General features: G+C 58.7%; 41 protein-coding genes and 2 pseudogenes. 12 read left to right on the top strand and 31 right to left on the bottom strand.

What is annotated here, in order from left to right; translation table 11 throughout:
• Window positions 1-123: 123 nt before the first annotated feature.
• From ACZXDY_RS32490 to ACZXDY_RS32470, 5 genes are all read right to left on the bottom strand, one after another.
• Window positions 124-261 carry a hypothetical protein gene (locus tag ACZXDY_RS32490; RefSeq protein ID WP_464348336.1) on the bottom strand — a complete coding sequence of 46 codons (138 nt, stop codon included), beginning with the start codon at window positions 259-261 and terminating at the stop codon, window positions 124-126.
• Between the two features lie 157 nt (window positions 262-418).
• A complete protein-coding gene (locus ACZXDY_RS32485) occupies window positions 419-1,039 on the bottom strand; it encodes a general stress protein (RefSeq protein WP_464348335.1) in 621 nt (206 codons plus the stop codon).
• Between the two features lie 14 nt (window positions 1,040-1,053).
• Entirely contained in the window at window positions 1,054-1,374 is a 321-nt protein-coding gene (locus tag ACZXDY_RS32480) for a hypothetical protein (protein ID WP_464348334.1), read from the bottom strand.
• Window positions 1,375-1,824: 450 nt separating this feature from the next.
• Complete coding sequence (locus ACZXDY_RS32475) at window positions 1,825-2,313, bottom strand: hypothetical protein (protein ID WP_464348333.1); 489 nt, start codon at window positions 2,311-2,313, stop codon at window positions 1,825-1,827.
• Window positions 2,314-3,016: 703 nt separating this feature from the next.
• On the bottom strand, window positions 3,017-3,202 hold the full coding sequence (locus tag ACZXDY_RS32470) for a hypothetical protein (RefSeq protein ID WP_028168919.1): 186 nt from the start codon (window positions 3,200-3,202) through the stop codon (window positions 3,017-3,019).
• A 366-nt stretch (window positions 3,203-3,568) separates the two neighbouring features.
• On the opposite strand from ACZXDY_RS32470, the gene ACZXDY_RS32465 reads away from it, so the two are divergent.
• Together ACZXDY_RS32465 and ACZXDY_RS32460 are read left to right on the top strand one after the other, a co-directional pair.
• Window positions 3,569-3,718, top strand: coding sequence for a hypothetical protein (locus ACZXDY_RS32465; protein ID WP_464348332.1), 150 nt, complete (start codon window positions 3,569-3,571; stop codon window positions 3,716-3,718).
• Window positions 3,719-3,830: 112 nt separating this feature from the next.
• A complete protein-coding gene (locus ACZXDY_RS32460; protein WP_464348331.1) occupies window positions 3,831-4,847 on the top strand; it encodes an integrase core domain-containing protein in 1,017 nt (338 codons plus the stop codon).
• On the opposite strand, the gene ACZXDY_RS32455 is transcribed toward ACZXDY_RS32460, so the two are convergent.
• Window positions 4,844-4,978, bottom strand: coding sequence for a hypothetical protein (locus tag ACZXDY_RS32455; protein ID WP_464348330.1), 135 nt, complete (start codon window positions 4,976-4,978; stop codon window positions 4,844-4,846). The two genes, ACZXDY_RS32460 and ACZXDY_RS32455, sit on opposite strands and share 4 nt — an antisense overlap.
• Window positions 4,979-5,445: 467 nt before the next feature.
• On the opposite strand from ACZXDY_RS32455, the gene ACZXDY_RS32450 reads away from it, so the two are divergent.
• Window positions 5,446-6,462, top strand: a complete 1,017-nt coding sequence (locus tag ACZXDY_RS32450; RefSeq protein ID WP_464348329.1) for a zinc-dependent alcohol dehydrogenase family protein — start codon at window positions 5,446-5,448, stop codon at window positions 6,460-6,462.
• A gap of 430 nt (window positions 6,463-6,892) precedes the next feature.
• Here ACZXDY_RS32450 and ACZXDY_RS32445 read toward each other — a convergent pair whose 3' ends face one another.
• Window positions 6,893-7,273: a hypothetical protein gene (locus tag ACZXDY_RS32445; protein WP_464348328.1), complete on the bottom strand. Its 381-nt coding sequence runs from the start codon at window positions 7,271-7,273 to the stop codon at window positions 6,893-6,895.
• Window positions 7,274-7,303: 30 nt separating this feature from the next.
• On the bottom strand, window positions 7,304-8,890 hold the full coding sequence (locus tag ACZXDY_RS32440; protein ID WP_464348327.1) for a tetratricopeptide repeat protein: 1,587 nt from the start codon (window positions 8,888-8,890) through the stop codon (window positions 7,304-7,306).
• 767 nt (window positions 8,891-9,657) lie between these two features.
• Here ACZXDY_RS32440 and ACZXDY_RS32435 point away from each other — a divergent pair.
• Window positions 9,658-9,843, top strand: a complete 186-nt coding sequence (locus ACZXDY_RS32435) for a hypothetical protein (protein WP_464348340.1) — start codon at window positions 9,658-9,660, stop codon at window positions 9,841-9,843.
• An 840-nt stretch (window positions 9,844-10,683) separates the two neighbouring features.
• On the opposite strand, the gene ACZXDY_RS32430 is transcribed toward ACZXDY_RS32435, so the two are convergent.
• Window positions 10,684-11,607, bottom strand: a complete 924-nt coding sequence (locus ACZXDY_RS32430) for a LysR substrate-binding domain-containing protein (protein ID WP_464348339.1) — start codon at window positions 11,605-11,607, stop codon at window positions 10,684-10,686.
• A 348-nt stretch (window positions 11,608-11,955) separates the two neighbouring features.
• On the opposite strand from ACZXDY_RS32430, the gene ACZXDY_RS32425 reads away from it, so the two are divergent.
• The 3 genes from ACZXDY_RS32425 to ACZXDY_RS32415 all read left to right on the top strand — a co-directional run bounded on the left by ACZXDY_RS32425 (window position 11,956) and on the right by ACZXDY_RS32415 (window position 14,221).
• Window positions 11,956-12,774, top strand: a complete 819-nt coding sequence (locus ACZXDY_RS32425) for an alpha/beta fold hydrolase (protein WP_464348326.1) — start codon at window positions 11,956-11,958, stop codon at window positions 12,772-12,774.
• A 313-nt stretch (window positions 12,775-13,087) separates the two neighbouring features.
• Window positions 13,088-13,243, top strand: coding sequence for a hypothetical protein (locus ACZXDY_RS32420; RefSeq protein WP_464348325.1), 156 nt, complete (start codon window positions 13,088-13,090; stop codon window positions 13,241-13,243).
• Between the two features lie 126 nt (window positions 13,244-13,369).
• Entirely contained in the window at window positions 13,370-14,221 is an 852-nt protein-coding gene (locus ACZXDY_RS32415) for an alpha/beta fold hydrolase (RefSeq protein WP_464348324.1), read from the top strand.
• 288 nt (window positions 14,222-14,509) lie between these two features.
• Here ACZXDY_RS32415 and ACZXDY_RS32410 read toward each other — a convergent pair whose 3' ends face one another.
• From ACZXDY_RS32410 to ACZXDY_RS32395, 4 genes are all read right to left on the bottom strand, one after another.
• Window positions 14,510-15,301: an AfsR/SARP family transcriptional regulator gene (locus ACZXDY_RS32410; protein ID WP_464348323.1), complete on the bottom strand. Its 792-nt coding sequence runs from the start codon at window positions 15,299-15,301 to the stop codon at window positions 14,510-14,512.
• Window positions 15,302-15,551: 250 nt separating this feature from the next.
• A complete protein-coding gene (locus ACZXDY_RS32405) occupies window positions 15,552-16,571 on the bottom strand; it encodes an aldo/keto reductase (RefSeq protein ID WP_464348322.1) in 1,020 nt (339 codons plus the stop codon).
• 201 nt (window positions 16,572-16,772) lie between these two features.
• Entirely contained in the window at window positions 16,773-17,507 is a 735-nt protein-coding gene (locus ACZXDY_RS32400; protein ID WP_464348321.1) for an ATP-binding protein, read from the bottom strand.
• Between the two features lie 433 nt (window positions 17,508-17,940).
• A complete protein-coding gene (locus tag ACZXDY_RS32395; protein ID WP_464348320.1) occupies window positions 17,941-18,867 on the bottom strand; it encodes a helix-turn-helix domain-containing protein in 927 nt (308 codons plus the stop codon).
• A gap of 904 nt (window positions 18,868-19,771) precedes the next feature.
• Here ACZXDY_RS32395 and ACZXDY_RS32390 point away from each other — a divergent pair.
• From ACZXDY_RS32390 to ACZXDY_RS32380, 3 genes are read left to right on the top strand one after another with little or no spacing between them, the layout of a single operon-like run.
• Window positions 19,772-20,197: a hypothetical protein gene (locus ACZXDY_RS32390; protein WP_464348319.1), complete on the top strand. Its 426-nt coding sequence runs from the start codon at window positions 19,772-19,774 to the stop codon at window positions 20,195-20,197.
• A 42-nt stretch (window positions 20,198-20,239) separates the two neighbouring features.
• A complete protein-coding gene (locus ACZXDY_RS32385; RefSeq protein ID WP_464348318.1) occupies window positions 20,240-21,484 on the top strand; it encodes an efflux RND transporter periplasmic adaptor subunit in 1,245 nt (414 codons plus the stop codon).
• A gap of 9 nt (window positions 21,485-21,493) precedes the next feature.
• Window positions 21,494-24,682, top strand: coding sequence for an efflux RND transporter permease subunit (locus tag ACZXDY_RS32380; protein ID WP_464348317.1), 3,189 nt, complete (start codon window positions 21,494-21,496; stop codon window positions 24,680-24,682).
• Window positions 24,683-24,705: 23 nt separating this feature from the next.
• On the opposite strand, the gene ACZXDY_RS32375 is transcribed toward ACZXDY_RS32380, so the two are convergent.
• Window positions 24,706-25,668 carry an AraC family transcriptional regulator gene (locus ACZXDY_RS32375; protein WP_464348316.1) on the bottom strand — a complete coding sequence of 321 codons (963 nt, stop codon included), beginning with the start codon at window positions 25,666-25,668 and terminating at the stop codon, window positions 24,706-24,708.
• Window positions 25,669-25,896: 228 nt separating this feature from the next.
• On the opposite strand from ACZXDY_RS32375, the gene ACZXDY_RS32370 reads away from it, so the two are divergent.
• Entirely contained in the window at window positions 25,897-26,469 is a 573-nt protein-coding gene (locus tag ACZXDY_RS32370; RefSeq protein WP_464348315.1) for an OsmC family protein, read from the top strand.
• 26 nt (window positions 26,470-26,495) lie between these two features.
• Here ACZXDY_RS32370 and ACZXDY_RS32365 read toward each other — a convergent pair whose 3' ends face one another.
• Window positions 26,496-26,777 carry a hypothetical protein gene (locus ACZXDY_RS32365; protein WP_464348314.1) on the bottom strand — a complete coding sequence of 94 codons (282 nt, stop codon included), beginning with the start codon at window positions 26,775-26,777 and terminating at the stop codon, window positions 26,496-26,498.
• A gap of 1,133 nt (window positions 26,778-27,910) precedes the next feature.
• Here ACZXDY_RS32365 and ACZXDY_RS32360 point away from each other — a divergent pair.
• Complete coding sequence (locus tag ACZXDY_RS32360) at window positions 27,911-29,152, top strand: cytochrome P450 (RefSeq protein WP_464348313.1); 1,242 nt, start codon at window positions 27,911-27,913, stop codon at window positions 29,150-29,152.
• A 1,093-nt stretch (window positions 29,153-30,245) separates the two neighbouring features.
• Here ACZXDY_RS32360 and ACZXDY_RS32355 read toward each other — a convergent pair.
• The 16 genes and pseudogenes from ACZXDY_RS32355 to ACZXDY_RS32280 form a co-directional block, all read right to left on the bottom strand.
• A complete protein-coding gene (locus ACZXDY_RS32355) occupies window positions 30,246-30,497 on the bottom strand; it encodes a hypothetical protein (protein ID WP_464348312.1) in 252 nt (83 codons plus the stop codon).
• A pseudogene (locus ACZXDY_RS32350) lies at window positions 30,494-30,733 on the bottom strand (SOS response-associated peptidase family protein); the annotation flags it as partial. The pseudogene ACZXDY_RS32350 and the gene ACZXDY_RS32355, both read right to left, overlap by 4 nt.
• A gap of 4 nt (window positions 30,734-30,737) precedes the next feature.
• Window positions 30,738-30,980 carry a hypothetical protein gene (locus ACZXDY_RS32345; RefSeq protein WP_464348311.1) on the bottom strand — a complete coding sequence of 81 codons (243 nt, stop codon included), beginning with the start codon at window positions 30,978-30,980 and terminating at the stop codon, window positions 30,738-30,740.
• A 193-nt stretch (window positions 30,981-31,173) separates the two neighbouring features.
• The gene (gene hxsC, locus ACZXDY_RS32340) at window positions 31,174-32,046 is read right to left on the bottom strand and encodes a His-Xaa-Ser system radical SAM maturase HxsC (RefSeq protein ID WP_464348338.1); all 873 of its coding nucleotides are present in this window, start codon (window positions 32,044-32,046) and stop codon (window positions 31,174-31,176) included.
• Between the two features lie 304 nt (window positions 32,047-32,350).
• Complete coding sequence (hxsB, locus tag ACZXDY_RS32335; protein ID WP_464348310.1) at window positions 32,351-33,808, bottom strand: His-Xaa-Ser system radical SAM maturase HxsB; 1,458 nt, start codon at window positions 33,806-33,808, stop codon at window positions 32,351-32,353.
• Window positions 33,809-34,160: 352 nt separating this feature from the next.
• Window positions 34,161-34,448 (bottom strand): His-Xaa-Ser repeat protein HxsA2, encoded by a 288-nt coding sequence (gene hxsA2 / locus ACZXDY_RS32330; protein ID WP_464348309.1) that lies wholly within the window; start codon window positions 34,446-34,448, stop codon window positions 34,161-34,163.
• Between the two features lie 20 nt (window positions 34,449-34,468).
• Window positions 34,469-34,627, bottom strand: coding sequence for a hypothetical protein (locus tag ACZXDY_RS32325; protein WP_464348308.1), 159 nt, complete (start codon window positions 34,625-34,627; stop codon window positions 34,469-34,471).
• A gap of 17 nt (window positions 34,628-34,644) precedes the next feature.
• Window positions 34,645-34,842 carry a hypothetical protein gene (locus ACZXDY_RS32320; protein WP_464348307.1) on the bottom strand — a complete coding sequence of 66 codons (198 nt, stop codon included), beginning with the start codon at window positions 34,840-34,842 and terminating at the stop codon, window positions 34,645-34,647.
• A 1,308-nt stretch (window positions 34,843-36,150) separates the two neighbouring features.
• Window positions 36,151-36,510 (bottom strand): hypothetical protein, encoded by a 360-nt coding sequence (locus ACZXDY_RS32315; RefSeq protein WP_464348306.1) that lies wholly within the window; start codon window positions 36,508-36,510, stop codon window positions 36,151-36,153.
• Between the two features lie 53 nt (window positions 36,511-36,563).
• A complete protein-coding gene (locus ACZXDY_RS32310) occupies window positions 36,564-36,722 on the bottom strand; it encodes a DUF2958 domain-containing protein (protein WP_464348337.1) in 159 nt (52 codons plus the stop codon).
• Window positions 36,703-36,844 (bottom strand): annotated as a pseudogene (locus tag ACZXDY_RS32305) (alpha/beta fold hydrolase); the annotation flags it as partial. The pseudogene ACZXDY_RS32305 and the gene ACZXDY_RS32310, both read right to left, overlap by 20 nt.
• A 50-nt stretch (window positions 36,845-36,894) precedes the next feature.
• Window positions 36,895-37,344 carry a DUF3237 domain-containing protein gene (locus ACZXDY_RS32300; protein WP_464348305.1) on the bottom strand — a complete coding sequence of 150 codons (450 nt, stop codon included), beginning with the start codon at window positions 37,342-37,344 and terminating at the stop codon, window positions 36,895-36,897.
• 4 nt (window positions 37,345-37,348) lie between these two features.
• Entirely contained in the window at window positions 37,349-38,359 is a 1,011-nt protein-coding gene (locus tag ACZXDY_RS32295) for an NADP-dependent oxidoreductase (protein ID WP_464348304.1), read from the bottom strand.
• A 15-nt stretch (window positions 38,360-38,374) separates the two neighbouring features.
• Window positions 38,375-39,349, bottom strand: coding sequence for a zinc-dependent alcohol dehydrogenase family protein (locus tag ACZXDY_RS32290; protein ID WP_464348303.1), 975 nt, complete (start codon window positions 39,347-39,349; stop codon window positions 38,375-38,377).
• 29 nt (window positions 39,350-39,378) lie between these two features.
• Entirely contained in the window at window positions 39,379-40,497 is a 1,119-nt protein-coding gene (locus tag ACZXDY_RS32285; RefSeq protein ID WP_464348302.1) for an alkene reductase, read from the bottom strand.
• Between the two features lie 66 nt (window positions 40,498-40,563).
• On the bottom strand, window positions 40,564-41,145 hold the full coding sequence (locus tag ACZXDY_RS32280; protein ID WP_464348301.1) for a TetR/AcrR family transcriptional regulator: 582 nt from the start codon (window positions 41,143-41,145) through the stop codon (window positions 40,564-40,566).
• Window positions 41,146-41,670 lie beyond the last annotated feature (525 nt).

Raw genomic sequence — 41,670 nt, 5'->3', positions numbered from 1 at the left:
GACCCTGCAGCCTCCGCCGCAAGACCATCAACTGATGTCGAAGCGCCGCGTTCTCAGCTTCAAGCTGCAACCTCGACTTGAACGGCGAGGTCACGACGGCCAGCACGAAACAGAGAAGCCCGATCATCCCGCCACCTTAGCCGAATCCGTCACATCATCAACTCGGACAAGGTTTTCGGTACACGCAGCGACCATCAGGGCCGCCGCCAAACAGGCGAGCCCGATGATGTAAGGCATGTCGCGTTTCTCACGCGCCGTCATCATCGCATCCTGTCTCAGGAGAGGTGCGCTAACTTTCCTGGGGAGGAGCGCCGGGGCTGCGCTTCCTCTGCGGTCGATCATTGGGCTCAAGGCGGCTAATGAATCAACGCTCTTTCCGGGGAAGAAAGAACGACCCGCCGAGGCGGGTCGTCCGGCGCTATCGCCTTTGTGCAGTGTAAAGCTCACGCTCCCTGCGCACGTCTTCGGCTCCGTAGGGTTTGGCCGACGGATCGAAACTCTTCCAACCCGACTTTCGCCAAGCGGAGCTGCGGTCGCGGAGATTCACAGCGGACTGATCGAGGATTGACTCCAGCCGTCCTCGATCGGCGTCAGCAACCCGCGCTGATACCAGTGTACCACCGCGACGAACGCCCTCGGCGTATAGCGGAGCCTCTTCCTCCGAGACCCCTGCTTGGGTCAAGGCGCCAACAACACCGCCAGTGGCAGCACCAGCAGCCGCGCCCGCCGCCGTGGAGACGAGCCACCCGGCCGCCACCACAGGTCCTAGACCCGGAATGGCGAGCAACCCGAGCCCCGTTAACAATCCAGCCGCAGCTCCAACTCCGGCACCGATTCCGGCGCCTTTACCGGCACCTTCGGCGCGATCATCCACGCCGTCGGCATCACGATCCACCTTTCTATCGGCGCTGTACCAGTTGTCCGAATTATTGGCGACAATGCTGATGTCAGAGTGAGGCACGCCTGCCGCCTCCAGGCCGGTAACGGCCCGTTGCGCATCGGCGTAGTTGTCATAAAGGCGCGAAATTGTAACGGTCATGTCGAGGTGCCCTCTTACTTAGCCGAGTTTACGTTGCCTTGAAAATCCAAGCTGACATCGGTCGGCGAGCCGCCTTTGTTGGCCCTGGCGCGCCACACGCCGTCGTCGTCCTTTTTCAGAGACGTGACATTCGAGTAGCCCGCCTGCTCGATCCTCGACTTTGCCTGGCTCTCGGTGAAGCTGTTGCGGCCAGCCACGGGGGCGCTCGCATTGTTTTGTCCCGAACTGTTAACAGCACTGTTGTTCGGGCCAGATTGGGCGGGTGGATTTTGCCCTATCGCCGGGCTCGCTGAGAGCACCGCAGTCGCCAACACTGCCAGTAAGGTACGCTTCATTTGTTATGGTCCTCGTTGGAAGATGCAGAGGTCCAACAACTGAGCGCTGAATGGTGTGTTCCTATTTTTCCCAGTCGACGCTGTCGCATCCGCGCACCGAGTCATGTCTCATAAAAGAGAGCCCCCGTTCCGTCGGTGGCTTCTGCATTGTCGCAACTGAAGGCCAAAGGAGAGATATCCCCATCAGCCGGAGCCAACCTGCGATGCCGACCGGGAGTTCAATCACGTACATTAAGAGGGCGGAGTTTGACCGCCCCGGCGCCCGAGGAATCAGCAGGGTTTGCGCCGGGGCGTCGCTTGCTCTCGGCTGACCCTTTCGGAGCACCCTGGTGATCAGCGGGAGAGAGCGCTTGCCGAAACAAGGCACACTCGATGCCGCGCGTCTGTGCACTTTGTAACCAAAGCTAAGGAAAAAAATGACCGTGCGGAGTGGCGCGATCATTTAGCTGGTTAGGTCGGGCTGCGTTCACCTTGCTCTACGACGAGCTCTCGGCAAATCGGGCAGGTGATGACTTCCCCCTCGGCCTGGTAAGCCGTGTCGGCCGGGACATCCTTCCCGCAAAGCGTCCAGAGCACCCTGACGCCGGGATGTATGTCGGCGCCCTCACAGGCATGCACAACGCCGCGACCATCGCGCCAATAGATCGGCTTGCCGTCGATGGTGCGAAAGCTGGTCGCCGGCTCCGGCTCCGACCACTCGCCTGGTTCGATCGAGCTGTCGATCTCCTCGCCGGGAATCCGACGCATGTGGCTCCCGGTCGTCGAGATTGATTCGAAACCCTCGGGCAGGTCTGGCGGTGTCTTCTCATCGCTCGGATTGCAGGCCGGGCAAGGCATGCCGGCGCCGCCGCAGGTGCAGGCGTGCTCGCCCAGCCACGGCTTGGCTGGATGGTTCTCGCAGACCCAGCGGCAATTGTCGCAGCGCGCGCACCACTTCATTTCAGAGGTCCTCCCTCAGGCCTTTGAGGCGCCGCACCTTGCATTCGGCCGATGTCGCTCGCTGGTTGCGGGCACGCGGATTCTCAGCCTGCATGCCTCCGGCCAGCCGCGCGCAAACACCGCCGGAACAGATCCGCGGCTGCTCACTTACTCTCTGCTGCTGCCACTGTACATTGCCTGGTGACGCTATGAGAGAAGGCGATCGCATCATTCTGCTGCTTCGTATTACCAAGAATCTATCAGACCGTCTTACGCAGGGTGTCCGCTTGAGTCGTACTGCCGAGGATCTGTCAGCCCGCCTTCAGCAGGTGGCGCGCTTGAGAGCAAAACTGGAAGGACGCCTCGGGCGGCGACCACCTGATCGGATCGCCTGAGCTTAGGAACTCGAATTCCAGCTGACTACCTGAACGAGACGCGCGGCTGATCGTTGTCGATGTTCCAGCGGGCCGTCATCAGGTCCTCTGGCTAGCCAATCTCGACCTCCAGCAGCACCATTGCGACTGCGACGGGCCTTGGTCGCTGCAGAAAAACGATAGTCTTCTTCGTTTTTGCACCGCTGGCAGATAAGGAACAAAGGGTCCGCGCGCGAAGTTGGATGGGTGCGCACAGACGATCACCAACCGGGTGTGCGCTACCCCCTCGCAGCTCGGTCTTACCCCCGGCCGGGCTGCGTTTTATGCCCGCAATGGCCGGCGGTCGGGATTCAATCGCTCGGATCTACCGAGGAGGCCGCGATCGCTTGCTCTACATCCCTGACCAACGCTCGGTGGTGTTCGGCAAGCTTGGCAAAGAGTGCTTTCTTCGTCGCGTTGGTCGCGAGCTTGCTGATTAGATCGCACTCGTCGGCTTCATTCCGAAGCTTTTCCAAGTGCGCTTGCATGTCTTTCATTTCGCCTGACCAAACTTAGGGCTTCGTCCAGCTCAGCTGCCGTTCGGCTTGCCTCGCTTGCCGGAGCAGCTTATCCCGCTCGGCGCCCGGTGCAAGATTTCTGGCGCGCGTGCGAGCCTGCTGGGCTGAGCTGACGAGCCGCTCCCGCAGCGAGCCGATCGGCTTGGATCGATGTCGCTTTCGTTTGCATCCCATGCAGAATTTTTATCGCCGGTCTGCCCGGATACATTAAATTATGTAAATGCCCTGCGCACGAGGCCTTGATGAGGCGCAGCGGCATGCGTCCCGCGTCCAAGAGGAAAATTCATCAGGTCTCGACGCTGACCAGCTCGAACGGTTACGCAGGTCGATGCGCTTCAGCACCGCATGGACGTCTCGATTGTCCAGCAGTCCCAGCAGCCGATGAACGGTGACGGTGGCGTCGCGCGGCTGTCCCGGCTCTATGTTCTCACCGAGCACACGACGGGCAGCTTGAACGGCGTCGACAATGATCTCGTAATCGGTGCGCACGAATAAGCTCAATCGGTACCATCTTCCTTTGTGATCGTGTCAGCCTTAAAGCCCTCCTGTGTGTACCGAAAACCTCATCCGAGTGTGATGCCGCGTTGGAATCACCTAAGCTGGCGGGATGATCGGGCTGTTCTGCTTCGCCCTCGCCGTCCTGGCCTCGCCATTCAGGTCGAAGTTACGGCTTGAAGCCGAGAACGCGGTGCTGCGACATCAGTTGATTGTCTTGAGGCGCAGGCCGCGTGGTCGCGTTCGCCTCACGAACCATGATCGCTGGTTCTTTATCCAGCTGTATCGTTGGTTTCCAGCAATCCTGCAGGTTCTCACGATCATCCGGCCCGAAACGCTGGTGCGTTGGCACAGAGCCGGATTCCGCTGCTACTGGCGTTGGAAGTCGCGCCCACGGGGAGGGCGACCGCAGATCGAAACGGAGCTGCGCGTCTTGATCCGGCGGATGAGCGTCGAAAATCCGCTTTGGGGCGCACCTCGCATCCACGGCGAACTGCTCAAGCTCGGGTTTCAGGTCGCGGAGTCGAGCGTCGCCAGGTACATGGTCAAAGGGCGAGGGCGGCGCAGCCATGGATGGCGGATCTTCTTGCACAATCACGCGCCAGACATTGCTGCCATGGACTTATTCGTTGTCCCAACAATTGGCTTCAAACTGCTCTATGCCTTCGTCGTCGTTCGGCTGGACCGCAGAGATCTTGTCTGGATCAACGTCACAGCACATCCAACCGCCGAATGGGTCGCGCGTCAACTAACGGAGGCATTCCCCTGGAACGAGGCTCCGCGCTACATGATCCGGGACCGGGATTGCATCTACGGTGCCGTCGTCACACGCCGACTGCGTGCCATGGGTATCCGGGACAAGCCCATTGCACCTGCCTCACCCTGGCAGAATGGCTTTGTCGAACGGCTGATCGGATCGATCCGGCGTGAATGTGTGGACCACATCATTGTCCTGGGCGAGGCACATCTGCACCGGATTCTGAAATCCTACGCTCGCTACTATAATGCGACGCGCACACACTTGGCTTTGGGCAAGGATGCGCCCGTTTCTCGCCCAGTTCAGCGAACCGGTGAAGTCAGGGCACTTGCTATCCTGGGCGGACTTCATCACCACTACCGCAGGGGTTAGGTTTTCGGTACACAGAGGGGCATCCGTCGCGGCACGCCGGGTTTGAACAGTTTAACGACCTGACCGGTTGTCCAGGCGTAGGCTTCGGAGAAGGCGCCTTCACCGATCTTTTCCCCCAGCGATCCCTGCATGCCCGTTCTCCGCCGTGTAGAGAAAACACCGGCGGCGGGCAAAAAGGAACCCCTCCCGTCGCGGGGCCGCCAGACACTATGATCGCCTTTCAACCCGCAGAGACCTTCGTCCACGCCGCTAAATGGTGCAAGGTCTGGTTATGGCCGATTGTGTTGAAAAAGTCGAAATAGTACCAGCGCAAAAATCTCGATGAAATCAGCTCGGGGGGACTCCGGTAAGAAAAGCCTTCACGGCAAAGCTAGGAAGATCGCAGAGCGATCCAGCGTAGATTGACGTGGTCCCTCGTGTCTAACGGCGCCGACCGCATCGGTAGCCCTTAGAAAATAGGCATGCGCGCCACATCGGACTTTTTCAACAGAATCGGCCCGGAAGGGACATCGGATGCTAGCCAACGTGCTCTCTGGTAGGGTTTGGTTCATTTCGGAGTAGAACTTGCCCGATTTTCGGGTCACGCGAGGCCGAATCGATGAGTGAAACCCTTCAAGTCACGGGTAAAAATGGGCTGTTGGATTTACACATTCTGAGCCGGAAAACGCCGCGCGCGTTTCGAGATATGGTACTCGTGCGAACCACCGCCGCCGCGCTCAACTATCGTGACCTCGCACTCATCGTCGGCACCTCAACGGCAGGGCCGTCGATTCCGTATACACCGCTATCTGACGCGTGCGGAATGGTCGAAGAAGTGGGCGAGGATGTTATTGGACTCAGACCCGGTGACCGGGTTTGCTCTACCTTCTTTCCGACTTGGCAATCCGGCCGCCTTGCACCTGAAAAGCTCAGCATGCTTGGTGCCTCGGAACTCGGTGTTGGGCAGCAACATTTCCTTTTGCCACAATCTGCGCTTGCTCGACCGCCGGATTTCCTGACGGATATTCAGGCGGCTACGTTGCCCTGCGCAGCTTTGACAGCCTGGCGGGCTGTTCTAGACGGCACCGGCCTACTTCCCGGCGAGACCATATTGCTGCAAGGGACTGGAGGAGTATCGATTTTCGCGCTTCAGTTCGCCCTCGCTGCGGGCCTGCGTGCTATCATAACCTCGTCATCAGATGAAAAATTGGAGCGTGCAAAGGCGTTGGGCGCTACCGATGGAATCAATTATCGTTCCAAACCGGATTGGGCGGCAGAGGCGCTGCAACTGACCGACGGAAAGGGTGTTGATCTCGTTGTCGAAGTCGGTGGTGCCGGAACACTCGCACAAAGTATCCGAGCCGTGCGTCTGGAAGGCACAATTTCTCTTGTAGGGATGCTGACAGGAGGTACTCAGCCGCTCGATGTTCGAACGATCTACATGAAAAATGTGATTGTACGAGGCATTACCGTCGGCTCGATCGAGATGTTTCACCGCATGTGCAAAGCGATCTCGGCGCACAATATAGAACCCGTGGTCTGCAAGGTATTTCCGTGGCGTGAAGCTCGCTCAGCCTTTGAAGCGCTGAAGCAAGGAGGGCATTTCGGAAAAATCGTACTCGATTTTACCACATAGCGGCGGAGCGTTCCGGATCGGGTTATGTCCGGGTTTGGCCCTTCTCGACGGTCCGCGACATTGCTCGAATGTCGGCTGTCAGGTGGAATCCTGACCCGGTTGGGACCGGGTTCAATCGCTGCTTGTGACCCTGGCTGTGTAAAAACACGGAAGATCGAAACGCGGCGAGAATTACATTCTTCAGTTCGTTCTTAAAGTTGAGTGCGCTTGCAAGTTTGACGTCTAAGACAGTCTTGGACGAACAACTTCTTCTATCGCCGTCAAGCGCCTTGGCGTTTTCACACAGCCAAGACCCAAAGGCGACCTCCGCGCTAAGCGTTGGGTCCCCCCCGGTTTCTTCTGTCCAACCGAGATCCGCAAACTCCGATTGATGCTTTGATCGGCAACTGACGGAGCGTGTCCCGAGGAGGGATGTTTCTAAGCGGGGCAGCTACCTCAACCACAGCTTGAGCGGGATCGCCTCCCGATCGGGGCAATCCATGGTCCCGGTGTAGAAGTCTGATAGTCGCCCACTGTAGGCGCATTCAACGCCTGCTACCAGCAACGTTGCACGCAATTCAGATGATGAGGCTGATATGTGAAGTCGCATTTCGCCGGTTTTTTCCTCCGGGCCATACTGAGTGCACAGGCCGATGTGTTTCATCGCAAATGGTCCGGAGTATTCCTTTGTAGGATCGGAGGCCGCTTTCGGGACGGTAGCGGTCAACTCCCACTCGCCGAGTACGCCAGCGTATCCGATCACCTCAAGCGATTGAGCGGCGACCCGGGTCGCGAAAGCACTCAAAACGATGACTAGAAAGAATGTTCTCACGACACCCTACCGTCCCGCTCCGCGCGTCCTTCAATGCTTCGCCAGAAATGCACGCGCGTCGGCGACCTCGGTCCGAGAATCATCCGCAGCCTCGGCGATCGCGACAACCTTGCTGTAGTATTCTCGAGCTTTGCCGGACTCGCCGGACTTCTCGGCGGCCTTCGCCGCGCCCACATAGGCGCCCAGCCGGTTCGGCTCCTTCTTTAAGGTCGCTTCAAAAGCGAGGAGCGCGTCCTTCGCGTTACCGCTCTCGAGCAGCATGACACCGTAGAGTTCGCGCGCCGGCTTTGGTACGCCCGGTGTCACCGGGTGTTTCTCAGTCTTGTCCTCCGCCTCGGCGGCAGCACTCATCGCTTTCAACGCGTCGTCGTGCTTGCCCTCGGCATAGAGCAGCCAGGCCGTCGCGACCTGCCCTTGAATATCCACCTGCTCTGACCAATAAGCATCTTTCGCATCTCGCAGTTTGTCGCGCAACTCGGCGAGCCTTGCGATATCGACCTTTGCAGCGTCAGGATTGCCCGAGCGAGCTGCGCCTAGCGCTCGTGCGAAATAGGTGATCGCCTGCACATTAGCCAACGGGCTGGCACGAACTTGTAGCGCCGCGGCGGCTTTCCAATCGCCGCGTTCTATCGCGTAGCGGGCTGGCGAGGCAGCCAGTGCGTACGGCCCGGCTATGAACGTCTCGGTGAACCCCGTGACGCTGTTCATCTCGTCGATAACGGCTGCCGCCCTCTTGTCTTGCCCAAGTTGTAGATAGGCGTAGACTAGGTAATCCATCGCATGGAGCTGATCGTGACCCTCTTTGTCCGCGCTCGCGACACGCGACGACTCGACATTGGACGAAATCGACTCTTTCCAATAGCCGACGCGCGTGAAGATGTGTGACGGCATATGCTGAGCATGCGCTGCCGCTGGCGCAACTTTGGCGTAGCGGCGGGCTGCCTCGAGGCCCTTTTCAGCGATGGGCGGATAGTCATACAGGTGGATTAAGTAATGCGCCACGCCGGGATGTTGTGGCTGGCGTATTGCTATCGGCTCGAGGATCGCGGCGCCTTTGAGCTGATTGGCGTAGGTTTTGTCGGCCGGTGAAGCCGAAGTGTTCAGGGCGAGCGCATAGTAGATCTGCGCTTCGTCATCGTCAGGATAGCGCTGGGCCAGTTGCGCCATGGCCGCGGTGTACGCTTGCATGCGCGTACGGTGATCGACTTTTTCATAGTCTGCGTACATAACGCCGAGTGCATCGAGGTAGTCGCGTTCGCGCTGGGTCTTGGCGCCGACGGTCTTTGCTTTCGCCAACACGGCAGCGCCCTCCGCGAGATTTTTTGCCGGCGTCGGAGCGTGAGGATTCCACAATAGACTTAGCGCGATACCCCAATAGGCGATGCCGCATTCGGGATCGGCCTTCAGCGCATCCTCAAATACTTTTTGGGATGCGCGATACCAGAAGGAATGCTGAAAGAGCATTCCGCGATCGAATAATTTCTGCGCGTCAGATCCGCAGGATGTCTCGAAATGTACCGTTCCAAGCCTTTCGTCGCCCGATTGTCCCAACGCCGGTTGCGCGAATGAAAGTCCCACCGCGGCCGTGGCAGCAAGTGCGAATGGTGTTTTGATCATAATCAAGCTCCAGGCAAAAGACTTCGAAAGTCCCCGAGCATCGCGCAGGTTAGGCCCATTTCCTGAGATCGGCTATGCCATCCGACTCCGAAAGGTGAAAAGTGGTGATGCCCTTCTTCGTGAGACAGGTCAGCGGTGATGACGGATTATAGGTGCGAATTAGCCCAACAAGCCTTCGCAGTTACAGATGGGGAGGCCGCCCTGCGCTCCGGGCGGGGCTGGGGCGTTAAGCCCGAGGGCCGCCCAACTGTACGGCCGGGGTCTGAGAATGCTGATAGCCCGAAAGAGGCTCCGCATTGGGATTCTAAGCGAGACTCAGAAACGAAAGAGGCCGCTTGTCGGCGACCATTGCCGGTTTTCATTCAGCTATGCCGCCGCCCGATCTTCGTTGTCCTTGCCACTCAATCCAGCCGGTCGCGCGCGGGAACCATCCAACTCGGATAATGTTTCTACGGTAGAGGGAGCCCCTCATGCGTAACGAGCGGAGCAGCCACCATAGCGCTATCGTATTTTTCGCGATCGCGGTGATGATCGCGATACTCGCGGCATTCGTGACGACGCTTGAGCGGGTCGACACCAGAACGGCTAACAACGAGACCCCGCCCGGCACGACGGGCCTTGCTAAACCGCACGCGCCACTGGACCGCGCACCAGGTCAGCCGGCGCTAAGCGACGGAGTGGCCACATCTCCGCCGGCCGCCAATTCCGTGTCTGCCCCTCCGAAAAAGGAGTAAAGTGCCCCTGGGTCACATCCGAGGAGCAACAACATGACCCTACAAATCTCCGAAGTAGCTCCCACCAGGATCGGCCGGCGTGTCTTCGCGATCATGGGCAACACGCCACCCCGAGATCCCGATGACGACGAAGAGGACGAAGAGCAAGACGACGAGCAAGACGACGAAGAGAACCGAACCGACGAACCGCCGGTCGTGCGCGAGCCGGACGAAGACTAAGCAGGATGCTTATGATCAACGTAGCCTGATTTCGGAGAGCGTGATCCCCAGCCTACGTGCGGCGCGCTGGCTTGTCCGGCGTCAAGGTCGTTCTAATTCGGAGAGCAGCGGGGAGACGTTGAATGGACCACGGTTCTTGGCTGGGCCATCTCTCGGCGTTCGCTGGTGCAGGAGGCGAGCGTGACCTTGTTTTCGGCGGCGTGCTCCAGATGGCGTTTCAGCCAATCTGGCGAGGCCGATTCAGCGGTGGAAGGCGGCTTCGCTCCGGGCGTGACACGCTGGAACCTGAAAGACCGGGTAGCGGCTTCGGCATCAAATTGAACTGGCCTGGACTCGTGATGGTCGCGCTTGGCGGCGCTTTCTTGCTGGCTGGAGCTGCCATCTGAGTTGAAACGAATGTCTCGGCCGTTGCCCGTTATCCAGGGCGGCCTTAGGCTAGAGCCAGGTCTCTTCTTGGCCCATCAGCGAAGTGGCTGCGCGCCTCTTCGAGACACGGGGGCATAGCGGACTAGATTTGCTCACGTTGAGTTCTTCGCATTTTGACCGATTCTGTTGAAAAAGTCCTATGTGGCGCGTACGCCTATTTTCTAAGGGCTACCGGTGCGGTCGACGCCGTTAGACACGGTGGACCACGTCAATCTACATTGGATCGCTCTGCGATCTTCCTAGCTTTGCTGTGAAGGCTTTTCTTGCCGGAGTTCGCCCCGAGCTGATTTCAGCGAGATTTTTGCGGTGTTACTATTTTCGACTTTTTCAACGGAATCGACCCATAGCAGACCTCACGAGTGTCCGCCGTCAAGGACTGCTTGTGACCGTACAGCGGACGCCTGGTACCGCCGGCTACGGAGCTTCAACGTATCGGATGATGCTCTGGTTCTGGACGTTCGCGACCAATTCATCCGTGCGGGACAAAAGCCGACGCAGCAAGGGCGATGGATTTGCCAGATTGTATCCCAAGGCCAAATCGACCGTTGGAGTGCCGCCCTCGAGCGCTCTGGCGACGACGTTCGGTGCAAGCATGTTCTGCGCATAGAGCGGGACGAGGCTAATTCCGCCCGTGGAGGCCACGAGCGACATGGCCGATGATATATTTTCGCCCTCATATTTCGCCTTGAGGATAATGCCGGCCCGGGATGCGTAATTCTGTATGACATCCTGCAAGACCGGCGATGTTCTTGCCGAGCTGACATAGATCTCGCGGGCGAGATCCTGCGGACGAATCTTCTTCCGTGATGCCAGACGGTGTTCGGCCGGCAGCACGGCAATCAAGGGCTCCTTTGCCAATATCTTGAAGACGACGCCCTCGTTGTCCTTCTCGGGACGAAGGAAAGCGATGTCCAATTTTCCTCGCAACAACGCGAGCGCCAGTTCTGGTGACGACTGCGTGCTGAGCGTGACTTCGACATCGGGGGCTTCCTCGCGGAGGATGCGCAGCAGCTGGGGAAGCCACATCACCTCCAGCCCGACGAGAAAGCCCATCGAGAGTACGGGCCTTTGCGGTTGCGCCGTCTGCCGGGCCCCTTCCGTTGCGGCCTCGACCTGCAGCAACGCCAGCCGCGCATGATCGAGAAACACGCGTCCGGCGGCGGTCAGCGCCACGCCGCGCGCCTGGCGCTCCAATAGCTGAACGCCGACTTCGGCTTCCAGATCGCGAATTTGCCGGCTCAGCGACGGCTGGGAGGTGTTCAGTCGCCGCTCGGCGGCGTTCAGCAGGCTGCCTTCTTCAACGACGGCAACGAAATAGCGCAGGTGCCGGAGCTCCATGATCCCTCGTATATCTTCCAGGCATAGCTTGAAGCCTACAAGGTCTTGGTCAGGAGCCAAAGAGGGATTTACCGTTTCGCAGTCTTCAACCAAGAAAAGGACAACGAACAATGCTTTGCCGAAGCCTCGTATCGTCTTCAGCAAAGTGATCCCAGGACTCCAGGCCGATAGGCACGGCGTGGTCGCAATTCAGTACGGCCTCAACAATTCTGCAGCGAGGCGAGGCCGCTGAACATCGTGTCTTTCGGAAAGCCAGGAGCCGCGATCTGTGGCCTGATTAGCCTGGGCTCGTTTGCCTTTCTTAGACCCCCGTCCGCAAACCTTTCAATAAATTCAATGGAGCTCTCGATGCCCACGATCACGACGACAGACGGCGTAAAAATCTTCTACAAGGATTGGGGATCGGGTCAGCCGATCGTTTTTAGCCATGGTTGGCCGCTGACAGCGGACGACTGGGATGCCCAGATGACGTTCTTCCTTCATCACGGGTATCGGGTGATCGCCCATGACCGGCGCGGCCACGGCCGGTCCGACCAGCCCGGCACCGGCAACGACATGAACCATTGGGTTGCCGACCTCGCGGCTTTGACTGAGCATCTCAACCTGCGCGACGCGATCCACATCGGCCACTCCACAGGCGGCGGTGAGGTGGCTCGCTATGTCGCTCGCCACCAGGAACGCGTTGCGAAGGCGGCGCTGGTCGCTTCACTGACGCCGAACATGTACCGGAGCGAGGACAACCCGTCCGGTCAACCGCCGGAGTGGTTCGAAGCGATCCGGGCAGGTGTGTTGGGCAACCGGTCGGAGTTCTACCGCTTCGTCCCTGAGAATCCGTTCTACGGCTACAACCTTAATGGGGCGAAGCCTTCCGAGGCGGTCATCGCGAACTGGTGGCGCCAAGGCATGAGCGGCGGCGCCCTGGCTCACTACGCAACCGTCGACTCCTGGCTCGAAGATTATACTGAAGACCTCAAGAAGATCATCGTGCCGGTGCTGGTGATGCATGGCGAGGCTGATCAGGTCGTCCCGTTCGCAAGTTCAGTGTCGCGTGCGGTCGATTTACTTAAGAACGGGTCGCTGAAGACTTATGCCGGCTATCCCCATGGCATGCTCACGACGCATGCGGATGTCCTCAACCCCGACCTACTCGCGTTCATCAGGTCTTGACCCGGCATCTCTCCTCCGTCATCGCCTTCCCGCACGAAGGAGATGCCGTTTGCAAGGCGGCGTCTCCTTTCAGTTCAAGAGATGGTAAGCGACAGCCGCTTTTGATGGACTGGAATGAGAGTTCAAGGTTTTCAATCGGTTAGGAGGCTGCGTGTGCACGACGTGTGTACCGGGAGATCAAGAAAAATCTATTGAGAGAAATGTCGACGATCGTCCTTTTGAGGACGCGACGTCCGCAGAAGTTTACGCGGCCTAGAGAGTTGGATCGCAAGGGCAGGGTACACGCGAACGACTAAGGAGCTGATCGCGCGTCATGAGCGGGGCTCTTTGTTCGGCCGGTCGCGAAGGGCTGCGCGGCCGGGCCGGCTTGGCTCGGCGCAATCCGCCCGACAAGAAGGCCGAGGTGCTTGTCGCGTTCCTCGCGGCATCCAACGTCGCGTCTCTGGGCGGCAAGAAATCGAGCCGATAATGATGAGGGAATTCTGCGTGCTCGCGAAAGCGCGATTGACGATCGTTTGACGGCTTAGATGACGTCGCTCTCACGTGTCCTCTTTATTGAGGGCGCATGGAGCCCATTGAGGGCGTGGAGAGAGCGATGCCAACAATTCCGAGCCCACTGTCGGGGACGAGCAACGTAAAGGCCAATATCGTAGCCCTGCACTGTTCGTTGAGCTCTGGAAACCAGTGGTCGAAGCTCATTGAAGCGTGCGGCGAGTACAACGCAGTTGCGCCCGACATCTCTGGTTACGGGGCTGATACGCCTTGTTACGATCCCGCAATGTCGAAACTGGAAATCGAAGCAGAGCATTTGGCCCGGCAATTGGAGACGCTTGCAGGTCCGATCCATCTGGTGGGGCATTCGTTCGGTGGTGCCATCGCGTTCAAGCTGGCAACCAGCGGGCGTTATGCGTCCCGGGTTCGGAGCTTGACGCTTATCGAACCAGTCTTGCCGTCGATCTTGCTTGAGCAAGACGTCGATCATCCACTGTATCGGTATTTCCTCCACGAAACAGCGCGCATCTGCACGCCAATATGGTTCGATGACAAGGAACTTGGGTTGCAGAGGTTTCTCACCTTTTGGAACGGAGGCCAATGTTGGCAAAGCTTGTCGGAGGGAAAAAAGACGGCCTTGATGGAGCGCGTCAACAAGATAGTGGGAGATTTCTCGGCGATCTTCGGCGAATACGATGTCGAAAACGCAGCTCGACAACTCGCCGTGCCAACTCTGCTGTTTTCCGGAGGGGCGTCGCCTAAGCCTACGCAGGAGATCGTAAACCGTCTTGCCTCAGTGATGCCCAGCGTTCATCACATACGCCTTCCAGAAGCCGGTCATATGTTGGCAATCACGCATTCTACGGAAATCAATCCGCAAATATTGCAACATATCGATGCTGCCCAATCTGATTTTGGAATGGTGATGCAATTCAAACCGATATCACCAGCGTAGGCATCTGCTTTTGCCTTTAAAACATGCCAAAGCTCCATGCGCGGAAAATCGGCCGCGGAAATCGGCATTGTCAACAAACGCGGGCACAGACACCCGGCAAGTCCAGCAATGCCGTTTCTACTCATCGCCGCGTTGCTTAGTCGCTCCCGAGGACACGGTCTCGATGCGCTGCTGGATGTCCGGATCCTGCAACAGACTAGGAGGCTGCAGAAGCTGGATGACCTCCATCAAGGTTCCCCGCGGGACATTCGCCGAGTCGTGCATCCAACCCTTCGCATAGCCGCCGTCTCACCGCACGGTTGGAGCGTGCCATGCGCCGAGACGGCCAGCTCCTCGGCGGTTTCCATTGCGTTTGGTTGCGCCCTGAGCACGCGCGCTGTTGAAATTCCTATAGAGCGCCATCGTTTCGTCATCGGGATCGACGTCAAGCTCGCTCCGGAGAACAGCTTTGCATCGTTTGAATTGTCTGAGCGCAAGTGCGGTCTGACCGTCATCAAAGTAGAGCATCATCAATGCACGATGGACGTCCTCCTGCAGTGGGTCGATGGCGAGGAGTCGATGCGCAATGCGGTACGCTTCATCGCGAGGAGGTGTTTCCTTCAGGCAGTCCAGCAAGAGACGGAGCGCCGACGTTGCCATGGTGCGAAGCCGAATTCGTTCTCTGATCAGCCAAGCTTCGAACAGATCGGACCTGGTATGAAGGCATTCCAGCAGATCGCCGTGGTAGAGCTCTGTCGCAAGCTTCAGCGACTCGATGGTCTTGTCGGCGCATAGTGCTTCGAACTCGGATACATCGATAGCGATCGTCTCCGCCGCGAAACCAACTCGATCATGGTCTGTCACGAGCGGAAGCTCTGGGACGGTCCGACGCAGAATGCTTAGGCACTGGCGCAGACTTTGGCGCGCAGCGACTTCCGGGTGGTCAGGCCAGAGCGATGTAGCCAAGCGCTCGCGCTGACAGGAATGCGCCGGGGCCAGGGCAAGAAGCGCAAGCAGAGCCTGCGCCTTCTTGTTGCTGATCGTTATTGCAACCCGTCCGCTGACCAGAGAGAACGCTCCGAGGAGATTGAGCCTTAACATTTCCGAACCTTACGACGTCCAACGTTTGTCTCGAACGACACGTTTGATCCCGGCAGAGTTAGAAACGAGCCCATGGATCGAACGATCTGCGCATGCGCCTCGCGCGTCGAACTCGGTTGAGTTTTCTTGACACCTGGACGTCGGGTATGACGCTTTCAGAAAGTGGCTTCTCAGGTCGATCCTGATAAACCCAGTCTCCACCGGCTTTCAGATCTATTCGGCCATCATGCCTTCGCGGGACCCACTGCTTTCACTTCTTGTCGATCGGCAGCGGTGCGTTCGGCGCCACCAATCCCTGTGCGCGGATATCGCGCCAGAACTCTCCGGGCACGTTCGCCTTCAGAGCTTCGTGATCCTCCTTGATGCGCTCGGGCCTGCTCGCGCCGGGTATGACGGCTGCTGACGCGGGGTGCGCCAGTGAGAACTGCAGGGCTGCCGCTTTGATCGGCACGCCGTGTCTGGCGCAGAGAGCCCTGATTTTCTCGACCTTTGCCAGGATTTCTCTGGGAGCCGGAGCGTACTCGAAGTGAGCGCCGCCGGCCAGGACGCCCGAGCTGTAGGGGCCACCAATGACGATGTCGATGCCCTTCGCCTGGGCTTCCGGCATCAAACGCTGCAGCGCCTGTTCATGGTCCAATAGCGTGTAGCGGCCGGCGAGGAGGGTCGCATCGGGCTTTACCTCCGCGAGATCGAAAAGGAGCTCGACCGGTTGTACTTTATTGACACCCAGGCCCCAGCCTTTGATCACCCCTTGATCACGCAGCTGGCTGAGCGCAACGAATGCGCCCTTGCGCGCGGTCTCGAACATGCTGAGCCAGTCGTCGCCGTGAAAATCCCGAGCGATGTCGTGGACCCACACAAAGTCGATGTGATCTACGTTCATGCGATTGATGCTGTCGTGGATCGACTTTTTCACGCCGTCGGCCGTATAATCATAGATCATCCTGTTCGGCCGGCCGTGCTTGAAGATATCCCCCTTCTCTCCATGGTCGCGGGTGCCGACGTCCTCCATGTCGTCGAGGATCAAGCGGCCGACTTTAGTGCTGAGGATATATTCGGCGCGCTTGCGCCTTGATAGCTCTTTGCCAAGCCGGATTTCGGATAACCCCGCACCATAAAAAGGAGCCGTGTCGAAATAACGCGTTCCAATGTCCCAGGCGGCATCCACTGTAGCGGAAGCTTCTTCGTCCGGAATCTCGCGGAACATGTTGCCTAAGGGGGCCGCGCCAAACCCCAACGGGCCATTCAGCAGCGCGTCTCTGATCTTCATCGTGTACCTCCATGCTCAGGTAGCAGCAAGCAGTCATTTGGTGATGTCGGCCGCATCCGGCAAAGCGCACGGTGCACTACTGCTGATACTGGGATGTACTCACCTCATCAATCAATCGCGTCGGGCCAGAGGAGTTGACCAACAGGCCGTGTTGCGACCGCCATATCCACTCCGGTACATAATTCCGGCTAACAGGTCATGTTAGGCCTTAAGCGTTTCCGGGGCTTTAGGGAGATAGAGGGCGACGGTCGTTCCGGCTCCCGGCGCACTTTCGATGTCAACGCACCCACCGGTTTGTCTAACGAATCCCTCGACCATGCTGAGGCCGAGCCCGGTGCCTTTGCCGACCTCCTTCGTCGTAAAAAACGGCTCGAATACTCGTTCCCGCACCTCCGGGGAAATTCCGCTGCCTGTGTCCGTCACGGACAGCCTGACACAGGATCTTACCTGGCGGCCACTGGCGCTTCCCTCATGCACGACAACGTTGCGGGCTTCGAGCTCAAGGGTGCCGCCGTGCGGCATCGCATCGCGTGCGTTGAGTATGAGATTGAGCAGCGCGGTCTCCAGCAGCGACGGATCGAGGTGGCACCGCCAGAGCTGAGGGTCGATCCGCAGTCGAATGTCACATCCTGGTCCGACAGCTTGTTTCATCAGCTCCTCGAATTGAGAGATCAACTGGCTTAGGTTTACCACCGTCTGTTCCAATTTCCGGCGCCGCGAAAAGGAGAGTAGCTGTGCGGTTAGCTTGGCGCCCAGGTCAACGGCGCGCCGTGCGGTGGCGGCCAGCTGCCCGACCCTGCCGTTTTTCGCCACGTCCTCGATCAAATCGAGGTTCGTAGAAATCACCGTTAGCAGGTTGTTGAGATCGTGGGAGACGCCAGCGGTGAGCTGGCCGACCAAGGCGATTTTCTGGCTTTGGTGAAGCTGCTCTTCCATCGGGTGGCGGGCCCTCCCATCGTATTTATGCTCGGCGATGTCCGGGAGAGACTTACGAATGAATAGTTCAGGAACTCTGGCGATTCGAGAGTTTTCCGGAATGTCTACACACTGCACTGGCTGGGGAGAAGGAACGCCTCTATGCATGTTCTAAAGCCTGGTGTTACGAATGTTACGAACCGTGTTGGTGCCGGGCCTAACCTAGATGATCGTACGCCATTCGTCGTGCGCCTGCGATACACTACGAGCGATACCGAAATGCACTTCTTTGATCGATTGGGGGCACGGGCTTTGTCGTCGTGTCCGGGTGAACATCCGTTCGCGTACGTATCACCGGAGAGGCGCTCCCTGGTGCGACAGTTCATCCGCAGCCGACAGATGTTCGCTTCCGCGAAATCAAAAGCGTCGATGGCGGCCTAGATAGTGATGGGCACTAGTTCGTATGCCGGCGTCCTGTGTGCGGATCGTCGTCGTGAATTTTCGCATGGGCGGCCGGAGCGTGCCCGAAGCGATTCCGGAACTGTCTGGCGAAATTTGCATAGTTGCTGAAGCCACAGGAATAAGCGATCGCGCTGATAGGCTGCGTTGTGCCCAGCACGGCACGGCGCCGCAAGAGGCGCGCAGCATGATCGAGACGCACGGAATTGATGAAATGAGTATAGGTCAGATTCCGCATCGCAAACAGCTTCTGGAGATAACGACGCGATATCCCGACTTCGGCTGCAACGTCGTCAGGCGTGACGTTAGGATCTTCGAAGTGATTGCTCACAACGTTGCAGACGCGCTGAAAGAGCTTATCACTGCGGAAGAAAGCCGCCGAGTCTGGTGGCGCGAAGATAGCGCCGATCAGATCGTAGATCACCAGTCGCATGTAGCCCGAGGTTGAGCCGGACATCGGTTCTTCCTCGTCGACGGCATCACTTACAATTTTGAACAGCGCTCGCCCTGCAGGAGTATCCCAGCGAGCGCCCGGACCATACTGTGGTTCAAAGCCCAAGTGAGAGACCAGTGATTGACGCGGTAGTTGAAGAGCGAAGCATTGCCGATAGGCGTTCCGCTCCGGATTTGCCGCGAAGGTATCCTGCCGTTGCTCATTTTGATCTGCCACGTAGCTCACGGACCTTGCTGAATCGACCAGCAGTACTTGACCGCTATTCAGCTCAATGGCCTGATCGTTTTGAAGTACCTTTACTGTGCCTACGACCGAGAACAAGGCGTAGTAATGGTCCATGCCGTCAACGCGAGCATCTCGTTGTGTCCGTTCCACGCGCGAAGCGTTGGGCATAAGATGCATCGCGGACAATCCGTAGAGGCTTTGCGCGCGAATCTTCGCGACCAACGACTTGGGGTCGTTGACCACTGGCGTATATCGGCCCCACGTCGAGTGGATAGTTTCGTGCCATGCTCCTACGTCCAGGGCTTGCGACTGGCGAAGAGCATCACGCCAAACCGGCATCGGCGCCGCGGACGATAGGGGCTCGGGCAACGCTATTGAGGCTGGCTTTGCAAAGGCACGATTCGTCTTGGTCACGGCCGCAGGCCCTTCATGTTTCGGATGGATGTTCCACTTGACCGTTGCCAGCGCTTCTCGTCGGCCGTAAGCCAGCGGCTCCGTAGCGGAAATCTCTTCGTGTGGCGAAAACCTCTAGCGTTGCAATCATATTTCGGGCTGGGCTGCACCCATAAAGGGGTGGCAAGAAGTTGAAGCCCACCAAAATTAATATCCAAAGAAATCCTTGCCAGACTTGCAGTCCGACGATCACCAAAATGTGCGATTCTCCTGGGCTGCGACCACGGCCAAGGCGTCCTTCATCACCGGGTGATGTGCCCGGGCCGGCGAACTATTCCGCCAAGGAATAGCGCTGCGTTCATCACGCCGCACTCATTAATACAGACGTAACACTCGCCAGATTGCGCTGCCGCCGGCGACCCTACTCGGCTGGCCGCCGTCTCTGATTTCGACGCGCAGAAAGACCCTGGTTGGATCAATAAGGGAGGGCACCTCAGTAGCGATGATAGTGCGCTGCAGGCGCACGACTCCCGTCACGCGAAGATCTAGAATCTGTTGGGTCATCGCAGACAACCCCGAGATCAGACCCGACTGGAGCTGAGCAAACGTCCGAGATTTGGATAAGTCCGACGCTTGTGATGGCCAGCCGTAGCGACCCTCTCGGACCGCATTTCGACCTCCGCATTCGTCGGTACGTCGCTCAGGCTGCCATCACCTCACGGCCAGCGTCGAGCTTCACCCAGAGAGCACTCAGATGGATACGATTAGCTTCCTGCTTTGGATTCACATAGTCGCCTTCGTCGCCGGCGGCTCCAACTCCGTGGTTATGCCTATCATCGGCGCCACGCTTCCCAAGGTCGACGAGGAAGCACGCGCGACCCTGTTCCGCATCGGCTTCCATATGGCGACCGTAGGGAAGGTGGCGGCGGCGGCTTTGCTCATTAGCGGGCCTTGTCTGCTTTGGCTCAAGTACGGCGGCTTGCAGGGCGCGACGCCGTGGTTCTGGGCCAAGATGGTGTTGATAGCGGTCATGTTCGCAGCAATAGCCTTCGAGGAAACAAGCTTCCGGAAATCGGCCGCGGGCGACCAGACTGCCGCCAGAACTTCGAAGCTTGGCGGCATAGTTGCGACTTTGGCTTTTCTCGGCGTGCTTCTCGCGGCCGTGCTGGCCTTCAAATGACAAGTCAGCTCCGTGGGCAAGGTGAATTGGCGGGAGATGTGTGTGAGTAGATATTTGTCGTCCGATCAATTGCACGAAATATTTAAGTTCAAACGCCTTTTCGTCGCGGCGGCGATGGAGCTCTGCGCATCGGTTCACTACAACGTAGAACGATGCCTCCCACAATGGTTCTGGCTGGTCAGCGCGCTGTTATCGGTCGCGGTGAGCATAGGCGGCTGTGACGATACGACAGCAGCCGCGGATGTCAGGCCCGTAGAGGTCGATGTGGCTCCGGTGATCGCAAAGCCAATAAGGTCCTGGGACGAATTCAACGGTCGGATTAGCGCGATTGAGTCCGTAGAGATACGGCCACGTGTGAGCGGTTATGTAGAGCGCGTTGCCTACAAGGAGGGAGATGAGATACATCGCGGCGATCTATTGTTTACAATCGATGCACGATCCTACCAGGCAGCTGTAGACAGCGCGGCTGCCAGATTGCAGCGGGCGCAGGCTCTTGCGGCCTTGGCGGATCTCCGTGACCACCGTGCCCAGGTGCTTCTACCGACGAGTGCCGTGTCTCGGGAAGAAGCCGATACTCGTCGTGCCACATACTTACAGAATAAAGCGGACGTTCTGGACGCAGAGTCGGCACTCGCCGTTGCGAAAGTCAATCTCGAATTCGCGGAGGTGCGCGCCCCCATCGACGGTCGCGTCGGCCGCGCTATGCTTACTGTTGGCAATCTGGCGGTTGCTGATCAAAGCTTGCTCACCACGATGGTCTCTCAAGATCCCATCTATGTTTATTTTGATCCTGACGAGCACTCCTATCTCCGGTACCGCGCCACTTCATTGAAGAACCAGATAGGAGCTGCGCTGACTGTGCGCGTTGGCCTGGCCAACGAAGATGGCTTCTCTCACTCTGGCAAATTAGATTTTGTCGACAACAAGGTCGATCCGCAAACCGGGAGTATTCGGATGCGCGCGCGGCTGAATAATTCTGACCGCGCATTCACGCCGGGCCTGTACGCGCGCGTGCAGATATCGAGCGACGACGAAGCGCCGGCGATCCTTATCGACGACAAGGCAGTGCTGACGGACCAGGACCGCAAATATGTCTACGTTCTCGGTCCCGGCAGTACGGCGCTGCGAAAAGATGTGAAGCTCGGGCGGACGAGCGGCGGATTTCGCGTGGTCGAGTCCGGCCTGACGCCGGGCGACAAGCTCATCATCGATGGTCTTCAGCGAATCTATTTTTCCGGAGCGCCCGTGAAGCCATCCGAGCGTCCCATCGCGACAGCAGAAGAATAGGGCGCGACGATGGATATCTCCAGCTTCTTCATTGAGCGTCCGACCTTTGCAATCGTCTTATCGATTGTCATCTTCCTGGCTGGTTTGCTGGCGATTCCTTTTCTCCCTGTCGGTGAATATCCCGAAGTCGTACCACCAAGCGTGGTGGTGCGTGCGACATATCCCGGCGCCAATCCAAAGGAGACGGCCGAGTCGGTCGCCACGCCGCTGGAGGAGGCGATCAACGGCGTCGAAGGTATCATGTATATGAAGTCGGTTGCCGGCTCTGACGGCAGTTTACAGGTCGTCGTCACGTTTTTGCCTGAGGTCGACCCTGACACCGCTGCTGTGCGGGTACAAAACCGAGTGAGTCAAGCGCTGAGCCGACTGCCCGATCAGGTGCGGCAGTATGGCGTAACGACGCAGAAGCAGGCTCCCACACCGCTGATGTATGTTAGCTTGTTCTCGCCGGATAATCGCTATGACTCTCTATACTTGCGCAATTATTTGACCTTGAACGTGAAGGACGAGCTGTCGCGCCTCGTCGGTATTGGCAATGTCGGCCTCTACGGCGCCGGCGACTATGCGATGCGTATTTGGCTCGATCCGAACAGACTGGCGTCGCGCGGCCTGACTGCCACGGATGTACTTGCCGCAGTGCGCGAGCAAAACGTGCAGGTGTCGGCCGGGCAGTTGGGAGCAGAGCCTTCTCCGAAGCGCACAGAGCTCCTGGTCTCAATCAACGTTCGTGGCCGCCTTCGGACCGAGCGCGAGTTCGGCGACATCGTCATAAAGAGCGGCGAAGATGGCCAAGTGGTCCGGCTCTCCGACGTCGCCCGCATAGAGCTCGGCGGCGATGACTACACGATGCGGGTATTCGAAGGTAACAAGAATGCGACAACCGCTGGTATCTTCTTGTCGCCGGGAGCCAACGCGCTCGGTGTTGCCACTGCTGTCTATGGCAAATTGAATGAGCTATCAGCGAGCTTTCCGCCTGGCGTTACCTACCGAGCTGTCTGGGATCCGACTGTATTCGTGCGCGAGTCGATACGGGCTGTACAGCACACGCTCGTCGAGGCGACAGTTCTGGTCGTGTTGGTCGTTGTTCTGTTTCTACAGACCTGGCGTGCATCAGTTATTCCGTTGGTGGCCGTACCAGTCTCGGTGGTCGGAACGTTCGCCTTTCTGTATCTGCTTGGTTTTTCGATCAACACATTGACATTGTTCGGCCTGGTTTTGGCGATCGGCATCGTGGTCGATGACGCAATCGTAGTCGTCGAAAACGTCGAGCGATGCATCGGGCAGGGCCTGATCCCGCGCGATGCCGCTGAGCAGGCAATGCGTGAAGTCTCCGGTCCGATCATCGCAATCGCATTAGTGCTGTGCGCGGCCTTTGTACCCATGGCATTTTTGTCCGGTGTCACCGGCCAGTTCTATAAACAGTTCGCGGTGACGATTGCGATTTCGACGGTGATATCCGCAATCAACTCGTTGACGCTGTCGCCTGCTCTGGCTGCGATGTTGCTGCGGGCTCATGGGGATCCGCAGGACTGGCTTTCGCGTATTATGGAGCGTGCCTTTGGTTGGCTTTTCCGCCCATTCAATCGCTTCTTTCAACGCAGTTCGAACGGATATGAGGTAATCGTACAACGATCGCTGGGCCGGCGTGGTGCGGTGTTCGCCGCCTATACGGTCCTTCTGGCCCTGACTGCTGTCTTGTTTCATGTCGTGCCTGGTGGCTTTATTCCGACACAAGACAAACTGTACTTGTTTGCCGGTTCTAAACTCCCCGAGGGCGCATCATTAGCCCGTACAGACGCAGTTGCGCGGACGATGGACGAGATCGCTCACAGCGTCGAAGGAGTTGATATCATTCAGTCCTATGTAGGCTTTAACGCGCTGCAGGTCGTGAATACGCCGAACATCGTGACGTCCTACGTCATACTCAAACCGTTTGACCAGCGCCGCCGGAGCGCTATGAGCATCAACGGAGAGCTGAACGCGAAGTTTGCCGGCATCAAGGATGGCTTTTCCTACGCGCTGCTCCCGCCGCCGATCCAGGGGCTCGGAAATGGCTCCGGCTATTCGCTCTATCTCAAGGATCGCGCGGGACTTGGTTATGGCGCGCTGCAAGATGCGCTCAATGCGTTCAGGGCAGAGATCGCGCGCACTCCCGGCATGACTTACCCGGTCAGTTCCTATCAGGCAAATATTCCGCAGCTCGAGGTCAAGATCGATCGAACGAAAGTCAAGGCGCAGGGTGTGGCAATGACGGATTTGTTCGAGACGTTGCAAGTCTATCTCGGCTCGACGTATATCAACGACTTCAACCAGTTTGGCCGAGTCTACAGGGTCATGGCTCAGGCGGACACGCCATATCGCCAGCAGGCTGCGGACATCGGGAACCTTCGGATGCGCAACGCGCGCGGCGAAATGGTGCCCATCAGTTCGATGGTGACGATCGCGCCGACTTACGGTCCGGATCCGGTGGTCCGATACAATGGTTACCCTGCGGCTGATGTTATCGGTGACTCCGACCCGAAAGTCCTGTCATCCGCGCAGGTTATTGCCAAACTGAGCCAAATCGCGGAGAGGGTGTTGCCCCGCGGGATCCAGTTGGAATGGACGGACTTAAGCTATCAACAGGTAACCCAAAGCAATGCGGCAATAATTGTCTTTCCTCTAGCGGTGCTCCTCGTCTTCCTGGTGCTGGCCTCGCTGTACGAAAGCTGGACGCTCCCGCTGGCGGTGATTCTCATCGTGCCGGTATGCATGTGTTCGGCGCTGTTCGGCGTCTGGCTCAAGGGAGGAGACAACAATGTATTCGTCCAGGTTGGCTTGGTCGTGCTCATGGGGCTCGCCTGCAAGAACGCTATTCTGATCGTTGAGTTTGCTCGCGAACTGGAGAGACACGGCAAAGGGGTCATAGAAGCGGCGCTTGAAGCCTGCCGCTTGCGGCTGCGACCCATCGTTATGACCTCTGTGGCATTTATCGCGGGCTCGGTACCGTTGGTGGTGGGGGAAGGGGCCGGTAGCGAGGTCCGGCAGGTGACGGGAATTACGGTCTTCGCCGGCATGCTGGGCGTTACGCTGTTCGGTCTTTTTCTGACGCCGGTGTTCTACGTCGCGCTACGCAAGTGGGTTATCATCCATAGCAAGAACGAGCCCGCACGAAGTGCAATCGATCAGCCACGTTTGGTCCAGGGGCATGAACGCTGAAGCGTACTGTCGAGAACCTCGCTTCAGCTTTTGGAACGCCGCCACGTGGCCGGTGACACGCCGAATGTCTTTTTGAAGGCGCGAGAGAACGCCGCATCGGACTCATAACCCACCAGCTCGGCGACCTGTGCCACGGACGCGTTTGTACTGCGAAGCTTTTCGGCTGCAACTTGCATGCGCCAATTGGCTAAATAGTGCATAGGCGGAACGCCGAGCAGACGAATGAAATGATCGGCTAGCGCCGAGCGCGACAGGCCAACCTCGCGGCCAAGGTCGTCAACGGTCCAGTGCCGCGCGATGTCGCGGTGTAGCAGCGCCAGTGCGCGGGCCACGTGGGGTTCGCGCAAGCCGGCGAACCATCCGGTCTGGCCTTCCGGTAGGCCTTCCGCGTACCGCCGCACTGTCTCGACGAACAACAACTCCGAAAGCTTGGCAAGCACGCTCTCCGATCCCGGACGACCGCTGGAAACCTCTTCCGCCGCGTACTGAAACGTCGAGCGGATCCATTCGGCTGCCTCTCTCTCCTCGATTCTGAGTTTGAGCAACGGCGGCAAGCTTGTTATCACTGGATTGTGCTCGGCACCGGCGCAGCCGAGGAATCCGCAGACCAGGCGGGTGCGTTTGCCGGTGCCACCGTGATGGATAGAGAACAACTCGCCGTGCCGCGGCGGGCGGATGATTTCTCCGCTGGGCACAGGCGGCAGGCGCAGGTCGCTGCCCATCAGATGCAGATCGTTTCGCGGAAGCAGAATGACCTCACCGGCCTCGATCTTGAGGCCTTCCCCTTCGCCACCGTTAACTCGGATTCGAAAGTCGCCTTCGACGACGTAGTGATACATTATCAGGTGGGACGCCGATCGAAGAAGCGGCGCGCAATGCTCGGGCGCGACGCGTGTGGCTATGCACCACGGCGCGAAGAACTCCGCGTGCAAGAAGACGCCGCCCGTTACATGCGCAACTCTCAGGACATCGGATAACGCGTCCATAGCTGCCTTCCAGCAGGCCTCCGGCGTTTCGGTCATAACTTCCGGCGGGCCGGTCATAGCCACGTGGCCGCCTTCGACATAGTGATTGGCGCATCAGCCAACAAGCTCGTCTGTCTGTCAACATAGAACAGCCTATGAGCCAAGTCAGCGCATCCATGCGGGGGCTCGCCTGGCGCCAACAGCGCAGGACCATTCTCTGATTCACATCCACCTACAAAGGAGAGCTCTATGTCCGCCCGAACGAAAACTGCTGAACCAAACATCGTTAACGGGATCAATGTTGACGCCCTGCTTGCTCTGATAGAGAGCGTCAGGGGTGACGCCCTCCAGGGCAAGACAAGCTGGCGCGTCACTTCGCTCTGGCAGGGCCAGACACACAGCCGGGCTCAAGTCGATGGCTTCGAGATCGGCGGAGCGCGCATATCTCGCCAATTTTCGATCGATATCGATGAGCCTTGTGAATTGGGCGGATCGAACCGCTTTGCCAATCCGCAGGAGTACCTGTTGGCGGCGCTCAATGCCTGCATGATGGTCGGGTACGCTGCGCAATGCGCATTAAGGGGAATTATCTTGGAAAGGCTTGAGATAGAGACGCGCGGTGAAATCGACCTGCGCGGCTTCCTTGGAATCGATCCAGCCGTGGCGCCGGGCTACGACAAGCTCAGCTATGTCGTCCGCATCAAGGGTAGCGGCACCAGCGAGCAGTTCGCCGAGATACATAAAGCCGTGATGGCAACTTCGCCAAACTTCTACAATCTCTCCGAAACAGTGGGCCTCGAGCCAACCCTCGTCGTGGAGTGATTCTGGTTTGGACTAAAGCGGCGCCGTCACTGCCCATTGTCCAGGTCGCGCCAGTAGTGGCTATCTGCCGCGGGGATGTGCCAGCCGAGCACTGCGCCATAAAGCATGGCGTGCGCTTCGGCCTTGCCCACGCCAATGCGCTCGTTCATCGCGTCGACAATCGCCTGGAGCTGTTGTTCGGTTTCGGTGCGGCCGTCGAGGTCGGTCATATAGAAACCGCGCGCGCCGCGCTTTGCGATGGCGACGCGGTTGCCTGGGGCGGCGCCAGGCACGACGACGAAGCAACGTACGGGTTTTTCGACGGTCATTGCTGTTCTCCGGGATATAGTCTCGCCCGCACGAACCGAGGCCGGTCTCTTAGGCTGCGGCTGTTATCTCAGCCGTTCGGGCCGTGAGAGTCCAGAGTGCGCGGTTCAAAGAAACGTTTCTGTCGAGGTTGTTGACCAGGCGCGTCGTCTGACGCGCAGGGGGTGCTGTTCGCGTTGGTGTGACGCTCAGCGACGCATCGAAAGTGACCGTGCGAGGCATCACGCTCCAATTATTGACGATACCCGGTGAGCGGTCGCGCGGCAGGATCAGCCGTTTTGAATGAGTTGCTATGGCTCTCGTGGGTATTCGCGCGCTTCAAGCAAGCAGCTTAGCTGCTCCATGACGCCTACGCGCACAGATAGTGCGCTCTAGGTTCTGTCCGGCTACATGTCTGACCACAACGTGATCCCATGAGGGCGGCCGCTATGCTTTTTGGCGGCGTGTCTCTCGCTGATTGTCTTTGACGCCCCTTAGCGCTCTATGGTGTGTCAGTGAGAGAGCGTTGCCCCGGCGTCGATCCTCCAGTGCGGCGCCGGGGCTTCCATTGTAGCCCGGCTTCGCGTTGGTCATAGACGGGCCGTGTCGGGCGACGAATTGGGCCCGGCTTTGCTCGCAAGGCCGAGGAGTGGCGGCGGTTCTGGTGCAAAAGCCCGGCATGCTGCTGCCTCGGCTGCGCCACTAGAGCCGTCGGTCTTGCGGACAGGGGTATCACGAGAGAGCAGTGGCTGGCAGCGCGTAAGAGTGATTTGCATCGGCGACGTGATGCTGTCGATGCATCACGTCTGACAGGCGGACGGACGAGGCTGCGGCCTGTAAAGCCGGGATGGGTAGCGAGCGGTCCAGTCCCGTCAGATCACGCTTCTTGAAGACTAGCCAGGCCTGCTACCACAATGCACAACGGTTAGTAATACGGCGCACTCAGCAGGAACGTGATCATCCTTGGTCCAGATGCTGTGCTCTCTTAGTAGCGCGACGCTCGCTGGTCATCTGGAAAGAGAGGGTCAGATGGTCGGGGGTCGTGTTGCCCCGGCGTCCTGAGTCCCAAGCCCCGCCGGGGCTTCAAGCCGGCTTAGCTGGTTCAAGTCCGGCCGCCGGCTCCAATCAGTCGCAGGGCAGGGTCAGCTGGTGCTCAATGATCAACGAACTCGCCGCCCCCAAGTATATCGCCGAGGCTGTCTTATCGCCACACGCCCATGCGGAACGCAATGAACTGCTGACGGGCTTGCGCTGGCTTCGTACCAATAACCCGGTCAGCGTCGTCGAGGCTGATGGATATGATCCCTTCTGGCTCGTGACCCGGCATCGCGACGTGTTCGACGTCAGTCGGCAAAACAGTCTGTTCGTCAATGGTGAGCGTCCGATCGCTATAATCGATCGCGCTGGCGAAGCGGCGATGCGGGCCAAGACCGGCGAGCCGTATATTTTCCGTACTCTGGTTTCGATGGATGGGCCCGAGCATTTCAGGTATCGCCGGATAATCCAGCGGTGGTTTACCTCCGCCAAGCTGCGCGAGGTCGAGTCAGATCTTCGTGCCATTGCCAAAGCCTCCATCGATCACATGGCCGCACTTGGAACGGAATGCGATTTCGCCCGAGATGTTGCGCTCCACTATCCTCTGCGCGTGCTGATGAAGCTTATTGGCATTCCGCCCGAGGACGAGGCGCTGATGCTCAGGATGACGCACGGAGACCCTGGGAAGGCGCCTCTAATAGCGCAGCTCCACGGAGTGTACTCCGAAATGGAGGACTATTTTGCGCGGCTCACTCATGAGCGGCGACGGCAACCGACCGGTGATCTGGCGAGCGCGATGGCGAGCGCCATGATCGATGGCGGTCCGGTCCCGCGTTTCGAGGCGTTCTGTCTCTATCTTCTTCTTGTGACGGCGGGACACGACACAACATCGTTATCCATAGCGGGCGCAATGTGGGGGCTGGCCGAGCATCCGTATGAGCTGCCGAGGATCAGGACGAGGCCCGATCTGATCGATAATCTTGTTAATGAGGCGATCCGCTGGACCAGCCCTGTCTCGCATTTCATGCGATCAGCCAGCGAGGACACCGAATTGGGAGGTCGGCGTATTCGGAAGGGCGATTGGCTGATGATCTCCTATCTTTCAGCCAACAATGATGAGACCGTATTTGATCAGCCGCAGCAGTTTCGGGCGGATCGGGATGGCTCCCGGCACATCGCATTCGGTGCAGGCAATCACGTTTGTCTTGGCCAATATCTTGCGCGGCTGGAGATGCGTATTCTATTCGAGGAGTTGATCCCGCGCATCTCCGCTGTGGTGCTGGGGGGCAAACCGAAGCGCTCCGAGTCCGCCTTCATCGGAGGCCCGGAGACGGTCCCGATACGCTACGCACTGCGGCAGTAGGGCCGGCGGCCGCATGGGTTGCGATGGTCCTGATGAACGATATGTCGATTGCGAGGGTGGCCGGCCCAGCGCCTTCCTTCGCCCGCTTCCTTCCAAATTCGATCAACCGCTCGCGATTGAGTTGAGAAATTTTCACAGTCCCCAGGGAGAGCTTGAGCGCTTCCATGACCGCCGCCTTGGAGCAGCGAGGGGGACGATCGACTTCATGCATGTCTTCAACGTGCAGATCGATGAGATCGCCTAACGTGCGGACCTTTTGTGATGCTCGCGGTTTGGGTGATCCGCTGCGGTCGATGTCGGGCGCCCAAGGTCTCTGCCACGTAGCGGTGCTTCCGGCGGACCTGGACGCGGCAGTTCCCGGATGGCAATTGAGTGAAGCTGGCCATGGCCGTGTCCACTCCCCAATTCGTGTGCGCTACGTGTGCACTGAGAGGTCAAAACGGGTACAAACGTGTGCAATTTCGGCTAGGTTGGCGTGCACACGTTCATGCTTCATCCTGTTGAGAACATAGGTTAAATCATTGAAATCGCGAGATTATCTCTTCGCTCAGCCTCACCGTTGCTGTTGAGATCGCCGAGCGCCTTAATGCGCACGAAGCTCGGCGCGAAGAAGAGAAGTTGTCAGCCTGACTGTCTGACCTATTCAGCGCATTAATCTCCGTCCTTTGAAACTCGCATCTCGCTTTAGCGTTTGGGGTCAGGTGGCTGGGGCAATAACAAGAGGAGGGAATCAAATGGCCGATCAGAAATTAGACGTCCGCGCATAGTCAAAGAACAAGAGAGTCGCGCGGCTGCCAGTGCCTCCCTCGGCTTCAACGCTGTAAAGCCACTCGTTGAGTTCCAAGCGTCGATGATGCGGCTGTTTGCCGAGAATGTTGATCAGGCGGCGAGCAACTATGAAAAGAGCTTCGAAGCCGTCAGCAAGCTCGTTGAGCGTTCGAGACGCGAGGCAGCGTAGAGTTTGATGGAAAAGAAAACGCCCCGGCACCTCTCCGGAGAAGCTGCCCCAGGGGCCGCGTAGCTCGCCTGATTGGGGCAGATTAATTGCATAGCTTTCCTGGTCCGGGTTCGTTCAAGGGGCGACGTACCGCGCTCAAAGCGAAACGGCCCCAGCGGCACGAAGCTGGGGCAGTTTCAGCGCCTTTAGCCAGCCGCGCTCGATCGCGAGCTTGAGCCTGGCGCCATATTCGGACGGCTTGGCCTTCTCGTGATCCAGGAATGGGTAGTTGATCTTGTCGATGTGGATGCGTCCGTCTTGCACGGGCTCGACAGCATGTGCGAGCTCCATCAGCCGGCGGCTGGCTTTCTCAGGATCGGCGTAGGGGCGGTTCTCTGCGTACTTCATGCTGCGAATTTATCTTCCTTGTCCGGGCCGCGCATGACGATCTTCAGGGCGTCGTCGGGCAGCGGTCGCTGGAGCGCCTTGGCCTCATCCCACGGCGCGCGCAACCAGACGTCGCGCTCCTCGTCAGTCGTCAGGATGACAGGCATGGCCTTGTCATGGATCGGTTCTACGACAGCGTTCGCCTCGGTGGTCAGGAAGCCATAGACGAGGTGAGGGCCGGGGATCGGTTTTTGCTGCGCATTAATTGCTGTACTCCAGCGCGATTCTTCGGATCACTGCAGTCCGCTTTTGATCGAGCATGGCCAAAGTGTTGCGCAGAACAGAGCCGCGCACATCGACCAATGCCTTGAGCAACCGCGACGAGTACCGAGCACTGGCCTCGTCGGCCGACTTGATGGCAACGGCGACTGCCGCACGGTCGCGATCGAGCTCCAGCGTCGATGTCTGTGGATCATCGAGCGCTGCGCCGAGGGCAACCGCCAAGATCAACGTTGTCGCCATTAAGACTATATGCTTTGCGGGCGGCATGAATGCGCGGCACACAAATCACGTTCTGCGCCGGCATCTTCTCGTCCCCTCCCGTGGTGTATTTCTCACGATCCTGTCGCGATTGTCGCGCCCAGTCTCGAGAAGTCGGATTCTGTGCTATCGGCGAAATCTATATTCAACCAATCGACTACGAAGCTACAGCTCTAATTCCTTGACTCAAGCGCGGGCGTCCCGAGGTAAAAAGCCCACTGCATCGCTGCTTCTCAACGCACCCCTCGCATTCCTCAACATAACCATTCTTCCAATCGGAGATAGATTGAACTGCGTAGGGCCATACAGAACGTTCGAGCACGCACCGTGGCAAGTTGTAGACGGAGACGTTGAGCCCGGCCGCAACTAGCTGGTCGACGCTCTCTGCTAAACCCTGCCGATAATCCGTCGGATCAATCCATAGCAGAGCATCATTCGCGATAGCGAAACCGGTGTTTTCGAGGCCCATCAATGCCACATGATCCACAAACGGCACATTCCGAGCGATCCAACGGCAGGTGTCTAGGATCGTCGGGGCTGTTAAGGCGTGGAGCACCACCCTGATTTCAACACGCTGCCCCCGGTCTTTCAGTTTCAAGATTCCAAGAATTGTTTCGTCAAAAGCGCCTTTGGCCTGCACGACGTGATCATGGACGTGATCGACCGCCGAATAGACGGGGATCGCTGCAATCAAGTTCGGATGCCTGACCGTGGTCCACTCGTCAACTATTTCAGAATTAGAAAAAGCGCGCCCATTTGTTAGGACTTGAAGGGCTGTCTGGGGGAGCAAGTCGCGACAGTTCGCCAGTACGGCTATGAAGCCGCGCCAGTCCGTTAGCGGCTCGCCACCCGTGAACGTAAGTGAACGCGTCGCTGGATCGACGAGTGGTAGACTTTCTCTGATCTCGTCCAATATCCAACCGTCATCGACATCCTTTGGTGGCTGCGAGCACATCAAGCAATAGTTGTTACACCGCTCTGTCACCAGGAAGAGTTGTGTTTCGAGTTTCGACGGAACAACGTTCGAAATCGTTTCGACGCGTGACGGATGCCGATGATGTCTCCATCAGCAAAATAGTCGAATTTAGTACCGACCGAAATTACCCGAGTGTCGCTCTCAGCGTCGAGCAGACGGTCTCCTTCCTCGCCAACGAAAAAGACGGCCTTCCAATTCGCATTTCTCGCGAGGTCAAATTCTTCGGGTGTGCGGGCTAGTGCAAAATCTGATGGAGTCTGGTTAGGTTGGCTTTGTATAGCTCTCAGCCTTACGACCGATCTATGGCTTTCGTTACCAAACCCAATGCAACGGGTGGCTGTCCCAAACAGCTGTAGGGTCATGACCCAGCCCATCGACGCAAGATAGCTGCATCTTCTGGTGAATTCTCTAGAATGTCGAGCAACAGGTTCATGATGCCCTTTTGCCTGGCACAAAACGCAGAAAGTGGCTTGATCCCGAGCGCATCACCCTGCGTAGCATGATGGTAGACTGGATCTGCGCCACAATGGCTCTCGAAAACGCAAGTTGAACATTCTGGTGCGCTTTGCGTCAGCGACAGTGAAATCGCGTCGACCAGTTTGTCCGACAGGATGAGCGAATTGTAGCTATCGCTGTTGACGTGTCCGAGGCGAAAAGAATGATCCCCTGCTTCGGCCAGCATCCTTCCCTCGTCGGAGGCGAATACACTGCCGTCGTAATTATATACAAGCGCGCCGATGCCGATGCCGGCGGGGCTGCGCAAGTCTACGTAACCGATGGGTTTGTCAGTTAGCATTCGGGTCAGGATCAGTGCAGCGTAAAACTCCCGAAAGGCTTTGCCCTGACGATTGATCTCCAAAACTCGCCGCAAACCATGTTCGTAAAACCGAAGCCAGTTTTGAACGTCGTAACGCTGGTACTGTTTTGTCTTTATAGCGAAGCCAAACGGCGACAGAGGCCGCAGAAAGATACCATCCAAGCCAAGTTTTAGGTACTCGTCGATGATGTCATCGACGCGATCCAAACTCGCTTCTGTAGTGGTCATTAACGCGCCCACTCGATCAGGTCCAAGCATGTCTCGCGCGCGACGGATTCCAGCAACCGCTAACTCATAGCTGTTTCCGCCTGGCCTCGGTCGGTTCTTGTTGTGCAGTTCGGCAGGGCCGTCGAGTGACGTGGAGAGCAATATTTCATTGGACTTACAAAAATCCAGGACCTCGTCATCTAACAGGGCCAGATTTGAGGCGATAACAAAGTCGACGTTTTTCCCAACAATCGAAGATCGCTGCTTTGCAGCTGAAACGATCGTTTTGATCAATCCGAAATTGAGAAGAGGTTCACCGCCTTGGAACTCGATCTTGATCCGCGATGCTTGGCTCTGGAACGCGATATCGAGGGCCCGATGCGCGGTCTCATCCCTCATGTCAAATCGCGAGCGATCTGTGCTTTGGCGGGAAACCTGGCAATACGGACACGAGTGTTCACACCGCAAGGTCACAACGAAAATATGAAGCGGCGTGATTTGGCGCAGGAACGACATCCGGCTTCGAAGGCGCGCCGCGAGAATTTGCCGCTGAGCCTTTTGATTGCTTCCGGTGATCAAGTGGGCCGCGTAAGCCTTCTCATATAGGCCGTCGCCTGGCCTCACTCGCAAGTCAACCAGGTTGTTAATCTCTTCTTCGCTTAAGCGAACGAAGTCTCCCACTATATTGGATACGAGATATTCGTTGGATCTCGTCCGTTCCAAATTGAACGGCAGCAAAGAGATCGCTTCGCTGGACGCGCCGAAAGCATCGGGCGGTTGAAAACGAGCCATGTCAATTCGGTGTTTAGATTTTCAATTTGGCTCGTTTCGAGCAGTTGCAAGGGAGCCAAAAGCGAGGGCAAGTATTAGGTTGCGAACGCCCTCCGTCTTTTCCGTCACTCGGGCTCTTAGATTTTCATCCGTTACAAGGTTAAGAAATCGGGTTCGCAGAGAGTCGCTAGTCAGCTCTTCTGTACGGGACGGATGAATCGGCGCGGCAAGGTGACAAACCAATCGATCATTGACGCGCTCGATTTTACAAGTCGCCGTTCCGATAAGGCGGTAGGCGGCGGCCTCAAGAGCACCCAGAGTCTGGATGCTCGAGTCAAAATCGATGGCTAACTCAATGAGCGACGTTTGTTGACTAGTAGCGGCTTGACGCATGAGACGCATGGGATGCATGCGAAGCGTGGGATGTATGCCCGGCCACTAGGGTGCCGTCAGGCTGTCTCGTCATCACGAACCCAAGAAGATCCTCACCAACCTGAATGTGGGCGTTCGGCAGGAGCTTCGAGGACGCCGACCTACCTTCTGGTACGGTGGTATCTTTGTTAACGACTGCTGGTTTTGCTTCCGCTCCCTGCACTGATAGACCCGACAGTGCAGCAAGCGCAGCGCCAACAGAAAGAAGCGACTTAGATTTTTCAGCCATTTTTTGTACCCCCAGCCAAATCAACCAAGAAGAGATGTACAACCCATGCGGGTGAAGAGTCCATGGGGCCAGCCTAAAAAATGGGCGTTCTTAGACAAAAGTCGGTGACGCGGGGCGGCGCCGACCGCATCTTGGTTTGTCGTGATGCTGGAGAGAATGCGCAATTCGGCAGCCGCCATGGACGAGCTCTCCAGCGTTATCCCGTCTTAATCGACAGATCTCTCCGCTTCCGTACGTAATAGCCTTGCCTCTGAACTGCCGACCTAATCTCGTCACTCACTTTGAGAACTTTTTTCCTGGACTTGCGCCATCGTCCCAAGGCGACAACGGGTATGGGAAGTCCCTTACTAACGACGAGCAGATCGCGTCTTTCGTTTAAATAAACATCAAACATGTGCCTTCCCCCGAGCCAAACGATAAGGTTATCTTTCGGAGCAGAAGCGCAGGTTGCAAAACTGTCACACAGAGCGGCTTGTTTAACCGATTTGGTCGCGACAGCCGTGGCGCGACCATAAACACGCGGCTTTTGGCTTGCATCCTGTGAACAGCGGGGAATACTCCCGGTGGTAATCCGCCCTATCGCAGTTTTCTGCTTGGATGTTGTTCGTATATCACACGGACACACCAGTTTCCGCATCGCGTCGCGGTAAACACCTCAGGCTTGCGCCCCAGCTAAGGGGCTGTGGATGGGAGCTAAGTTTCGCCCACTACGCGCTGTTGATGGAGCGCGACGCCGTGGGAGCCAACGATGCCGATTAACGATTTGATAGACAGACTGATCGAGGAATGCCGCGGTGACCTTCACGGAGCTTTACGGGCACTCCTCCTGATCAACGAGCGTCTCGAAGCCGAGCTGCAATACGTCTATGAGCGATCTAATATCGCTCCACCGCATCGGGGGACGCTGCACTAACCACTAGTCTGTGCTTGGCGGTGGTGCCTCGACGCATCAACAACATCTCGCGCTCATTGCCAACGGTTATGTTGAGCGATGCCGAGGGAACGAGCTGCGTGGGACCTGCCGGTTGTCTAACTAACCCAAAAGCGTATGGACCTGACTATGGCATCGCCCGATTGGGCCCGCTCGATATATTCTCGCGTACGGGGCGGACACTATGAGCGGCATCCAGAACATTTCGTATCCGGAGCACATAAGCCCTCAGTAGATTATGGTCCTTCTTCACGACTGGTTCGAAGCGCCCGGGCATTTCCGGCCGCGTCGTCGTTTTTGCAGATCGGACAGGGTGCGTTAGCACCGCCGCAAGAACAGGCGCGCTCGCCCAACCACGACTTATCGGGATGGTTCTCGCAGACCCAGCGGCAGTTGTCGCAGCGGGCGCACCACTTCATCAGAGGTCTCTGGTGCGTGGAGGGATGCTCTGCTACGCCACCACAACGACGAACATGGCGGAAAGTCCGCCTGGTCCGATCGCAGTGCGAATGCGTTGCTTTCGATCCCGTTGATCAATGAATGCGAGGTCGTAGATCGTAATGAAGTCCCCATCGATCATAGAGGCATAGCGATCGATCAGGACTGCAGCAGTCGAAGCGAGACGTTCGATAATTAGGGAGGTAGGCGTCGTTGAGAGAGGGGTGCGCTTAGCGTACCCATGGACATATGGGTAGTGATGCCGACCGTGTTGACCTTAATGTCGCGCATCGCCTGGTCGGTCTTATTGCACATATATACTGGCATGCTGAGCTAGTCACCGTGGTCCGGAAAATACAGCGCAATTCCGCCGGGAGCCTTCTCGGGAGCCGGGATGATGTAGCCCCGGTCGCGCAGAGTCTCCGGTGCAAATGCAATAGGAACACTTGTGATGCGCGGCGAGAACGGTGCACCGCTGCCGACAGCTTCAGCTCGGGCCACGAGCAGCGTGGCGCCAGTCTGCTTGCATGCTTCGATCGCGTCACGCAGGCGGGCACGAGAGAAGCCGTCTGTCTCCGGCTCGATGTACTCAGCTTTGATAATTGCGGGACGGCTAGTGAGCAAAATGTGGACGGCAGCTCGCTGCTCCTCAAGAGCCTGATCCGAATATGAACGATCAATAGGACGATTCATGGGGTACGTTCTGTGGATCCGCTCGATCGGTGATGTCGTCGTCGCCGACCACGTCAGGCCGTGATACGGCCCGCTGATCTAGCCTCCGCGGCATAGGCGGATAGCGGTCTATCTGCGGCGAAGTGCAGATCGCGCTCGACCGGCAACGCTAGGAATGCCGATCTTCTTAAGATCGGCGGTAAAATCTGTCTAAGAGAACGAGACAATGCCATCATGGTGTTCCTTTGCGCCGCCGGTCATACACCTTGCAGCCACAGTTCTGGATTACTGCTTCGGATGGTTTGGCGCCGGGCCGATTGTAGCCGTAGAACGGACCAGCCGCCCGGTAGAATTGCATACCGTCAGGCGCGAGCTCATAATCGGATCGCTCGCATAACAATCAGGTCAGCCGACCTCGTAGAAGGCGTAGCGGAGTTGGCGCGTCGTTGGATCGAACAGGCCGGTGCCGATCGCTTGGATGCTGTTGAGCCATCCATAATGGGGATCGCCGGTCTCGAAGCGGGGCGCGACGACGGCCCGGTGCGGTCCCGTCGCCGAGAAGCGCAGGCGGCCATTGTACTGCACGAAGATCAGCGCATCGTCGTCGGTCGGCACGGTGAACCGCACATCCAGCATGGCAAAGGAACGGTCGCGCGCCACGATCAGCCAGTCGGCGGCGGCCTTGCCCGCCAGCGAGGCGTTGAGGCGGGGGCCGCTGATCCGGAGCGTGGCGACCTCGGACACCGCCCGCTCGCCGAGCGGTGCGTCTGATAACGCGAAGCGCTCGCCCATTTCGGCGTCGACCTCGCAGATCGGCGTCAGCGTCGGCGGCGGCAGGTCGTCAGCGGGACTCATGGCGCTACTGCGCGGTGGCCATGCGGACCATCAGCTTGCCAAAATTCCTGCCGTTGAGCATGCCGATGAAGGCGGACGGCGCCTTGTCCAGGCCATCGACGATATCGTCGCGCGTCCTGATCTTGCCCTCGCGCAGCAGCTTCGCGACCTCCTGGATCGCGTTCGGGATCGCCGCGATGTGGTCGGAGATGATAAAGCCGCGCACATTGATGCGGTTGCGCAAGAGCGTGCCCCAGTCCGGTCCGGGCGAGGGGGCGGCCTGGTTGTATTGGGCGATCAGGCCCGACACCACGGCGCGGGAATGCCGGTTCATCCGCGGCCATACCGCATCGAGCACCGCGCCGCCGACATTCTCGAAATTGATGTCGATGCCGCCGGGCGTGGCCTTGGCCAAGTCGCCGATGAGATTACCGGCCTTGTAGTCGACGCAGGCGTCGAATCCGACCTCGTCGACGACATAACGGCATTTGTCCGGGCCGCCGGCGATACCGACGACACGGCAGCCTGCGATTTTGGCCAACTGGCCCGCCGCCGTGCCAACCGCGCCGGCCGCCGAAGACACGACTACCGTCTCGCCTGGCTTGGGCAAGGCGAGGTCCATCAGGCCGATATAGGCGGTCCAGCCGGGCAGGCCGAGCGGCCCGAGCCAGGCCGGCAACGGCGCCAGCTGCGGATCGACCTTGCGCCAAGTGCTCGCCGCGGTGGCGACGTTGTAGTGCTGCCAGCCGCCCATGCCGTGAACGTGGTCGCCGGGCGCGAGCGTCGCCGACCGCGACTCGACCACGATTCCGACGACGTGGCCACGCATCGCCTCGCCGAGCTTGACCGGCGGGATGTAGGAATCCTTCTCGTCCATGATCCCGCGCATGTAGGGATCCAGCGAGAGATAGAGCGTCTTCACCAGCGCTTCGCCGTCGGCGAGCTCGGCGGTGTTGCGCTCGAACAATTCGAAATCGGCCTCGGTCGGCATGCCCACCGGGCGGCGCCTCAGCAGGATCATCTGATTTGCAGGCATTGTGAACTCCAGAGGTCAGGACGAGGTGAAGAGGATCTTGCCCTTGGCGCGCGCGGCGTGGCTGATCGCCTCGCGCGGCGACGACAGCGGGTAGCTGTGTTCGACGGGCACCTTGATCGAACCGTCCGCGATCAGCGGCAGCACCTCGTTCAGGATGTCGGCGACCAGTTTGGGATCCGCCGATCTGAACCATTTGATCAGCCAGAAGCCGCGGATGGTGAGGTCGCGGAAGATCAGATGCGGCGGAAACGCTACCGCAGGCTGACCGCTCATGCCGGCATACACGACGAGCGTTCCGCCTTTTGCGACCGTACCGGTGAGGGAACGCATCGCCTCGCCGGCGACGCCTTCGAGGCCGAGCCGGATCGGCGCCTTGCCGGTTGCCTCGGCCACGCGCTTCGGCAGGTCGGGGCCATCCACCAGCACCACATCGCCGCCGGCAGCCTTCAGCTCATCGATCAGCTCTGGCCGGCGCACCACGTTGACGGTCCGCAATCCGCGCGCCTTGGCGATCGCGATCACCGCGCGACCGACGCCTGAATTCGCGGCGTTCTGGATCACGAATTCGCCGGGCGCGAGATCGACGAAGTCGGTCAGCATCAGGCGCGCGGTGAACGGATTGATCAGCGCCATCGACGCCTGCGCGTCGTCGATGCCGGCGGGGACCTTGACCGCGCGGTTTGCGGAGATCGTCAGATAGTCGGCCCAGGTATCGTGTCCGTAGGGAATGATGACGCGGTCGCCGCGCTTGAAGTCGGTGCCCGCGCCCGCGTCGACGACGGAGGCGACGCCTTCGCCACCCATGCCCGTCGGCAGCGGCGGGCGCTTGCCGTAGAGCCCGCGCATCAACAGCAGATCCGCCGGATGGATCGGCGCGGCCAGCAGCTTGACCTTGAGCTGTCCTGCGGGAGGCGAGGGCGGCTCGCTCGCCTCCACGGTCCTGACGACATCCCACGGTTTTCCATAATCGACGACCTGCACGGCAAACATGCGCTTCCTCCCATTGTTGTTGTTCGAAATCAGGCGACGGCTTCCGCGACCAGGGCGGGATAGTCGGTGTATCCGCGCTCGCCGCCGCCATAGAAGGTGCCGGCGTCGGGGGTGTTGAGCGGCGCGCCGATCGCGAAGCGATGCGGCAGGTCCGGATTGGCGATGAAGGCGCGGCCGAACGCGATCGCATCCGCATTGCCGGTCTTCAGCTCGGCTTCGGCGGATTGTTGTGTAAAGCCGCCCGAGGCGATCAAGGGGCCGTTGAAAAGCTTGCGGTACAGCGCGGTGACGGAGGCGGGCGCCGCGAGGTTGAGCCCGTCGCGGATGCCTGCGTTCGCCCGCGGTTCGATCAGGTGAAGATAGGCGATCTGCCGCGCCGACAACGCCTCGATGGCATGCCCGAACAGCGCGGCGGGATCGGAATCGGCCATGTCGCCGACAGCGCCGAATGGCGACAGCCGGACGCCGACGCGGTCGGCACCGCAGACCTCGATCAGGCCCTCGGTCGCTTCCAGCAGCAGGCGCACGCGATTTTCGATTCCGCCGCCGTAGCGATCGGTCCGCCGGTTGGTGCGGTCCTGCAGGAACTGGTCGATCAGGTAGCCGTTGGCGCCGTGCAGCTCGACGCCGTCGAAGCCGGCCGCCAGCGCGTTGCGCGCCGCGCGCCGGTAGTCCGCGAAGATATCAGCGATCTCGTCGGTCTCCAGCGCGCGCGGCGTCTCGTAGGGCAGGCGCTCGAACGCGGCGCCGAACGCCTGTCCGGTCGGCGCCACGGCTGAGGCGGAGACCGGGAGGGAGCGATCGCTGCGATGGCTCGAATGCGAGATGCGGCCGGTGTGCCAGAGCTGCATGAAGATCACGCCGCCCTTGGCGTGGACCGCGTCCATCACGGCCTTCCAACCGGCGATCTGCTCGTCGGAGTGGATGCCCGGCGTGCGCGGATAGCCCTTGCCCTGCCAGGAGATCTGCGAGGCCTCCGAGATGATGAGGCCGGATTGGCTGGCGCGCTGCCCGTAATACTGGGCGTTCAGCGCGCCCGGCGCCGCGCCGGGCTCGGAGGCGCGCATCCGCGTCAGCGGCGCCATCACCACCCGGTGCGCAAGCTGATAGCGGCCGATCTTGACGGGAGAGTGCAGTATCTGATGCATCGGATCCTCCTAAGACGACCAGTCATATTGAAACCGGTCAGAGCAAGGCGTTGCGGGTTTGGCTTGTCATCGCGTGGTGAGGCTGGTGAACACCACCTTCTCGAACGCCTCTAGCGCGCTGCAGTCCTTGTCGACCTTGGCGCGCATGACGGTGCCTTCCCAGGCGTTCAGAAGGAATGAGGCGATCATTCTGGCATCGATGTCACGGCGCATGGAACCGTCGGCCTGGGCTTCGCGGACGCAGGATTCGATGCCGCGGGTCCATGCGGCCATCACGATGGCCAGTCGTTCGCGGATCGGGCGGCTCTGGTCGGACATTTCGGTTGCCATGTTGCCGATCAGACAGCCACGCTGATACTTGGTCTTGCGGGAGATCTCGTCGAGCGACCGGAAATATGATTTGAGCCGAACGATGGGAGCGACGTTCGTGTCGTTCAGCGCGCCCAGATGGGCCAACGCGCGCTGCCAATAGCGCTCGATCACCTCGATGCCGAGCTCTTCCTTGCTCTCGAAATGATTGTAGAACGAGCCCTTCGGCACACCTGCCGCGTCGGTGATGTCCTGCACGCCGGTAGCGTTGAAACCCTGCCGGTGCAAGGTATCAAGTGCCGCCGCGACGATATTCTCTTTTACGCTCGGTCTCGCCATGGTTCTCAATATGACCGATCGTCTTATGCTGTCAAGGGAGAAGGACGAAAGGTACTCAAGGAGCAGGCCAAGCCGGTTGACGTGGAGCCAAGATCGCCCAAACCGCCGAGCTTGGGACAGCGCAGAAGTCCCTTAGAACCGTGATTTCACTCACAAGGTCATAGGCTGCGAGATCCGTCGCGGTAAGGAGGCGAGATCCAATGCCGTTACGCTGGCCATGACCTAGCGGCCCCACTCTTGATCCGCGATGATCGCGTTGGCTGGAACTAGCTCAAATTCGCCCATGATGGATTGGAGCGAGAATTCAACTTTTTCAATTAGTTAGAGGGCAGCATGTGCACGATGTGTGCACCAAGAGATAAAAGAAAATCTAAAGACCGCCAACGAGAGCAGGCGTTCTAAACGCTCATTAGTGTCGGCGTGGGCTGTGAATGCCTCCGAAAGCGTTTGATCATGTTCCAAGGCGGACGAGATCAATCCGACTCCCAGTCGGGGGAATGAGCGCGTATCGAACGGCCGCTGTTG

The sequence above is a fragment of the Bradyrhizobium sp. LeoB3 genome (genome assembly GCF_055456055.1).
This window is presented reverse-complemented; position numbering and strand designations above follow the sequence as displayed.

Bases quoted from the DNA above. Each gene is read 5' to 3' on its own strand.
- ACZXDY_RS32490 (WP_464348336.1), bottom strand. From the start codon at position 261: ATGACGGCGCGTGAGAAACGCGACATGCCTTACATCATCGGGCTCGCC.
- ACZXDY_RS32485 (WP_464348335.1), bottom strand. From the start codon at position 1,039: ATGACCGTTACAATTTCGCGCCTTTATGACAACTACGCCGATGCGCAA.
- ACZXDY_RS32480 (WP_464348334.1), bottom strand. From the start codon at position 1,374: ATGAAGCGTACCTTACTGGCAGTGTTGGCGACTGCGGTGCTCTCAGCG.
- ACZXDY_RS32475 (WP_464348333.1), bottom strand. From the start codon at position 2,313: ATGAAGTGGTGCGCGCGCTGCGACAATTGCCGCTGGGTCTGCGAGAAC.
- ACZXDY_RS32470 (WP_028168919.1), bottom strand. From the start codon at position 3,202: ATGAAAGACATGCAAGCGCACTTGGAAAAGCTTCGGAATGAAGCCGAC.
- ACZXDY_RS32465 (WP_464348332.1), top strand. From the start codon at position 3,569: ATGGACGTCTCGATTGTCCAGCAGTCCCAGCAGCCGATGAACGGTGAC.
- ACZXDY_RS32460 (WP_464348331.1), top strand. From the start codon at position 3,831: ATGATCGGGCTGTTCTGCTTCGCCCTCGCCGTCCTGGCCTCGCCATTC.
- ACZXDY_RS32455 (WP_464348330.1), bottom strand. From the start codon at position 4,978: ATGCAGGGATCGCTGGGGGAAAAGATCGGTGAAGGCGCCTTCTCCGAA.
- ACZXDY_RS32450 (WP_464348329.1), top strand. From the start codon at position 5,446: ATGAGTGAAACCCTTCAAGTCACGGGTAAAAATGGGCTGTTGGATTTA.
- ACZXDY_RS32440 (WP_464348327.1), bottom strand. From the start codon at position 8,890: ATGATCAAAACACCATTCGCACTTGCTGCCACGGCCGCGGTGGGACTT.
- ACZXDY_RS32435 (WP_464348340.1), top strand. From the start codon at position 9,658: ATGACCCTACAAATCTCCGAAGTAGCTCCCACCAGGATCGGCCGGCGT.
- ACZXDY_RS32430 (WP_464348339.1), bottom strand. From the start codon at position 11,607: ATGGAGCTCCGGCACCTGCGCTATTTCGTTGCCGTCGTTGAAGAAGGC.
- ACZXDY_RS32425 (WP_464348326.1), top strand. From the start codon at position 11,956: ATGCCCACGATCACGACGACAGACGGCGTAAAAATCTTCTACAAGGAT.
- ACZXDY_RS32420 (WP_464348325.1), top strand. From the start codon at position 13,088: ATGAGCGGGGCTCTTTGTTCGGCCGGTCGCGAAGGGCTGCGCGGCCGG.
- ACZXDY_RS32415 (WP_464348324.1), top strand. From the start codon at position 13,370: ATGCCAACAATTCCGAGCCCACTGTCGGGGACGAGCAACGTAAAGGCC.
- ACZXDY_RS32410 (WP_464348323.1), bottom strand. From the start codon at position 15,301: ATGTTAAGGCTCAATCTCCTCGGAGCGTTCTCTCTGGTCAGCGGACGG.
- ACZXDY_RS32405 (WP_464348322.1), bottom strand. From the start codon at position 16,571: ATGAAGATCAGAGACGCGCTGCTGAATGGCCCGTTGGGGTTTGGCGCG.
- ACZXDY_RS32400 (WP_464348321.1), bottom strand. From the start codon at position 17,507: ATGGAAGAGCAGCTTCACCAAAGCCAGAAAATCGCCTTGGTCGGCCAG.
- ACZXDY_RS32390 (WP_464348319.1), top strand. From the start codon at position 19,772: ATGGATACGATTAGCTTCCTGCTTTGGATTCACATAGTCGCCTTCGTC.
- ACZXDY_RS32380 (WP_464348317.1), top strand. From the start codon at position 21,494: ATGGATATCTCCAGCTTCTTCATTGAGCGTCCGACCTTTGCAATCGTC.
- ACZXDY_RS32375 (WP_464348316.1), bottom strand. From the start codon at position 25,668: ATGGACGCGTTATCCGATGTCCTGAGAGTTGCGCATGTAACGGGCGGC.
- ACZXDY_RS32370 (WP_464348315.1), top strand. From the start codon at position 25,897: ATGTCCGCCCGAACGAAAACTGCTGAACCAAACATCGTTAACGGGATC.
- ACZXDY_RS32365 (WP_464348314.1), bottom strand. From the start codon at position 26,777: ATGACCGTCGAAAAACCCGTACGTTGCTTCGTCGTCGTGCCTGGCGCC.
- ACZXDY_RS32360 (WP_464348313.1), top strand. From the start codon at position 27,911: ATGATCAACGAACTCGCCGCCCCCAAGTATATCGCCGAGGCTGTCTTA.
- ACZXDY_RS32355 (WP_464348312.1), bottom strand. From the start codon at position 30,497: ATGAAGTACGCAGAGAACCGCCCCTACGCCGATCCTGAGAAAGCCAGC.
- hxsB (WP_464348310.1), bottom strand. From the start codon at position 33,808: ATGGCTCGTTTTCAACCGCCCGATGCTTTCGGCGCGTCCAGCGAAGCG.
- hxsA2 (WP_464348309.1), bottom strand. From the start codon at position 34,448: ATGGCTGAAAAATCTAAGTCGCTTCTTTCTGTTGGCGCTGCGCTTGCT.
- ACZXDY_RS32325 (WP_464348308.1), bottom strand. From the start codon at position 34,627: ATGGCGGCTGCCGAATTGCGCATTCTCTCCAGCATCACGACAAACCAA.
- ACZXDY_RS32320 (WP_464348307.1), bottom strand. From the start codon at position 34,842: ATGTTTGATGTTTATTTAAACGAAAGACGCGATCTGCTCGTCGTTAGT.
- ACZXDY_RS32315 (WP_464348306.1), bottom strand. From the start codon at position 36,510: ATGAATCGTCCTATTGATCGTTCATATTCGGATCAGGCTCTTGAGGAG.
- ACZXDY_RS32310 (WP_464348337.1), bottom strand. From the start codon at position 36,722: ATGGCATTGTCTCGTTCTCTTAGACAGATTTTACCGCCGATCTTAAGA.
- ACZXDY_RS32300 (WP_464348305.1), bottom strand. From the start codon at position 37,344: ATGAGTCCCGCTGACGACCTGCCGCCGCCGACGCTGACGCCGATCTGC.
- ACZXDY_RS32295 (WP_464348304.1), bottom strand. From the start codon at position 38,359: ATGCCTGCAAATCAGATGATCCTGCTGAGGCGCCGCCCGGTGGGCATG.
- ACZXDY_RS32290 (WP_464348303.1), bottom strand. From the start codon at position 39,349: ATGTTTGCCGTGCAGGTCGTCGATTATGGAAAACCGTGGGATGTCGTC.
- ACZXDY_RS32285 (WP_464348302.1), bottom strand. From the start codon at position 40,497: ATGCATCAGATACTGCACTCTCCCGTCAAGATCGGCCGCTATCAGCTT.
- ACZXDY_RS32280 (WP_464348301.1), bottom strand. From the start codon at position 41,145: ATGGCGAGACCGAGCGTAAAAGAGAATATCGTCGCGGCGGCACTTGAT.